The organism is Streptomyces sp. NPDC001530, from assembly GCF_042894545.1.
Lineage (GTDB): Bacteria > Actinomycetota > Actinomycetes > Streptomycetales > Streptomycetaceae > Streptomyces.
This window is the reverse complement of record NZ_JBIAVS010000043.1, coordinates 1-41,101: the sequence shown is the minus strand read 5'-3', so window position 1 is coordinate 41,101 and position 41,101 is coordinate 1. Positions and strand designations below refer to the sequence as shown.

The window sequence follows — 41,101 nt, the reverse complement described above, 5'->3', positions numbered from 1 at the left end:
GCGACCCCGGCACCCGCTGGTCCTCCGCCTACGAGGACCATCAGTGGGTCCAGGTCGACCTCGGCTCCGCCCGGCGCTTCGACCGGGTCGCGGTCCTGTGGGAGCAGGCGTACCCGAAGACGTACACCATCCAGGTCTCCGACGACGGAGACACCTGGACCGATGTCACTACCGTCACCAACACCCCCGACCCGCTGAAGATCAGCGTCAACGGTGTGCGGGTGCTGGTGCGCGGCGGCAACTGGGGCTGGGACGAGCTACTGCGCCGGATGCCCGCCGAGCGGATGGACGCGGCGGTGCGCATGCACCGGGCCATGAACTTCACGATGATCCGCAACTGGGTCGGCAGCAGCAACCGCGAGGAGTTCTACGCCGCCTGCGACGCGCACGGCATCCTGGTGTGGAACGACTTCCCCAACGCCTGGGCCATGGACCCGCCGGACCACGAGGCGTTCTTGTCCGTGGCCCGCGACACCGTCCTGCGTTACCGCAGTCATCCGAGCATCGCGGTGTGGTGCGGCGCCAACGAGGGCAACCCGCCCGCCGCGGTGGACGAGGGCCTGCGCAAGGCGGTCGAGAGCCAGGCGCCGGGCCTGCTCTACCAGAGCAACTCGGCCGGCGGCGTCGTCACCGGCGGCGGCCCGTACGGCTGGGTCGAGCCGGAGAAGTACTTCGACCCCGCCACCTACGGCAGCAAGGACTTCGGCTTCCACACCGAGATCGGCATGCCCGTCGTCTCCACCGCCGCCAGCACCCGCGCCATGCTCGGCGACGACGGGCCGGAGTGGCCGATCGGCGGCGCCTGGTACCACCACGACTGGAGCGAGCGCGGCAACCAGGCCCCGCAGCACTACAAGGCGGCCATCGAGACCCGCCTCGGTACCGCCCGCGACCTGGACGACTTCACGCGCAAGGCGCAGTTCGTCAACTACGAGAACTTCCGCGCCATGTTCGAGGCCTGGAACGCCCATCTCTGGGACAATGCCAGCGGGTTGATGCTGTGGATGTCCCACCCCGCCTGGCACAGCACGGTGTGGCAGACCTACGACTACGACTTCGACGTCAACGGCGCCTACTTCGGCTGCCGCAGCGCCTGCGAGCCCCTGCACGTCCAGGCCGACCCGGTGAAGTGGCAGGTCATCGCCGTCAACCACACCCGCATGGCGCTGCAGCGGGCGACGGTCACGGCGGAGACGTACGACCTGTCGGGCCGCCGTATCGCGAGCACGCGGCAGGCGCGCGTGGACGTGGACCCGGCCGCCACGGCGACGGCGTTCACCGCGGCCCCCACGGACGACCTGCCGGACCTGCACCTGCTCCGCCTGACCCTGGAGGACTCCGACGGCAAGCTCCTGTCCCGCAACACCTACTGGCGCTGCCGCACACCCGAGGCGCTGCGCGCCCTCGACCAGGTCCGGCAGGCCGGGCTGTCGGCGTCCCTGACCCGGGTGTCCCACGACGGGGACCGGCGTACGACGACCGCCACGGTCCGCAACCGCGGGTCCATGGTCGCCGCGATGGTCCGGCTCTCCCTGCTGGACGAGGACGGCGCCCGCGTCCTGCCGACCCTCTACGACGACAACTACCTGTGGCTGCTGCCCGGCGAGTCGCGCACGGTGACGCTGTCGTGGCCCGAGTCGGCGCTGCCCTCGGGCCGGCCGAGGCTACGGGCGGAGGGGTACAACACTCCCCCGGTCACGGTGCGCGGCTGAGCCGTACGGGGAGAGCCCCGGGGCGTCAGACGCTGCGCTCGTAGCTGGCCCACGCGATGTGCGACTCGTGCAGCGTCACGACCACCTCGCGGATTCCCCGGGCCCCCTCCCCCAGCGACCCCGCGTGGATGGCCTCGACCAGCTGGTCGGCGATCACCTTGGCCAGGTACTCCGTCGAGGTGTTGATCTGCTGGAACCGCTCCTCGTCGTCGAGGTTGCGGTAGTTGAACTCGGCGATCAACTTGCCGAGTTCGGCGGTGGCCAGACCGATGTCCACGACGATGTTGTCGTCGTCCAGCTCCGGGCGCCGGAACGTCGCGTCCACGACGAACGTCGCCCCGTGCAGTCGCTGGGCGGGTCCGAAAACCTCGCCACGGAAGCTGTGGGCGACCATCATGTGGTCACGTACGGTGATGCTGAACAAGGGTCCTCCAAGTGAGGGTGTGCGCTCGGCAGCGAGCATATTACTGGCGCACATGTGAGTTCATGTGTGAACCAAATGTGAGATCCTCTCGTGTCCTTGGTGTGTCGGGTGGCCGCGCCGGCAGAGGAGGACGATGGAGACACCACCGGTGAGACGCCTGGAGCAGACCCTTGCCGACTTCGCCGAGCGGTACGGGGCTCTGACCAGAGCGCGGGAACAGATGAGGGCGCTGTCGGTGACGGCCTGCTCAAGGGACGACGTCGTGGAGGTCACCGTGGGCGCTGACGGCCGCCCGGCGAGTATCCGATTCGTCGACGAACGGTTCCGGGAGATGCCCGCCGCCCAGCTCGGCGACAGCGTCCTGGAAGCCCTGAGCACGGCGCGAGCCGAGGTCGCAGCCCGGTTCAGCGCCGCGATGGCCAGTGCGGGGCTGCCGGTCCAGGTCACCCGCGAGACGACGAGACCACGACCTCAGGGGCCGTTGTGGGGCCGTAGGCCCGCTTCGTCCTACGCCCCACTGCCGCCGGATCTGCGGGCGGCCGTGGTGGCGCTGACGGACTCCGTGTGCGACGCCGTCAGGTGTGTGTGAGGTCGGACGGCCGAGCACCTGCGCGCCCATTTCGACGTGCCGGTCCTCATGCACCGGGAGGAGGTGCCGCAAGCCCGCCGCGGCTTCCTCGACCAGGTGTCCGTGGGACAGGTGCTCGCGCAGGCGTGGCGGCCCGGAGTGCTGCCGTGGGCCATACACGCCCTGCGCGCCGGCGGCACCACGCATGTGCCGGTCTGCGAGCCGCAGGCGTTCCCGGCGCGGGGTGCCCTGGACCTGCCCGGGGCGCCGGGTGCCCGTGCGCACACCCGGGCACACCAAGGGACACTGCGCCTACCACCTGCCCGGGAGCGGCATCCTGATCACCGGTGACGCCCTGGTCACCGCGCACCCCACGTCACGGATCAGCGGTCCACAGCTGCTGCCCGACATGTTCCACACCGACCGGGCGCGGGCCCTCGACTCCCTGACCGTGCTGGAGAACCTGGACGCGGGCCTTCTCCTGCCCGGCCGCGGGCCCGTGTACCAAGGCTCGGCCCAGGAGGCCGCCGCCACGGCCCGCGAGCACGCGACCCGGTGATCAGTCACCTCCCTCAGACGGCGCAACCCGGTCACCAGCGGTTCAACAACACACTTACCGGGCAGTACGTTCGACGGTGACCTCGTGCGTGTGACACCGTCTAAGCTCGGGAAACCGAAGAACAACCACACTTGCTCTATGCACGGGCACATCAGCGCTTATCGTGAAGAGTGAACATGTCGGTGGAACCATCTGGCGTTGACACTTATCCACACGGGACCCGCGGCATGGGTACCATGCGCAACGTCATCATATCGAGGGAGTGAACGGTTGTGACCAGCCAATCAGCCGCCACGCTCCGGTCGCGGTACGTAGCACAAGCCGCGTCGGACTTGGAGGAGAACCGTCGGCGACAGCAGGAGCTGGCGGAGAGGATCTCCGTGTTGAAGCAGGAGGAAGCCCTCCTCGCGGACATCCTCAACCTCGCCGAGCGGTACGAGGGTTTCGCCGACGCGTCCCGGCTGCCCGAGCAGTTGCAGGACGAGCCCGTCGTCGCGAAGGCGGAGAAGGCGTCCACCGGAGCCGCCTCCCGACGCTCGGCGTCGGCCAAGAGCGCTCCGACCGGCAAGACGGCGAAGGCCGACGCGAAGGGGAAGTCGCGTCAGCCTCTGCTCGGTGACCTGCTGGCGGACCTGCTCGGCCAGTACGAGGAACCGCGTCTGGCGAAGGAACTGCGCGACGAACTCCTCGAGAAGCACCCGGACCGCGACCCCACACCGCAGGTGGTGCGGAACACCCTCGAATCCCTGGTCGCCAAGGGCCGTATCAGGCGTCACAAGCGGCAGCGCTCCGTCATGTACACCCTGGTCAAGAGGGGTGCGGCGGACAGCGACAGCTCCGACTGACTCGTCTGCTTGTCCCGCGGGCGGTGGTCCACTGCCGGACGGCGGCACACACCGCGTGCGAAGCATCCCGCCTCGCGGGACGGGCGAGACACCTCGACCGACCGTGTGAACCAGGTTCATCACATGTCGGACGAGAATCGCGTAATGGAATTCCTCGAGCGGGTGGTCGCGGACAGCGCCGCCGCCTTCGCCGGGTTGTCGACATCTCTCGGTGTCCGCCTCGGGCTGTACCGGGCGATGGCAGACGCCGGCCGCTCACCTCGGCCGAACTGGCCGACAGGACGGGGCTCGTCGAGCGCTATGTCCGCGAGTGGCTGGACGGGCAGGTCGCCGGCGCCTACGTGCTGCACTCCCCCCGAGACGAACACGTGTATTTTCCCGGACGAACACACGGCCGTACTCGCCGACTGCTCCCTGCCCCCATACGTCGGTGGCGGCTTCACCGTGCTGAAGGCCCTCTACGGCTCCGAGGAGGCGCCGGCGAACGCCCACCGCAACGGTGGCGGCGTGAGCTGGCGGGACTACGGGCCGGAACTGGCCGAGGGCGTCGCCGCCTTCTTCAAGCCCGGCTACGACGCCGTCCTCGTCCAGACGTGGCTGCCCGCCCTGGAGGGTGTCGAGCCCAAGCTGCAGCGCGGCGCCTCGGTCGCCGACGTCGGGTGCGGCTTCGGTCACTCGACCGTGCTCATGGCCAAGGCGTTCCCGCAGGCCCGCTTCCACGGCTTCGACTTCTACGAGCCCTCCATCGAAGCGGCCCGCAAGCTGGCCAAGGAGTGCGGTGTCGAAGACCGCGTGACGTTCGAGGTCGCCGCCGCACACGACTTCCCCGGCGGCGATTACGACCTCGTCACGTTCTTCGACTGCCTCCACGACCTCGGTGACCCCGATGCGGCGCTCCGGCGTGCCGAAGAGACTCTCGCGGACGGCGGAAGCTGCCTGGTCGTCGAGCCGAACGTATCGGCCGAACCTGGGGAGAACATCAACGCGATCGGCCGGTCCTTCGCCTCCACCTCGCCCGTCCTGTGTCTGCCGGTGGCCCTCGCACAGAACGGCCCGCACGCGCTGGGAAACCACCCCGGTCAGGACGCCCTCAGGGAGATCGGCATCGAGGTCGGTCTGCGCAATTGGCGGCTCGCCGTCGAGACCTTCACCAACAGGGTTTACGACGTCACGCGTTGACGGACGGACGCTCAGGCGAGTTGGTTCCGGTGAGATTCAGGCACGGTCGGTCGCGCCGGAACCACCACCTTCGCGGCCACAGCGGCGCCTACCACCCGCGCCACACGTTGTCGAACGCGGCATTCTCGACGTCCCGCCGCAGTCGTACGGCCTCCAGCCGCATCACCGCGTCACCGACGGCGGCCAGTACGGTCGTGACGGCGTCGTCGAGGGGGCTGTCGCCGACGCCGGACGGCTCCTCATCTGAGCCTTCGATTCCCGAGGCCGCCAGCAGCCCGGCGAGAACGGGCTCGCCAGAGGCCCTGCGCTCCTCCGCCTCGCGGCACGCCTGCGAATCGGCCAGTACGGCCCGCCCGGACAACAGCCGGAAGCCGTGGCCGTGCGGATGAATGACGAGCCCGGCCCGCTCCAGGGCATCGGCATAGGCAGGCGCGAGGTCGTCGGCGCGGCGCCACAGCCACTCGTCGACCGTCTCGTACGGCCCCTGCCGGGCGAGTGAGGCATCCGCCTGGTCCAGCAGCGGGTCACCGGACACCGCCTGCGGGCCGGGCACCATGCGGTCGCCGTCCAGGCGCAGTGCCCCGCTCTGCGGCAGGTCGATCGCTTCGGCCCCCGCGAGCGCGAGCGACAGGTCCCCCTGGCCCACGAGTTGGTCGGACGGCATGCCCAGGGCGACGAGCACGAGGTCGCGTGCGGTGGTCATGAGTCCCTCCTCGTCTCCAGCAGGCGCAGCCACACCTCGCTGATGGTGGGGAAGGCGGGTACGGCGTGCCAGAGGCGTTCGACCGGTACCTCCCCGGTGATGGCGACGGTCGCCGAGTACAGCAGTTCGTCCACGCCAGGCCCGACGAAGGTGGCGCCGACGACGACCTGCCGGTCCCGGTCGACGAGGATGCGGGCCCTGCCCCGGTAGTCGGGGCGGTACTGGACGGCGCCCGCGAGGTGCCCGATCTCGTAGTCGACGACCTCGACGTCCCGGCCGAGGCGCTCGGCCTCCCGCACGGTCAGGCCGACGCTCGCGACCGTGGGGTCGGTGAAGACGACACCGGGGACGGCCTCGACGTCGGCCGTGCTGCTGTGCGGCGCCCAACGGCCCGTATCCAACTGCTCGCCCCGCGCCCGGGCGGCGATCACCGAACCGGCGACGCGGGCCTGGTACTTGCCCTGGTGGGTGAACAGGGCCCGCCGGTTGACATCGCCGACGGCATACAGCCACTCCCCCGGAACCGCGGTGACGGTCAGGCTGTCGTCGACGGCGAGCCAGTCCCCCGGCTCCAGCCCCACGGTGTCGAGCCCGATGTCCTCCGAGCGCGGGGCGCGGCCGGTGGCGAAGAGGATCTCGTCGGCGGTGAGCTCGGCACCGTCCGACAGCCAGACCCGGACCTCACCCCCGCCCTTGCCACCCCCGCCGTCCGCCCTCTTGGCGTCTACGACAAAGACGCCGAAACGTACGTCCGCACCGGCCTCCTGCAGCCGCTCGGTGACCAACTCCCCCGCGAAGGGCTCCATCCGGGGCAGCAGTCCGTACTCCCGGGCGAGCAGGGTCACCCGGCTGCCCAGTGCCTGCCAGGCGGTGGCCATCTCGATGCCCACCACACCGGCACCCACGATCACCAGCCGTCCGGGCGGCTGCTCGGCGCTGGTGGCCTCCCGGCTTGTCCAGGGGCGCAGTTCCTCGATCCCGGGCAGCGGGGGCAGGGCCGCACGGCTGCCGGTGCACACGGCGACGGCGTGCCGGGCCCGCAGCCGGACGACGTCGCCGTCGGGCGTCTCCACCGACACCTCGCGCTCCCCCGCCAACCGGCCATGCCCGCGCAGCAGATCGATACCGACCGACCCGATCCATTCGACCTGGCCGTCGTCCTTCCAGTGGGCGGACATGCGATCGCGATGCGCCAGAACGGCCTCGACGTCCAGCGGTCCCTTGACGGCGGGATCGAGCCCCGGGACGTGCGCGGCGTCGGCCCGGAACAGGGCGGGTCGCAGCAGGGCCTTGCTGGGTTCGCAGGCCCAGTACGAACAGTCGCCGCCGGCCAGTTCGCTCTCCACGATGACGGTGCTCAGACCGGCGGCGGTGGTCCGGTCCGCGACGTTCTCACCAACCGGCCCAGCGCCGATCACTATGACGTCGTACGTGCGGGTGTTCTCGGTCGGCATGTGTCCTCCGTTGGCTGTGCGCCGGGCGGATGGGTGGGGTCAGGCGGGTCTCAGCGGCCGGGGGCGCGCTCGGTGACCTCCTGGAGGAACCACTCGTTGCCGTCCAGATCCTTGAAGGCGGCGAAGGTGCCGTAGCTGGCCCGCTCCGGGTGCAGGCCCAGCACGCGGTGGGTGTCACCGGCATGGTGGAAGGCACCCGTCTCGTCGCGGAACGGGCCGTGGACCTCCACGCCGTACGAGGTCAGCTCCTCCTGGGCCTTGAGGATGTCGGTCACGGTCAGCTGAAGGCCGTGGAGCGTGCCCGGCTCCTGACGGGTGAGCCCCTTGCCGAAGATGATCGAGCACGCGGAGCCCGGTGGAGTCACCTGCACGATCCGATAGCCGTCGTTGATCGGGAAGTCGGCGTCGAGGCGCCAGCCGAGCTGCTCGACGTAGAAGCCCTTGGCCCGGTCCACGTCGGAGACGGGCAGGATGACGACTTCGAGCTTCATGTCCATGGCTGTGATCTCACTTTCGACGGTTTGGTCCCCTGCGCAGGCGGGCGCCGTGCGCTCAGTGTCGGCCGCGGTCGACATGTGCCGCCTCAGTCAAGTGACGGTGCGTCTTGGGGTGCGTTGGCCGATTCGTTACCGAAGCCACCGCACCGGACGGCTGGCGGATACGTGTGTCTGTTGGGCCCCGGACGGGGCTGTCGACCGAATGGAAGGACGGATCTTGAGAAAACTCTTCCCCACCTCCCGCGCCGGCCGGGCACTGACGGCGGGTGCCACGCTGCTCTCCGCCGCAGCCTCCCTCGCCCCGGCCGGGACGGCTGCGGCGAGCACCGGCACCGAGAGCCGGCACCGAGTGGACTACGTGGCCCTCGGTGACTCTTACGCCTCCGCGCCGCTCGTACCCACCCAGGTCGACGCGACCTGTCAGCGTTCCGACCAGAACTACCCCTCGCTGGTGGCACGTTCGCGGTCCGCGACGCTGACGGACGTCAGCTGCGCGGGCGCCACCACCGACGACATGACGGCCCCGCAGACCGACGGTGTACCGGCTCAGCTCGACGCCCTGAACCGGGGCACCGGCCTGGTCACCGTCACCATCGGCGGCAACGACATCGGGTTCTCGACCGTGCTCGGCACCTGCGCCCAGCTCACGTCCGGCAACCCGGCGGGCGCCCCCTGCGAGGCCCACTTCGCGGGCAGCGGAGCGGACCGGATCACGGACGCGATCTCCGCGACCGGACCGAAGGTCGCCCAGGTCCTGCGTGGCATCCACCGCCGCGCGCCGCACGCCCGTGTCGTGGTGGTCGGCTACCCCGACCTCTTCCCCGAGGACGGTGTCGGGTGCACCAGCAGCAAGGTGCCGCTGGCCGCGGGCGACTTCGCCTGGCTCCGCGACAAGGAGAAGGAACTCAACGCGATGCTGGCCCGCCAGGCCCGCCGCGGCGGGGCGGAATACGTGAACACGTACACGCCGACCGTCGGACACGACCTCTGCAAGCCGACCGGCGAGCGGTGGATCGAGACCTTCGCTCCCGAGACTCCGGCGGCGCCGGTGCACCCCAACGCCACGGGTGAGAGTGCGATGGCCACCGCGGTCGAGGGTGTTCTCGAAGGTCACGGCCGACGCCACTGACGTTCCTGCTGCGTGGGGTGGCCGGTCCGGCACGAGCCGGTGCCCGGTCCGGCCGCCCTCCCCTCCATCGGGCCGCCCGTCAGAGAAAGCTCCCGGCCCCGGGGCCGTACCCCGACAGCACCGCACTCTCCGCCCAGCCCCACACCTGCGCGTCCGTCGGCCAGTCGCGGCCGCCCTCGGCGGCGGCCACACCTCGGGACACCTGCCCACTGGAAACATGCTTATCAGAGACACACTCGCCGGAAACACGCCGCGGGTGCGCTGTACGACGCTTCTCGGCGGCCCGTACACGTATGCGCGTCAGGAAGGCCATGTCATGCTCTCAGACGGCGGCGCTGGCGTTGATGGTGACCGGGACGTTGTCGCGCGTGGCCTTGGAGTACGGGCAAATCTGGTGGGCGGCGTTCGCGAGCTCCTGGGCGGTGGCGTCGTCGACGCCGCCGAGCACGGGGCTGAGGACCGCGGAGAGGGAGAACTCGCCATCGTCGCCGTGCGTGAGGGTGACCTCGGCGGTGATAGCCGTGCTGGTGAGCCGGATCTTGCGGCCGGTGGCGGCACGGCGCAGGGCGCCGAGGAAGCAGGCGGCCCAGCCGGCTGCCAGCAGCTGCTCGGGGTTGGTCGCGCTACCTGCACCACCGAGCTCCTTGGGAAGGGCAAGGCTCGTCTCCAGCAGACCGTCGGAGGAACGGACATGACCGCCGTTGCGGCCCTCTCCGTCGACGTCGACGACGGCGGTGTAGCTGACTGCCATGACTGTGCTCCCGATCTCGGTCGAAAGGATTTTGCCCGCCTCTGACCAGGCCACTCTCCATGTCACCGGTTGAGGCGGTGACGAAATCATGGCAGTCACAGGCGTCACCTGTCAAGACGGTGACTTGCGACTGTGCCGGTTCACATGTCGTCTGTCGCCCTAGTGACATGTCTCAACAGGGCGGTCAGCGCTGCCCGGTCCGCCGCAGTGGGTGGACTGCCGTCGTCCACGACGGTGACCGTCAGGCTGGTTGCGAGGTCAGCGGTCACCTGGACGTTCGCGGCCCGGGCGTGCTCCACGGCCCGATCGACGGCCTCCGCGACGACGACGTACACATGCGTCTCGACCAGCCAGGGCTGGGGCTCGGGCGTCGGTGACCTCCCGGAGGCCGGCCAGGGCCTCCTCGGTGTCGCGTGCCGCGCCGCCGAGCAGTCCGAGGGCCTGTGAAGAAGCCGTGCCCAGTTCCTGCCGTGCCAGGTTGAGGCCGGGCAAGGCGCGCACCATGCATTCCTGGACCCGCTGCAGGGCCCTGGCGTACTGGCGGTCCACTCCACCGGTAGGAGCGAGCGGTCGGCACATGTGAGCGTGCCCTCACCGCGCAACGTGCCGGTGTCACCGACGTGTTCGGGTACCGGCTGCCCGGCTGCCATGGCCGGACGGCCTTCGCGGCCCAGCAGATCGGCCGGGCGGTCGTATCCCATCGCCTCGGCAGCGGCAGGGTTCGCGTAGCGCACGGTGTGATCGGCGTCCACGGCCCGGACGGGCTGTCGTACGACATCGAAGACGCATCCCCCCTCGGCGATCGACGTCATCGCGCGGTTCCCCCAGGCTCGGTCGGCTCGCCCGCCGGTGCCGCCGGCACGACTCTCAGAGTCGGGCTTCGGCCACGCATCCGTCATGTGACTTGGAAGGGGGCGCCCGGGTGCGCTGGGGCGGGGATCGGCGGGTCGCTCACTCTTTTGTGAGGTCAGTGAGGTCTTTGAGGTCCTTGAGATCGGTCTGGGACGTGACCCCGGCGATGCGGTAGGCGTCCGCCTCCTCCAGCGTCTCGTGCTCCAGCAGGGCCGCGGCCAGGGCGTCCAGCCGGTGACGGTTGTCCTCCAGCGTGAGGCACGCCTCGCCGTAGCACTCCTCGACGATCCTGCGGACCTCGCTGTCCACGAGATCCAAGGTGTGCGGGGCTGCGGACATCCCGTAGGGCTGCCGGTCGTCGGCGGGCAGCACGGACAGGTGGCCCACCCGGTCGCTCATCCCCCACCGCGCCACCATCGCGCGGGGCGATGCCGGTGACGTGCTCCAGGTCGTTCTCGGCGCCTGTGGTGATGACCCCGAACACCACGCGCTCGGCCGCCATGCCGCCCAGGGCGCCGATGATCCGGCCCCGCAGGTATTCCTTGGTGTACGCGTACTTGTCGGAGTCCGGGGTGGACAGCGTGACGCCGAGGGCCCTGCCGCGCGGCACGATGGTGATCTTGCGGACCGGGTCGGCGCCCGGCTGCAGCATCCCGAGCAGGGCGTGTCCGCTCTCGTGGTAGGCGGTACGACGACGCTCCTCCTGCGGCATCACCAGCGGGCGTTGCGCACCGAGCTGCACCTTCTCCAGGGCGTCGGACAGATCGTGCCCGGTGACCCGGACCCGGTCCCGCTTGACGGCGAGGAGGGCGGCCTCGTTGGCGAGATTGGCCAGTTCAGCGCCGGTCATGCCCGGTGTCGTACGGGCGACTTGGGCGAAGTCGACGTCCGGGGCGAGCGGCATGGAGCGGGTGTGGATGCGCAGGATGGCTTCGCGTCCGGCGCGGTCCGGCGGGGAGACGGTCACCACCCGGTCGAAGCGGCCGGGGCGGGTCAGCGCCTGGTCGAGTATCTCGGCGCGGTTGGTCGCGGCGACCACGACGACACCGTCGGAGCCCGAGAAGCCGTCCATCTCGGTGAGGATCTGGTTCAGGGTCTGCTCGCGTTCGTCGTGGCCGCCGACCGCGGAGCCGGTGCGGGCCCGGCAGATGGTGTCGATCTCGTCGATGAACACGATGGACGGGGCCACCTTGCGGGCCTCGGTGAACAGTTCCCGCACCCGGGACGCGCCCACGCTGACGATCATCTCGATGAACTCGGACGCGGAAGCGGAGAAGAACGGCACCCCGGCCTCACCCGCCACCGCCCGCGCGAGCAACGTCTTGCCGGTGCCGGGCGGCCCGGCGAGCAGTACCCCCCGGGGCATCTTCGCGCCCATCCGGCGGTAGGCGTCGGGGCGTTTGAGGAAGTCGACGACGTCGTTGAGCTCGTCCTGCACCTCGTCGATGCCGGCCACATCGGCGAAGCTCGTACGTCCCTGCTCCGCCTCGACCGGCTTGGGCGGCTTACGGCCCAACACCCCGCCCATGCCACTTGGTCCACCGCCCGCCTTGCGGGCCACGAACACCCAGACGACGATCAGCAGCGCGGTCGGCAGCAGCGACACCAGCAGGGACTGGCCGAGCCCGGGTCCTTGCGCCACCGGTGAGGCGGAGACCGACACCTTCTTCTGCTCGATCTCCCGCCACAGCTGGTCGCTGTCGGCGAAGGCGGGCTTGTACGTCTTGAAGTGCACGTAGGTCGTCTTGTCGTCCGCACCGTCCTCGCCGGGCACCTTGCGGGCCTGCTTCAGCGTGCCCTGGATCTGCGAGCCCCGCGAGTAGACGGTCTTGACGTTGCCCGCGTCCAGCTGCGCGGTGAAGGCCGTGTAGTCGATGGACGTGGTGCCGTCGCCGTGCATGGTGTTGTAGGGCAGACCGGTCGCCAGGTAGATGACGAGGAAGACGACGACCTGCACCAGGCACCCGTTGCGGGAGCGGCGGCCGTCCGGAGTGGGCGATCCGCCCGGCACCCCTTCGGAGCGCCACGGGGACCGCGGGTCGTGGCGGGGCGGTACGGGTGCGGCCATGGGACTTCTCCTTGCCGGCGGGTCACGGGATGCGGCGCTCCCGGCTGCGTACACACATGTTGTCGCCGCCCCCGGGCCGGACATCACACATGTAAGTGATTGGCGGGTGATCGACATCAGCTTTATGTACCTTTTGACGCATTTGTGTGATGTGGTTCGCCGCCCCGCGGGGCACCCTCGGGCGCAGCACACTCCGTTCGGCGAAAGGAGGACCCCGTGTCCGACACACAGAACCCGGCCCGCAGGGACGACGGCAGACTGGTCCGGGTCGGCCGGCGATGGGGATGGCTGGCCGTCCTCGCCGTCGGCCTGCTGCTGTTCTGGCTGATCCACTCGGCGCTGATCTCCACCGGGAACCCCAATCTGGTCCCGGCCCTGCTCTTCTTCGGGGCGGCCCTGGTACGGGCGGCGTTCGTCACCTCCGTGGCGGGACGGCGACTCGACTTCGGCGTCGGCTCGTCCGTCGTCGGCGTCACGGCGCTTCTCGGAGGTGCCGTCGGGGTGACCACGGCCGGGTTCCTGGAGTACCGGACGCTGGTGCTACTGGACGTCCTGCCGATGGTCGCCGTGGGGGTGATCGAGGAAGCGGCGAAGCTCGTCATGCCCCTTGTGCTGCTCTTGTTCATCAGGCGCCGCTCCCCCGGCGACGGCCTGCTCATCGGTGTCGCGTCGGGCGCGGGCTTCGCGGTGTTCGAGACGATGGGGTACGCGTTCGTCGAACTCGTCCAGTCCGGCGGCGACCTGCATGTGGTGGATCATCTGCTGGTGGTGCGCGGCCTGTTGAGCCCGGCCGCCCACATGGCATGGACCGGGCTGACCAGCGCCGCACTGTGGTCGGCCGCGGCCCACCACTGGCAGCGCCGCTCCCTCGGGGTCCTGGCCCGGGTCTACGCGATCGCGGTGGGCCTGCACACGGCCTGGGACAGCTTCGACGACGACACCGTCTACACCGTCCTTGCAGCCGTCAGCCTGTCCCTACTGGTGTACACAACCCACCGCCTGGACGGTCTGTCCCGAGCCCAGGTGGTCACTTCCCCGGCCGCCGCTGCCGAGGTGGCTTCCGCGGCACATGGCTGATCCGCCGTCGGGGCCGGTGGTGACGGCGGATCAGGAAGGGTGGAAGGGTGGGTCAATGGGGACGGCGTCGGGGCCGCGCCCGTCACCGAGTGACGGAGTCGTGGGGCTCGGCCCTGCTCGTGGTTTGCGTGGCTTGCGTGGCTTGCGTGGCTTGCGTGCCGAGTCGTCGACGCTCATCGTCGGACAGCCCACCCCAGACTCCGTAACTCTCCCCCTGCTTCAGGGCCATGGCCGCACAGATGTCGACGACCTCGCACCGGCCGCAGACAGCGCGGGCCCGCTCCTCGCGGACGCGGCGCGCCCGGCCCCGCTCGCCCGGTGGCGAGAAGAAGACGGAGCTGCTCATTCCGCGGCAGGCGGCACGTTGCTGCCACTGCCAGTCGGTCAGCAAGGGGCGCAGTGTGTTTCCCACGGTCTTTCTCTCTCCCTACGTCTGTCTGCGGCGGCCCGAACCCGCCGATGTCACTCCGCGAGCTGGACCAGCTCGTCCCAGTCCACGCCGTCCAACTCGGTGCCCCGCGGCACCATGTCGTAGGTCCTGGCCAGCCATGTCGTGACCGGCTCGGCGGGGATCTCGAACACCGCCTTGTGGGTGCTGCCCACGCGGACGCAGAAGGAGGACGGTTCGCCGTCGTGATCGAGCACGGGCCAGAGCGTCACGTCACCCTCGCCCACGCGGGCGGTCATGCCGTCGGCCAGCAGATCGCGGGACAGAATCCAGGTCACCGGTCGCACGCCCTCGGCGTCGAGGACCAGAGTGACGGCGAGCGGGTCCTGGGTGTCGTAGGAGAACTCGCACTGCAGCGGCAGGTCGAGCTCGGAGAACACCCAGTGTGTGATCTCCAGTGCGAGATGGCACTTCTTCATGGTCGCCTCCTAGTAGGGCCTCAGCCGGTAATCCGGCGTGGAACGTGGGTTGTCGTGCTCCTGCGTCGTGCTGGGCTCAGTCGATGGCGCGCAGCGTACGGGCGTGCCGGCGTGCGGCGGCGAGCGCCTCGAAGGCCGCGGTGGCCACCAGGACGGAGCCACCGATACGGGCCAGCTGCTCCGGCGACGCGAAAGGGAAAGCGGTCATGAACAGACCGGCCGAGACGATCACCGCGTTCAGTACGTCGTCGTAGACGAAGACATGGCTCACCGAGGGCGAGGTGACGGAGATGGCCATGGTGAGTCCCCGCAGCAGCCAGCCGCAGCCGGTCCACAGCGCAAGCAGGAACACCGTGTCGGCCCAGCCGTGGAAGAGGACCGCGCCCAGCGGCAACGCGGCGACGCCGCCCGCGGCCAGCAGCCACCGGACGGCCGCCGAGGCGGTCATTGACCGGTGCACGGCCAGCAGTTGAAGCACTCCCTGCACCGCGATGTGCACCCCGAACAGCGTCCCGGCCGCAGCCGGTGTGCGTACGGCCACGACGATCAGCAGGCCGCCAACGGCCGCCGAGACCAGCGAGCCGGCCAGCATCGTCACCCGGGTGAGGGCGCCACCCGGGCGGGCGGGGTGATGCATGGGGTGATACACGGACTGGCGCACCCGGTCGCGGACCTCGTCCCGAGGTGTTTCCAGTTGAGCCATGTCCGTTCCCCGTTCGTCGGCCGCAAGTGTTCGACATACGCGGCGCGTTCTCGTTCTGTCGGTGACACCCGTTGGTGCTCGGGTTCTGTGGGGGGTTCGGCTCAAGAGGTGTCCAGCGGTGTCGGCTGTCCGACACCTCGCGTTTGCCGCAACCGGAACTCCCGATCCAAGCGCCAAGTCTCAAAGCGGGCCGCATCCCGGTCTGTCGTGCGCTCCCTCGCCCTTGCTCGGGGTTCCCCCACGCCGTTGTAGGGCCCACCCCACCTTGCGGCGGGCACAGGCCCGGTGACCTGCGGAGGTGTCCGGGCGTCGAGCGGCGCGGGCGAGCCCGATACAGGCCAACGCGCGCGCAGACCTCGGGTTTTCCCCACAACGTCCGTCAGGTGGGCCCGTTGCCGCGGCTCAGGTGTCCTTGACAGCCACCGGGCGCGGCGAGGACACATCCTGTGTCACGGACGGCGCACCTCATGTGTGTCGACCGAGGACACATCACGTGTGAGTGCCATGACGGGGTGCGCATACGGCCGCTATGGGTGCTGGTCCAGCCGGCCGTGCGGCCAACGGACCACTGGAGGCTGCCTTGACCAGGGTGAGCGACATCCCCCCGACGGCGAACGGCGCCGCCCGCCTCGTACCCGAGGCGCCGCCGCGCGGGCACGGCACGCAGCGGGAGCGGCTTCATCGGCGGGTGCTGCGCCTCGTCCACCGTCACGAGGGCGGAGTGCTGTGGGTCGAAGGCCCCGCCGACGCCGGGAAGTCCTGCCTGCTGGCCTTCGCCGCCGGGAAGGCGGCCCTGGCCGGGGCCGTGACGCTGACCGCGGGCTGGGGCGCCGGGGGTGGCATGCCGCCGCTGGCTCCGCTGCTGGACGCGCTGGCGCGGCGGGTGCCGGGGGCGGGGGAACCCGGCGCTCCGTACGAGGTGCTGCGGCAGGTCGAGGACGGTCTGCGGGAACTCGCCCATGAGCGGCCGGTCCTCGTCGTCCTCGACGACGTACACCACTGCGACCATCTGACGCTGCTCGCGGTACGCACCCTCACCGCGCGGCTGGCCGGGCTGCCCCTGCTGTGGGTGCTCGCCGCGCGCTCCCACCTCGATGTGCCGGCGGTCGTGTCCTTGCGCCGCGACCTGCCGCCCGAGCGGACGGAGTGCTTCGAGCTCACGGCCCTGGACCCGGATTCCGTACGACTCCTCGTGACGGACCTCATGGGTTCTCGGGCCGGGGAGGCCGAACCGTACCTGCCGCTGCTGGGCGGGCTGCCGGGGGCGATCCGGCATGCGTGTGCCCTTCTCACGGCCGCGGCGAGTGAGGAAGGGCGGGCCGGGCAGGACGTGTTGGCCGGGGCTGTCGTCGCGCGTCGGCTCGATCAGTTGACGTCGCCCGCCAGGGAACTGGTGCTGACGGCCTCCGTGGTGGGCGACAGCCTCAGTGTGCGGCATCTGTCCCGGATGCTGGACCGCAGGGAGGCGGCGCTGCTGCGTCCGCTGCGCGAAGTGCTCGCGGCGGGGCTCATGCGGGCCGAACTGGAACGCCTCGTCTTCGTGCACCCGTCGGTGCGTGAGGCCGTCGCCGCCACGCTGCCGGCGCCGGTACGGCTGTCCGTGCGCCGTCGTTCGGTCGATCTGCGGCTCGCGGACGGCACACCCGTGGCGGCGTCCACCGCGCCCGGCGCGACATGGCGTGGGCCGACCAGGTCGGAGCTCGGCGTGGTGCGGCTGATCGCGCACGGCGCCACCAACCGCGAGGCAGCGGAACGGCTGTTCGTCTCCCCGCACACCGTGAACACCCATCTGCGGCACGCCTTCGAGAAGCTGGGCGTCCGCTCCCGGGTCCAGCTGGCCCGCCTGTACGCGCGCGAGGTCGAGGCCACCGGCGCCTCCGCGTGAGCAGGTGAAACCCACAGGTGTTGACCGGCCGAGCGCCGCTTCGCACACGTGTTAACGTCGAAACATGAAACAGGTGTGAACAGCATCCATCCCTGTCACCTCGTGATTCGTGCTCGTCACGTCGTAATCCCATCCGCAGCCAGGAGTGACCATGCCGATCACCGCCCTTGACCCGAAGACGGCCCTGATCGTCGTCGACCTGCAGAAGGGCATCCTCACGCACCCCGCCGCCGATGTCCTCGCCCGGAACGCCGAGCTGCTCGCCGCGTTTCGCCGACGCGGACTGCCCGTCGTTCTCGTCAACGTCGCCGGTGGCCCCGACGGGCGCAACGACCTCGGCGCGAGCTTCCCCACCCCGACCCGGAGTGGACTGAACTCGCCCCTGAGCTGGGCGCCGACGAGAACGATCACCTGATCACCAAGCACTCGCGCAGCGCCTTCACCAAGACCGGCCTGAACGAGTGGCTGCGCTGGCGGGGCGTCACCCAGGTCGTCGTCACCGGCATCGCCACCAGCAGCGGCGTGGAGTCCACCGTCCGTGACGCACACGAGCAGAACTTCCATGTCACGGTCCCGGTCGACGCCGTCACCGACACCGACGGCGCGGCGCACGACCACACCATCGCCAAGATCTACCCGCGCATCGCCGAGACGGGCACCACCAAGGACGTCCTGGCCGCTCTCGCCGTGTCGCGCTGAGCCCCGCACGCGCCAGGACGGCCACCCTTCCTCGTCAACTCGGCGCGGACACACCGCAGGTTAGGATCCGAGCATGAGCCAACCACTGCGGGCGGTGCTCGGAGAAGACCAGCCGTTCATGCGCGAAGGCATCGCGGCCATCCTGCGCAAGTCGGGCATCGACGTGGTCGAGGCCGTCGACAACGCGGTGGACCTCGTCCGGGCCGCCGAGGAGCACCGCCCCGACGTGGTGATCACCGACATCAGGATGCCGCCCGGCCTGGAGGCCGACGGTCTGCGGGCCGCGCAGAAGATCCGCGCCACCCGGCCGGAGACCGCCGTCATCGTCCTCTCCCAGTTCCTGGACGCCTCCTACGCGCTCGACCTGGTCGGAGACGATCCGAGCGGGGTCGGCTATCTCCTCAAGGAGAAGGTGGCCAGCCCGCAGATCCTCATCGACGCCGTCGAGCGCGTCCTGGCCCGTGACTCGGCCCTGGACCCCGATGTGATCGCGGCGCTGCTGGGACGCAAGCGTCCGCAGGACCCGCTGGCCGCGCTGACGCCGAAGGAGCGGGAGGTCCTGGCGTTGATGGCGGAGGGCCACTCCAACACCGGTATCTCCGAGCAGCTTTTCGTGAGCGTCGCCGCCGTGGAGCGGCATGTGACCGGCATCTTCATGAAGCTGGGCCTCAACCAGACGGCCACCGGGCAGCACCGGCGGGTCCTGGCGGTGCTGCGCTACCTCGGCCAGTAGGCGGGCCGTCAGGGCGCGGCGGGTGTGAACAGACCGCGAAGGTCGGCGTCGAACAGCTTGTCCTTCGCCACGAAGGACTCGATGCCCGCTCGCTCCAGCTCCTCCGGCGACCAGAACGACTTGTCGGTGGAGGTCAGCACGATCCGCGGCCGGTCGCTCTCCTCGCTGAGCCGGCGTGCCACGGTGAGCCCGTCCGCATCCGGCAGGTGCAGATCGAGCAGCAGCCCGTCGGGGCGATGTGCCCGCACCGCGGCCAGGGCCGAGGCGCCGTCCTGGGACTCCGCCACGACGTGCAGGCCCCGTGCCGTCAGCAGCGTCGCGGCGATGCGGCGGAACCCAGGGTCGTCGTCGACGACGACGATATTGATGGACATGCTCTCAGCATGCCGAACCGCCTCACGACCGGACCATAGGGGGAGCCCTACGCTCTGTGTACCGCTCACGCAAAGAGGCCCCCAGCGGACCTCTGTCCGACCGGCGAGGGCGTGAACGCCCTTTAGACTGCAGTGATCGCATGACCGCACGGAGCCAGGTGCAGCGCAGCCAGGTCGGCGGACAGCACCGGGCCTCCACACGTCAGCCGTTGGAGGCAGCTCGATGAATGACCTGGACTCGACCGTCTGCCCGGCCTCGACACGGCTGGTCGGACGCGACGGGGATCTCGCCTTCATCCACTCCTTCTTCAGCAACTCCGAGGTCCAGGACGCGGCCCTGCTGCTCTCGGGCGAGGCGGGGGTGGGCAAGACCGCCGTGCTCGACGCGGTGGCGACCGGCGCCACGCACAACGGCGTCCGGGTGCTGCACGCGGCCGGTGTGCAGTTCGAGGCGGACATCAGCTACGCCGGTCTCAACCAGCTCCTCGTTCCCCTCTTCGACGACTTCGACGTCCTCGATCCCGTCCACCGTGACGCGCTGGGGGTCGCGGTCGGCATCGGGGGCGGGCCGGTGCCCGACCGGCTGCTGACCTCCACCGCGGTGTTGCTGCTGCTCCGGCTGACCGCGGCCCGTACGCCGCTGCTGCTCGTCGTCGACGACCTGCCGTGGCTGGACCGGGCGACCAACGCCGTGCTCGGCTTCGTGGCCCGGCGGCTCGTCGGAAGCCGCATCGGCTTCCTCGCCGCCTCCCGTGAGGGCGCCGACAGCTTCTTCGAGTCCAGTGGTCTGACCGAGCACCGGCTTGAGCCGCTGGACGACGCGTCGTCGACGGAACTGCTCGCCCTCGCCCACCCCGACGTCTCCCCTGCAGTGCGGCGTCGTATCGCGGCCGAGGCGCGCGGCAACCCGCTGGCACTGGTGGAGCTTCCGGCGGTGCTCTCCGCCGAGCAGCGTGCGACGCTCGCGGCGGTGCCGGCCGTGCTGCCGCTGAGCGAGCGGTTGCAGGCCCTGTTCGCCTCGCGGGTGGCGGAACTGCCCGAGCACAGCCGGGAGTTGCTGCTGATCGCCGCCCTCGACGGAACCGGGGACCTCGCCGCCGTCGAGGCCGCCGCGGCGGGCCGTGCCTGCGTCGACGACCTGGTTCCCGCCGAGCGGAACCGGCTGGTGACGATCTCCGCCGACAACCGGCGGTTGTCCTTCCGGCATCCGCTGATCGGCTCCGCGGTGGTGGAGCTGGCGACCGCCACGGAACGCAGAAAGGTCCATCAGGCGCTCGCGGACGTGCTCGGCGACCAGCCGGAGCGCCGCGCCTGGCATCTGGGAGAGGCGGCGGTGGGCCCGGACGAGACGGTCGCCGCCCTGCTGGAGGAGGCCGCGCGCCGCCGACTGCGCCGCGGGGACGCGCTCGGCGCCGTGGCGGCGCTGACCCGGGCCGCTGGGCTCAGCCCGGCCGCGTCCGACGAGAGCCGCCGGCTGGCCGTGGCGGCCTACGTCGGCGTGGACTCCGGCGGCGAACTCGAGGACGCCACACGGCTGCTCGCCGAGTCCCGGCTCGTCCACCCCGTCGGACAGCAGTCACTGCACGCGGCCACCGCGTCCGCGTTCCTGCTGATCAACCGGGACGGCGACATCGACACCGCCTACCGGCTGCTGGTCGGCGCGATCGAGTCCGCGCAGCCCCAGCACGGCTACGACGCCTCGGACGAGGGGCTCATCGAAGCGCTGCACCTGCTGGTGCTGCTGTGCTGGTACGGCGGTGACCCGAAGCTGTGGGAGCGGATGTTCGCGTTCATGGACCGGCTCACCCCCGAACCTCCCGAGCTGCTCTGGGTGATCACCCAGACCTTCGCCGACCCGGCCCGCACCGGTGCGGCGGCGCTGCCCCAGCTGACCGACATGATCGCCACGGTCGGCTACGACCCCACCCGGGTGATCCGCGTAGGCACCGCCTCGGTCTTCGCCGACCGGCTCGGGGACTTCCGGTGGGCCACGCGCCGGCTGGTGGAGCAGGGCCGCGCCGGGACCGCGCCCGTGCGCCGACACCTGGGTGCGCTGATGCACCTGGGCCTGGACTACTTCCATCTGGGCCGGTGGGAGGACGCCGCCCAGCTGGCCGCCGAGGGGCTCACCCTGTGCGAGGACCACGACTACCGGTTCTTCGCCTGGTACTTCCAGTACATCCAGGCCGCCGTGGCCGCGGCGCAGGGTGATGCGGAGACCAGCGCCGCGCTGACCGAGGAGATCGTCCGGTGGGCGATGCCGCGCGGGACGTACGGGGCCCGGTTCTTCGCCTGCCACGCCCGGGCGTTGGCCGCACTCGGCAGCGGTGACTTCGAGACCGCCTACCAGCACGCGTGCACGCTCAGTCCGCCCGGGACCGTGGCCCCGTACGTCCAGATCGCCATGTGGGGCGCGATGGACCTGGTCGAGGCGGCGATCCGCACCGGACGGGAGAAGGAGGCCGCGGCGCACGCGGCCGCGATGCGCGAGTCGTCGATGGCCGCGCTGTCGCCCCGGCTGGAAATGCTGGTGCTGGCCTGCGAGGCGCTCACCACACCCGGCCGAGCGGGCCTGGCCCTCTTCGAGCAGGCGCTGTCCCTGCCCGACCCGGAGCGCTGGCCCTTCGACGTGGCGCGGGTGCGTCTCTTCTACGGCGAGCGGCTACGGCGGCTGCGGGCCACGTCGGAGTCCCGGCAGCAGTTGGCCTCGGCACTGGAGGCCTTCCAGCGGCTGGGTGCCAAGCCCTGGGTGGCGCGTACCGCGGCGGAGCTGCGGGCCAGTGGCCGGTCCTCGCCGGCCGCCATCCGTCCGGGCGCGGTGGCGTTGACCGCGCAGGAGTTGCAGATCGCCACCCTCGCGGCGACCGGGCTGACCAACAAGCAGATCGCCGAGCGGCTGTTGCTGTCCCATCGGACCATCGGCACTCACCTGTACCAGATCTATCCCAAGCTGGGCATCACCTCGCGGGCGGCGCTGCGGGACGCGCTGTCGCAGCTCGACGCGAAGGATGGCGGCGAATAGGGAACCGGGGCTTCGTCGTTCCCCAAGTCATATGACCTATGTCAGGTGTCGCTCCGCCACGCAGAGTGGGGCGGAAAGGCGTCCTTCCGGTCCGTCCTCGACGGTGGCCGTTCCTGAGGCCGCCCCGCACCACGAGAGGGGATCCGGATGCCCGGCGCGTCGGAGAGCCATCCGGACATCCACTGGCCGTCGGGCTTCTCTCCCGACCAGGCCCAGAGTTTCTGCCAGGCGCAGGCCGTCGTGCACGCCCCGCCAGCCACGGCCTTCGCGCTGCTCACTGATGTGGCCCGGTGGCCGGAGTGGGTCCCGGGCATCACCGAGGTGCGGGCCGGGCCGCTCCCCAGGACCTACGAGGTGCAGTTCCACCGGCACTGGTTCGAGATCTTCGTGGGTGAACATGTGCCGCCGCACCGGCTCGGCTGGTCGGGCATTGGTGCCGGTGTGCAGCTGTATCAGGCCTGGCTGCTCACCGCGGTCGCGGGCGGCACACATGTGGTGACGGAGAACGTGGTCCGCGGTCCCGCCGCCAAGTCACTCCAGGTGTCGTCCCCGCTGTGGGCGCAGCGTCTGAACTCCCTGTGGCTAGCCCAGCTCAAGAGGCTTTCGGAGAGTGCTCCGTAGAACGCCGCCGGCCGGCACCCGTGAGGGCGTCGGCCGGTCGAGGGCGCGTGGGGTTCGGTGGTCAGGCGGCGGGGACGGCGTCCTTGGCGTCTGCGGCCGCGGTGTCGGAGGTGGTGCGGTCCGCTTCGCCGCCCTTGCGGGTCGGCTTGAGGAAGAGCGCGAGCAGGATGCCGACGGCGAGGGTGGGGGCGATCCAGAGGTAGCCGGTGGCGGTGGCGTGGGCGAAGGCGTCCAGGGCGGTGTCGCGAAGGGCGGCGGGCAGCTGCCCGATGGTGTCGGGGCGGGCGGCGTCGAAGCCGCCTGCGGTCGGCAGGGCGTGGGTGCGGTCGGCGAAGCCGGTGTTGAGGAGGGTGCCGAAGACGGCGACACCGAAGGCCGCGCCGATGGAGCGGGCGAAGGTGACCACGGCGCTGGCGGCGCCGAGATCGGCGGCGGACACGCTGTTCTGGACCGTGGTCAGCACGACCATGGGCACCATGCCGATGCCGACACCGGTGATCAGGAAGTAGACGCTGAGCACGAGGGTGTTGGTGGCGGCGCCGATGGTGCCCAGCAGGAGCAGCCCGGCGAGGTTGGCGGCCAGCCCGCCCAGCAGGATCTTCCGCAGCAGCTCGACGTGTGCGGCCCAGCGTCCGGCCAGGGACTGGCTGATGACCAGTCCGGCGACCAGGGGCAGCATGTAGATGCCGGACAGGGTGGCCGAGACCCCGTGGACGATCTGCAGGTAGGTCGGCAGATAGACCAGTACGGCGAACATGGCGGCGTTGGCGAAGAACCCGATCAGCGAGGAGAACACCACGGTCCGGGAGCCGAGCATGGCCGGCGGCAGCACCGGGGCGGCGACGCGGCGCTCGACGGGCACCAGGAGCACGGCCAGCGCGACGGTGGCGACGATCAGGCCGACGATGGCCGGCGAGCCCCAGCCCCAGCGCTCACCGAAGGAGGTGACCAGGACCAGGCCGGTGGCGATGGCGGCCAGCAGGGTCGCGCCGAGGTAGTCGATACGGGCCTTGGCGCCCCGGGCGGCCGCGGGCAGCGCCCGCGCGGCGATGGCCAGGGCGACGATGCCGACGGGCAGGTTGACCAGGAACGCCCACCGCCAGGACAGCTGGTCGGTGAAGACACCGCCGAGCAGCGGGCCGACGATGCTGGCGACGCCGTAGACGGAACCGAACAGGCCCTGGTAGCGGCCGCGTTCGCTCGGGGCGACGATGTCACCGACGAGGGCGAAGGTCAGCACGATCATGCCGCCGCCGCCCACGCCCTGCAGGACGCGGGCGCCGATCAGCTCGGGCAGGTTCTGGGCCAGACCGCAGGCCACCGAGGCGATCAGAAAGATCGAGGTCGAGGCCAGGTACAGCCGCTTGCGGCCGAACATGTCACCGAGCTTGCCCCACAGCGGGGTGACCGCGGTCGAGGCGAGCAGGTATGCGGCGCTGACCCACGCGATGTCGTCGAACCCGTTCAGATCCTGCGCTATCCGGGGCAGCGCGGTGGAGACGATCGTCTGGTCCAGGGCGGCGAGCAGGACGGCCAGGATCAGCGCGCTCATCGCGGCGGCGACACCGCCTCCTACCTTGGGTGATGAGGACTCGGATGCCTTCGACATGGAAGGTTGCCTTTCCGTAAAGGGAACAGATGAATGACGGAAATTTCTTTATCTGTCACTTGACTGTAGCACTTCTTGGGCGTGGCTCTACTCCCGAGAGGCGTTAGATGTCTCAGGCATCACATTCCGGCATTAGACTCGGGCCGGTGAGAGCCGACGCAGCGCGCAATCTGGAAGCCGTCCTGACCACCGGGGCACGTATGCTCGCCGCCGATCCCGGCGCCAGCATCGCGAGCATCGCCGCCGAGGCAGGTGTCGACCGGCGTACCGTCTACCGGCGCTTCGCCAACCGCGAGGACCTTCTCGTGGCCATCTACGAAGCCCGCCTCACGGCCATCGAGCACGCCATCGAGGACGCGCGCCTGCGTGAGGCCCCTGTCGCGGTCGCCCTGCACCGCTACGTCGAGAACATCATCGCCGTCAACCGGACCTGGCCCGTCGACCTCACCCGCATGCTCGCCGACGACAGCGTCCACGCACGCCGTGACGCCTCCATCCACGAAGTCGACACCTTCCTGCAGCGCGCCACCGACGAGGGCCTCCTGCGCACCGGCCTGCCGGACGGGTGGGCGAGCGCGCTGCTGCCGCAGCTGATGCACTTGGTGTCCCGGCAGCTGCCCGAGCTGAGCCCGGGGCAGGCCGCCGACGTGGTCGTCGACACCCTGCTGAACGGTCTCGGGGCGTCCTGACACGCCGACGGCTCTCGGCAACACCTTCTTTCAGGTGTTGCCGAGAGCCGTCGGCGCGGACGGCGGCGGTGTCACAAGGACGCCGCCGCCCACCTCATTCCACGACCTGCCGAGCCGTGTCTGTCTCGGAGGCCTCCCGCTTTTCCTCCGCGTCCCGTGGGCGCGGGGCCGCCGGGGAGGGCGACGGCACGGTACCCGGCAGGTGGACGCGGCGGAGGCGGGGCTGCTCGTTCCCGGCGGTGGAGCGCTTCAAGGTTTCTCCCAACGGTGCGTCTGACGTGCCTCGGCCCCTGGGTGCGGGCGGCGCCGAGGGGTCGAGAGGTCGAAGGGTGAGTGCTCCGGGAAACCAAGAAGGGGGCCGACACATTCCGCTTTCGAGTAAAAACCACGGTACGGCGGCAGTTCAGCCCCGGCGGACCCCTTCGAGGAAACGGCCGGCCAGGTCGACGCGTTCGGCGAGCGTGGCGGGTATCTGGCCGAAGTCCACGAAGAGTTCGTGTACACCCGCCTCGGCGGCGGCCCGCGCATAGTCCACGTACTGGGCGAGGGTGCCCGCTTGTGGCATCCGGTCCGGGGCGGTCTTCGTGTCGGTCAGCTCGGGGTTGACGCGCAGCGCCATACGCAGGGCGGACGGGTCGCGTTCGGCCTGCACCGCCTCCTTCTGGATGACGTCCCACATGCCCATGAGATGGGGCAGCGGCATCGCCGCGGGCAGCCAGCCGCCGAGCCGCCGTCCGATGCGCCGCAGTCCGCCGGAAGTGAATGCCGCGAGCAGCACGGGCGGTCCGGGCCGCTGGCTCGGCTTGAGGCCCACCACGGTCTCCGGGATGGTGAACAGCGGTCCCTCGTGCGCGAAGACGTCGTTGGCCCAGTACTCCTCCACGACGTCCAGGGTCTCGTCGAGCCGTGCGCCGCGGCCCTTCCAGGGCACGGAGACCGCGGTGTACTCGTCGGGCATCCAGCCCAGGCCGAGGCCCACGATCAGCCGCCCCTGGCTGAGGACGTCGAGGGTGGTCAGGGACCGGGCCAGCATGAGCGGCGGCTGCCACAGGCCGTTCAGCGTGCTCGTGCCGAGTCGGACCCGTGTGGTGTGGGCCGCGGCGAAGGTCAGGGCGACCAAGGGGTCCATGTGGTTCTCGTAGGCGCGTGGCATCTCGCCGGTGGAACTCGGGTACGGGGCGGTCGGCACCCGTGGTGCGAGGACGCGGTCGCCGGTCCACAGGGAGTCGTATCCCATGTCCTCCGCGGTACGGCAGACGCGCAGGATGCCCTCCGGGCGGGCGTCGGGGCCGAAGGCCGGCAGGGCCAGGCCGAGTTTCACAAGTGTCTCCTCAAGGGGTGACCCGGTCCGGCTCCTCGTTCATGTCCTCGTCTGTCAACGGGATGCCGAGCAGGGCCTCCAGGGCGGCCACCGTCTTCGCGGGCTCCACGGCGTGGACGGTGGCCAAGCCCAGCTCCGCCGCGGGCGGCAGGTACTGCTCGGTGTCGTCCACGAACACGCACTCCTCGGCCGTCAGGCCGAGTTCCTCCAACATGAGCCGGAAGATCTCCGGTTGGGGCTTGCGCGTGCCGTGGACCTCGGACAGCACCAGGGCGTCGTACAGCTTCTCCACGTCGTAGCCGTCGTACAGGTTCCACGGGGTCAGGCCGACCGAGTTGGAGAGGATGCCGACCTTGATGCCCGCCCGGCGGGCGGCGGCGGCCGCGGCGATCATCGAGGGCTCAGGGCGCAGGTCGGCGAAGATACGGCCCATCAGGTTGTCCGGCGAGATGCCGAGTCGTCCGGCCGCCGCCTCGTTCCATTGGGTCTGCGTGAGTGTGCCGCGCTCCAGTTCCTCGGTCAGCCGGATCCCTTCGGGGTCCAGGTAGAGGCCGGTGAGCAGGGTTCCCTCGGCGAGTCCGTCGCGTCGTTCGAAGGCGAGCGCGGCGGGCAGCAGAGGTGTTGTCAGCACACCACCGAAGTCGAGGACGAGGCCCTTGCGGTGCTGAGTCATACTCACACCTTAGGAGGTTGGCCACGGGCCGCTCTCCACCAGGTCATGTCTCTCGGCGGGTGTCGACGGCCAGGCACATGTGTCGGGTGTGAACCTTCGGGGCGGGCAGCTACGCCGTCCCGGTGAGGGGTTCACCGACGCCCATGGCGACGGCGGCGGGGAAACCCGTCCCGTCGTCAGCTCTCCGCGCGGTGCGGGTGCGCCGGGTACACGCCCAGGATGCGTACCTCGGAGGAGAAGAAGCGCAGTTCGTGCAGGGCGAGGGCGACGCGCTCGTCGTCGGGGTGGCCCTCGATCTCGACGTAGAAGCGGCTGGCGTTGAGCCCGGCGCCGATCTGGTAGCTCTCGATCTTGGTGAGGTTCACGCCGCTGCTGGCGAAGCCGCCGAGCGCCTTGTACAGCGCGCTGGGGATGTTGCGCACGCAGAAGAACAGGCTCGTCATCGTCGGCTCCCCGGTGTGCGGGGCCAGGGCGGCGTCCCGGGAGAGGACGACGAACCGTGTGGTGTTGTCCGGGTCGTCCTCGACCTCGGGGCGCAGCACGTCGAGGCCGTAGAGCTCGGCCGCGGCGGGCGGGGCGAGCGCGGCGTGCCGCGGGTCACCGAGCTCGGCCACCTCGCGGGCGGCTCCCGCCGTGTCGTCACTGACGAGGGTGCGCCAGCCGCCCTCCCGCAGGATCTTGCGGCACTGTCCCAGCGCGTGCACGTGGCTGCGTACGCACTCCACCTGGTCCACGGTCGCGCCGGGCACGCCCATCAGGTCGAAGCGGATGGCGAGGAAGTACTCGGCGACGATGAACAGCCCCGACTCCGGCAGCAGATGGTGTACGTCGGCGACGCGTCCGGCCGCGGAGTTGTCGACCGGGATCACGGCGACGTCGGCGGCGCCGAGCGTCACGGCGTCCAGAGCCTGTTCGAAGCTCGTGCATGGCAGTTCGCGGCCCTCGGGGAACAGGGCACGCGCGGCGGTCGCCGAGTTGGATCCGGGTTCACCCTGATATGCGGCGGTCGTCACCGTGTTCAGCCTTCCTCGAGGAGGTCCTGTCGCGGGGCAGCAGAAGCTCCGTCGTGTAGCGCGCCTGCTGAAGTGTCGGTGAACCGGCTTCGATCAGGCTCACCAGGGGGTGCCGGCCGCCGCTCCAGTCTGCCGTCAGCGCGTGTTCGTACGCCGCGGCGACCACATGCTGGACGGCCCTCCCGGCTCGTGGGACGTGCGCGGCGAGCCGCTTCTCGGTGGCTGCTGGCAGGCCCTGCCGGGCGGAGGGGGTGTCCCGCAGGGTTGCGGTCAGGCTCAGCCGCTCGTCGTGCAGGACTGCGGCGACGTCGGCGGCCGCGGCGGCGTACGGTGCCGGTACATGAGGGGTACTGGCTGCCCCGCCCGCATACGGGGCGGCCAGTACGTCCGTGATACGGCGGGCCGTGCCCAGGGCCAGGGCGGTGACCGCCGTCCAGAGGAACGCCGCGTCGCCGGCGCGCAGCGGTGCGCCCGACGAGTGCGTGGCGAAGCCGGCGGGGACATACATGTCATCAAGGCGGATCACGGTCCCAGTCCCGCTTTCCTCGGGCAGCGCCTTCGAGGCGACGACGAAGAGGTCGGGTTCGCCGGTCCCCGTCACGGGGAGCGGCAGGGTCAGCCAGGGCCCGGTTTCCTCGTACGGGGGAAGGTGCCACAGTCCGCAAAGCGTGAAGCCGCCGGGGGTCGGTCGGGCGGTCGCTCCCGGGAAGTTTGGTGTGGCACACGGCGGCCGGCAGGGGCGCGGCCCAGTTCCAGGTGCCCGTCAGGGTCTGCCAGGCCCCGGCCGGGTCGGTGTGCCCTGCCGACTCGAAGGTGGCGAACACCTGCGCGAGGCGGGTGTGGGGTCCGAGCAGCTGTGGGTGGTCGCCGTAGGTGGGTGTCGTGGGCCTAGGCAGCCTGCTCGCCTCCTTCGGCCGGGGTTGTCGTGACGACGACGTTGTGCAGTTCCTCGCCGCGCTCGTAGCGGTGCAGCTGCCGTCGTAGGAAATCCGTGGTCAGCGTGGGGAAGGCATCGGTGAACGCCGCCACGTGCGGGGTGATGAGCGCGCCGGGCAGGCTCCACAGGGGGTGTCCGGCGGGCAGGGGTTCGGGGTCGGTGACGTCGAGTGCGACGCGCAGCCGTCCTTCCCGTACCTCCCGGACCACCGCTCGGGTGTCGACGAGTTCGCCGCGGGCGACGTTGACGAGAAGGGCGCCGTCCTTCAGCAGAGCCAGGGCGTCCGCGCCGAACATGCCGCGCGTGCCGTCGGTCAGCGGCGCGCACAGCACCACGGCGTCCACCGTGGGCAGCAGTGCGGGCAGCTTTGCCGCCCCGTGCACCCGGCCGGCGCAGGACGCGTTCGGCACCGGGCGCCGGGATGCCGACGAGGAAGCGGACGTGTGCGGGGTCGCCGGGCAGCGGGCCGGTTCCGTCCCAGTAGGCGTAGGAGAGCCGTCAGGCAGGCCGGGGATCTTGTTTCGGTGGTAGGGGAGCCAGACGGTCGCGCCGTCCTTCATCGTGCATCAGCTTCTTCCCGCTCTGGTGTCACACACCTTTGGGACGTGTGTGACACGGGCCGTGGTTCACGTGAGCCGCGCCACTGGCATGTGTGAACCGGTTGTTCAGGCGCTGCGGCCCCCGGCCGGCCGGGGAAGGCTGATCAGCGCGGCGTCCTCGCGGGCCGTCCGGAAGATCTCCGCCCACGACGTCACGGCCGGACGCCGGCGCAGCAGCGCGCGGCGCTCCCGCTCAGTCATCGCGCCCCACACGCCGTACTCCTCGCGGTGGTCGAGGGCGTGGGCGAGGCAGTCGAGCCGCACCGGGCAGTTAAGGCACAGGGTCTTGGCCTCGTTCTGGGCGGTGCCTTCGACGAACATCCGGTCCGGCTGCGTCCGGCACAACGCTCGGTCGGCCCAGTCCATGTCATCTCGCTCCCCAGCGGGCGCCCATCGGGCCCGCCTTTGCGTCCGTACACATGTACAGGTAGATACGTGTGAGCCTAGCTCACATGTGTCTGAGTCGCCGCGCCGGACGGGGGGCTGCGTACGACCGGTTCAGTTCGCGTACCGGATGCGGTGGCACAACGCGGGGATGTCGCCCGCGGCCAGGCCCGGCATCACTTCGGGGAGTTCCTCGAACCGGCTCTCGCCGGTGATCAGGGCGTCCAGCGCCGGATCGGCGGGGAGTTCGAGGGCGAGCGCGAGCCGGTCGGCGTAGGTACGGTCGGCGCGGGCCGGGGAGACGGTTCCGACCTGGCTGCTGCGCAGGGTGAGGCGGCGGGAGTGGAAGCCCTCGCCGAGCGGAAGGGTGATGCGCCGGTCGCCGTACCAGCTCAGGTCGACCACCGTGCCCTCGGCCCGGAGCAGTTCCAGGGAGCGGGCGAGACCCTGTTCGGTGGCGCTGGCATGCACGACCAGGTCGCATCCGCCGTGTGCGTCGCCCGGGGCGGCGAACTCCATGCCGAGCGCGGCGGCGGTGCGCTCCCGTGCGGGGTCGGTGTCCACCAACTGCACCCGCACACCGGGGAACCGGGCGAGCAGGGCCGCCACCGAGCAGCCGACCATGCCGCCGCCGACCACGGCGATCCGGTCGCCGACCAGGGGCGCGGCATCCCACAGGGCGTTCACGGCGGTCTCGACGGTACCGGCGAGGATCGCGCGTTCGGCGGGCACGAAGTCCGGTACGACGGTGACGGCGGCGGCCGGGACGACGTACCGCGTCTGATGCGGGTACAGGCAGAACACCGGCCGTCCGGTCAGGTGCGCGGGGCCTTCCTCCACGACGCCGACGTTGAGGTAGCCGTACTTCACCGGGCCGGGGAAGTCGCCGTCCTGGAACGGCGCCCGCATCACGTCCCACTGGCTGCGGGGTACCTGGCCGTGGAACACCAGCGTCTCGGTGCCGCGGCTGATCCCCGACCACAGCGTGCGCACCAGGATCTCACCGTCGCCCGGCTCGGAAAGCGGTAGGTCACGGATCTCTCCGTGGCCCGGTGAGCGCAGCCAGAACGCGCGGGCCGAGTGGCTCATGTCGGTGGTCCTCCTCGTGGTCCGGGGCCGTCGCACCGCCGAAACATGTCTCGTGGGAGAAGGTACACACCCGCTCCCTGTGAGGTGCCGGTGTGGTCCGGATACCTGTCGGTCGTGGGGCTATCCCTACAGACGACACCTCCGGGTGTGGGGCCAGCCGTACAACAAGAACTTTTTCGGCCATACCGGATGACGGAGTCCCACGTGCCCTCTAGTCTTCTGCGTGAGGTGTGAAGGGCGGACGGTCGGACGTATCACGGGCACGGCCGCTCGCTGTCGCGGTGATCGCACCGAGGGCGCCGGGCCTCCACCGGCCGCGCTGTCCCCTGCGCAGCCGTCCGACAACGGTTTGCGGGCACGCACCGCCCTCGAGTCCGGGCGGCCGGCCGCGGGGACACCTGCCACCACGGCGGGGAGGGACAACGACGTACCCTCACACATGTTTTGGCGTGATCCATGCGCCTGGATGCGAGAGCGTTCGGGCCGGGCTGGTTCATCGGGGAAGGGAGTGGGGGACGGTGGAGTCAGTGGTCGGGGCGATGGTCGGACGCGACAGCGAGGGGGAGGTGCTGTCCGCGTTCGTGGCGGCGTCCGGGGGCAGGGCGCTCGTGCTGCGGGGTGACTCGGGTGTGGGCAAGAGCGCGCTGCTGGGGCATGTGTCGCAGCTCGCGGCGTCCCAGCAGCACAGGGTGATCCGGGCGGCCGGAGTGGAGGCCGAGTCGGAGCTCCCCTTCGCCGGTCTGCACCAGTTCCTGTATCCACTGCTGTCCTACATCGACCGGCTGGACGAGGTCCACCGCAAGGTCTTCGACGCCGTCTTCGGCAGGAGCGAGGGCACTGCCCCGTCGGTCATGACCCTCGGCATCGCCGTCCTCGACCTGCTCGCCCTGGCCGCCTCGCAGCATCCGCTGCTGCTGGTGCTCGACGACGGCCAGTGGCTGGACGCCTCCAGCACCGAGGTGATCGGTTTCGTGGGGCGTCGGCTCACCGGCAGCTCGGTGAAGCTCGTCGTCGTCCTGCGGGCCGGTGTGCCCTCGGGCTTCGACACCGCCGCGCTGCCGGAGCTGGCAGTGACGACACTGTCGGAGAAGGCCTCCGAACAGATGCTGGACATGCACCACCCCGAGCTCGCCGCCCACGTCCGCCACCTGGTCCTTAGGGAAGCTCAGGGCAATCCGCTGGCCCTGCTGGAACTGCCTTCGTATGTGCGTGGCAACCGGACGGGGCGCGCACCCGAGGAGTCCTTCGGATACACCGGCATCCCCCTGCCGCAACGCCTGCAACAGGTATACGGCGCCCGGATCAAGGCCCTGGGCGACGCCGTCCGCGCGGAGCTGCTGCGCGGTGCCCTGGACGGCGTCGGGGCCGGTACGGCGGCCGGTCAGGCGAGGGGCGGGCGCTATCGCATGCGGGACGCCGAGGAGGCGGTGACGGCCGGGCTGCTGGAGGTCGATCCGCTGAGCGGTGACTTCGTCTTCCGGCACCCGCTGGTGCGTTCGTCGGTGGTGCAGACGGCGACTCCGAACGAGCGGCGTGCGGCGCATGCCGTACTCGCCGATGTGCACCGTGACGACGTCGAACGCCGGGCCACGCATCTGGCGGCCTCGACCATCGACCCGGACGAGGAGGTCGCCGCTGCCCTGGAAGCGGCGGCCGAGTCCGCGACCCGGCGCGGCGGCGCGGTGGCCGCCGTGGCCTGGCTGACCCGCGCCGCCGAACTGAGCGAGAGCCGCGAGAACCGGTCCCGCAGGCTGGGCAGCGCGGCCTACATCGCCGGGCACTCGGGCCGGTTGGACCAGGCACGGCAGCTGGTCCGCGAGGGAGCCGGCGCGGACACCGACGGCTCCCCGGACTCGGTGGTCGCGTCGGGCTATGTCGCCTTCTTCGAAGACGGGGACATCCGGTCCTCGCAGCGCCAGGTCTTCGCGGCGATCGAGAGCATGCGCGACCGCGGGGTCCGGGGGCCGGACGAGGTGCTCACGCGGCTGATCGATCTGCTGCTGGCCATCAGCCAGTACGGCAGTGACGAGGCGTGGTGGCTGCGGGTCCACGAGCTGTTGGACGGCCTGGGCGACGCGGTGCCCTCGCATTCGCGCATCTACCAGGACGCGTGGGGTGACGTGGTCCTGCGCGGCGCCGGGGTGCACGAGCGGCTGGAGCGGGCCTTCGCCGACCTGCACTCGCTGGAGCCGTGGGACGTCACACGGCTGGCTGTCGCCGCCTATCACGTGGACACGCTCAGCCAGTACCGGCCGTATCTGCAGCGCACGGTGGACCGCGAGATCGAGACGGGCGCCGTGGCCGACGCCATGACCATGCTGCATCTGATCATGCTGGACCAGATCGCGGTGGGTGAGTGGGACGAGGCCGAGCGGACCGGGCAGCGGTGCCTGGAGCTGACGACCACACACAATCACGCGCTGTTCGTCCACCACACACATGCCTATCTGGGGTTGTTGGCGGCGTTGCGGGGCCAGGTCGAGCCCGCCCGGGAACTCCAGGCCACCGTCGATGCCTGGGCCCGCCCCCGCGGCATCGGCTTCCTCACCCAGATCACCGACACCATCGGCACCACCGCCGCCCTCACCGAAGGTGACTACGAAGCCGCCTACCTCCACGCCATCGGCATCACACCCCCCGGCACCTTCCACCCCTACGCCCACCAAGCCCCCCGCACCCTCCTCGACCTCGTCGAAGCAGCCCTCCACACCGGCCGCACCCAACAAGCCCACCAACACGCCCAAGCCGCCCACCACGCCGGCCTCCCCCACATCTCCCCCCGCCTCGCGCTGACCACCTACGGCGCCCTCGCCATGACCACCCCCGACCCCACCCAAGCCGACCACTACTACCACCAAGCCCAAACCCACCCCCACGCCCACCACTTCCCCTACGAACTCGCCCGCATCCACCTCGCCCACGGCATCCGCCAACGCCACACCCACGGCCCCAAAACCGCCCGGCACTCACTCACCCTCGCCGCCCAGACCTTCCAACGCCTCGGCGCGGCCACCTGGGCCGAACGCGCCCACGCCGAACTGCGCGTCTCCGGCCTCGCCACCCGCGCGACCACTCAACTCGCCGAACTCACCTGGCAGGAACGCCGCATCGCCAACCTCGCCGCGAGCGGCCTGACCAACAAAGAGATCGGCGAACGCATGCACCTGTCGCCGAGAACGGTCAGCTCACACCTGTACCGCGTCTTCCCCAAGCTCGGCATCACCTCACGCGCCGCCCTGCGCGACGCACTGGGCAAGGTTCCCGACGACCAGAACGTGTGAGTGGGTTCCTAAAGGGGGTGTGCCCGCAGGCCGCGTTCGTCGAGCCAGCCGAGCACGTAGTCCGCGACGTATCTCCATCCGTTGTCGATGATCAGTGAGTGCGCACGGTCCGCGAACTGCTTCAGGTCGGTCACGGCCAGAGAGTCGCCGTACTGCTTGTACGCCGCGCGCGTGACGGCGTCGGGCACCAGCAGATCCTCCTGTCCCGAGATCAGCAGGAGCGGGCCGCGGTCCGCGTTGCCGACGTCCGCCACGGCGCGCGGGCTGCGCGCCGAGCCCGCGCACCCGAGGTCGGCGAGCAGCCGTCGGGGCGTCGGCACCACATAGCGTTCGAAGAGCCGGGCGGACTCCTGCGCGGTGACCGTGTTCGCGAAGAAGCGGTGGAACTGCTCCGAGGACAGAGACACCAAGGGATCGGACACCGAGGGATCGCCGTCGTCCGCCTGGCCGGGGAGCCACAGCCCGGTCGGCGGGGCGGGCACCGCGATGTCGTTGACCGGGGCGGGGGCGATGGCCACCGCGGCCTGGCCGATGTTGGCGCCAATGAGGTGCTGGGCAATGAGTCCGCCGACCGAGTGGCCGATGACCACCGGCGCAATATCGAACGATTCTACGATTTTGGCGTAGTGGTCCGTCAGCAGGTCCAGGCCGACGTCGGTGAGCTTGTCGGAGGACTTCCGCATCTCCCCCACGGTGAGCAGTTCCCCCGGCCAGCCCGGCGTTAGGGCGAGAAAGCCCCGGCTCGCGAAACGCTCCGCCCACGACTCCCAGGACAGCGCGTGCAGCCACGCGCCATGGATGAAGACGACGGGTGTACGGTTCACGGCTGCTTCCTCCGAGCACGACGACCACCCGGCACCGGCACACGGGCGACCGTTTCAGGATCGTTCAGGCGCAGGTCAGGGGCGACAGTCGAATGACTTAATGTTCATGGCCCGGGGCGTCTGGCAGAGCCGGACAGCCCGGGGCGGGGCGCCCGGCCAGGCCGCCATCAAGTGGACACGGCTCCGTCTGGAGTAGCGCCCGAGGACCGCCCGGCACCGCGCTCGGCGCCGAAGTCGGTGAAGTTGGCCGGTCAAGTTACTTATGTACGTCGCTCCTACGGCGACGACAGTGGATCGGGCCAGCTTCTGCCACAGAGAGGGATCCACTCGTCATGAGCGGCAACCAACCAGATCGACAGGCCCGCCGAATCGCCTCGGACGGTCGCCCTGAGCTGGTCCTGGACATCGAGCGCGTGCTGGACCTCGCCACCCGGCAGGCCGTCCGGGCGAAGTTCCGGTTCGACCCGGATGCTCCCTGGGTCGTGTCCGTGGAGCTGGCCATCGAAGGCGGCCCACGCGTCCTGTGGCGGATCGGCCGCGATCTTCTCCACCAAGGGCTCTCCTCAGTGAGCGGTCTCGGTGACGTCCGGATCTGGCCGTCACACTCCGCGGACCGTGCCACCGCGCGGCTGCAGCTGACCTCCCGGGACACGGCGGCCCTGTTCGAGCTGTCCGTACCGCCGCTGGCGGAGTGGCTGGCTTACACGTATGAGCTGGTGCCCGCCGGTGACGAGCTCAGCGAGATCGACTGGAACGCCGCGACCGCGGGTCTGCTCCAGGGGCCGCGGGCCCACTGCGACTGATCGCGTTCAGCGCCGGCGCCTGGAGCGTGTCATGCGTCCGGCCTCGGGCCACGACGCGGCGGTCAGGGCGGTGGCCTCGGTGACAGCGGTCAGGCGGTCGTAGTCGAGGGTCCTCGGCACGTCCGTCGACCGGTGGTAGTGCGGATTGCGGGAGTTCGCGGTGTCCGTGAGCATCAGCGCGGGAATCCCACGGTTCCAGAACGGGGCCTGGTCGCTGCGTCCCAGGTGGTTGGCGGGTGGTACGGCCAGCCCGATGAGCAGTCCGAGCAGGCCGTCGGGCCGTGGGTCCCGCAGCAGCAGGGCCGGGAGCGACGGGGAGGCCGCCGCGGCGGCCCGCTGCCATGTCCGCGCCGCCGCGGTCGAGGAGCGCCGGTGCACCACGAGGGTGAAGTCACCTCGGTGGCCGCCCGCCCGCACCGCGGCGGACGCCTCGGGGAACACTCGCTCGAAGCCGACGGGCAGTTTCTGCGTGCCGGCGGCGTCCGCGAAGTAGCCGACGGACTCTAGGCAGATCATTCCCCGTACGCCGCCGTCCCGGCCCAGTTCGCGGGCTGCCTGACGGGCCCCGATCAGTCCGAGTTCCTCCATGTCGAACACGGCCAGGACGACGCGCGCAGGCACGGGCGCCTCGGCCAGCAGGCGGGCCGTCTCCAGGAGAACTGCCACGCCGGAGGCGTTGTCGTCGGCGCCCGGACTGCCGCTGACGCTGTCCAGATGGGCGCCGACCACCACGCCCGGGCCGGTGCCGGTCCCGGGCAGCGAGGCGATGAGGTTCGCTCCGCGCAGGCGCCGGTGGAGGCGTGGTTTGAGGGCGAGCGTGCGGTGGCCGTGCCGGTCGGTCGAACCGATCTGCCAGCGCACGTCGAACGGCCGCCGCTCCACCAGCCAGCCCGCGGCGGTCAGTTCGTCATGGACGTACGCCTCGGCGCGCTCCATGCCCGAAGGCGCGCGCAGCCGACTGCGCGGCTCGGCGGCGAGGAACTCCACGTGCCGACGCTGTCGGGCGGTGTCCGGGAGTGGTGCCGCGAGCGGTGCTGAACCAGGCGTCGTCGGGTCGTTCGTCAGCGGTACTCCGGTCTGCGTGAGGTCGTAGGGGACAAACAGTGTGGAAACAAGCCGTCGAGGCCGATTGCCTCTCTTCCCTGTGAACCTGTCGTGCCCTCGGCCTCGTTGCCCCAGAGAAGAACTCCTGCGCCAGGGTGTTCATTGGCTGGCCTGGGCGCAGGACGGGGTGGTGATCCTCCTGCTCTTCCCCGACATGAGGGCGGCCGCCCCACCCACAGCGGATCGTCAGGACCTGGAGGTGAGGTTCTGGCAGTCGGGGGTGCGGGCGGATTCGAGGAGGGCCCGCAGGTCGGCCGGGGGTGCGATGATCTTGCGGGCGTCGAGGTCGATCCAGGCGCCCAAGGTGCGCACCTCGGCGGCCCTTTCACCGTTCTGGCGCGTCAGGATGTGCTCGAACCGCCAGCGTGATCCGTCCTCGCTCAGCCCGATGACGCGGGTCGCCACGGTGACCACTTCGGCCGGGAAGACCTCGCGCAGATAGCGGACCTCGTCACCGAGCGACACGGGGGCGAGACCTGCCTGGTGTACGACCCGTGGGCTCCAGCCCGCCTCCATCAGGAGCCCGAGCCTGGCCGAGGCGGCGTACTCCAGGTATCTCGTGTTGCGCAGATGGCCGTTGGCGTCCACGTCGTCCCAACGGACTTCGAAGGATTTCGTGAATACCTTGGACATGTCAGAGGACCAGCCTTTCCGCGTCACGGCCGCCGACCGAGGTGGGTGGGGCCTGTCCGTACACGTGTCGAGCCGGTCGGAAGGTTCAGTCTTTTGGGCCGCTCGGCCGATATCAGGCGTGTGAGCATTCACACCTGCTCAAACGTTTGCGCGGCCTGCCCGAGGACGACAGAGTGTTCCAACTGCCAGGCCGGGCAGACGAGTCTGTCCGCCACAGTCGCGGTACTCCCCCACGGACGCATCGGAAGGAAAACGCGTGAGCCTCATGTCGGTCCGGGGATTCGCAGTGGCCTCCGCCACCGCGGTCACCGCTGTCGGAAGCGTCGTCGGCGTCGCCTCGGGCAGCGCTGCGCAGACGAGCGATGCTGAGGCGGCAGCAGCCGATTCGACGCTCCTCGCGGACATACCCGCGGGCTGGCAGGCCCAGGTGCAGACTGCGTCCCTGACGCAGCAGGCCAACGTCCAGGCCATCCAGGCCGACGCGAGTGCCAAGAAGGGCGCCGAGGAATCGGCTCGCAAGGCGGCCGCCAAGTCGGCGATCGAGAAGAAGGAAGCCGCTGAAAAGGCCGCGCAGGAAGCCAAGGAGCGTGCCGAGGCCAAGGCAGCGGCCTCCCGGGACTCCTCCAGCTTCCCCGTGCAGAGCTCCTACACCGTCGCGCAGATCCAGGAGATGGCGGCTCAGATGGTGCCGAGCGGCCAGTTCCAGTGCTTCAGCAACATCGTGGACCACGAGTCCAGCTGGAACTACCAGGCCGTCAACGCCTCCTCCGGCGCCTACGGCCTCTTCCAGGCGCTGCCCGGCTCCAAGTTGTCCTCGGCCGGTGCCGACTGGCAGACCAACCCGGCCACCCAGATCAAGTGGGGCCTCAACTACATGAACGGTGTGTACGGAAGCCCGTGCGAGGCGTGGGCGTTCTGGCAGGCCAACCACTGGTACTGAGCCCCGGTCCCGCGCAGCGGTTGGGGTCGAAGACACGTGTCGTGGCCGGGAGGACAAGGTATGAACGGGATACCCGCAGACGCCGGGCTGGCGGAGGACGCGGCTCTGACCCGGGCGGCGCAGTCGGGCGACGTGTCGGCGCTGGCCCTGCTGCTGGAGCGGCACCGGCCCGGCATGCGTGCGGTGGCGCTCAGTCTGCTGGGGCCGGGCCCGGACGTGGACGACGTCATGCAGGAGGCGGCGCTGGTGGCACTGCGCCGGATCGTGGACGTCCGCGATCCGCAAGCCGTGGGGCCCTGGCTGCGCATGGTCGTACGCAACTGCTGCCGCACACTGCTGCGGGCCGCCCGGCGGGTCGAGCCCATGGAGGCGGTCCCCCTGCCTGCTTCCGGCGCCACGCCCGAACAGGTCCTGCTGAGCCATGCGTTGCGGGACTGGGTGTGGGAGGCCGTCGAGGCGTTGTCGCCGACGCTGCGTCTGCCGCTCGTCCTGCGGTACTTCTCCACTGGGGTCACCTCCTACCAGCAGATCGCCGAGGCCTGCGCGGTTCCGGTGAGCACGGTGCGCAGCCGGCTGAGCCAGGCGCGCGGCGCCCTCGCTCAGGCCCTCACCGCCACCGCGGCCTCGGCCCACGACGACGTGTCACGTCGTACCGAAGCCAGTTGGCAGGAGGCGCGCGAGACGCTCGCGGCCGCCGAGCGCGGCGAGTTCGACAAGGTCGTCAAGGACCGCTACTCCCCCGAGGTCTCGCTGCTGGCCGGAGGCCAACGGCTCGGCGGCGCCGGCCTCTTGCTGGCGGGGATGGACGGGGATCTCTCGGCGGGGGTGCGCCAGCGTCCGTTGCACGTCGTGGCCGGGCGGTCGCTGGTCGTCTGGGAGATGGAGCTGGTCAGCCCGCCCGACGACCCGGATCACTGCCCGCCCGGTGTCGCCTGGATCATGTCGCTGGACGGCGGCCGCTTCGACCGGGTCTCCCTCTACCATGCGGCACGCCCGAAGCCGACGCCTGCGCCTGCGCCTGCGCCTGCGCCTGCCGCGGCTGAGTCCCGGGGCGAGCTCCACACCCCGCCAACATGACCCAGATCACATTACGGCGATAAAACTTCTCGGATTCCGGAGCGTCTTGTCGGTGTCACTGCCCCTGCGGACCTACGGAGATCCCGATGAGAACATCCACCGCCCACACCGACCCTCTCGCCCCCGGCACCCATTCCTACCGGACGGGCGGAATCGTCCAGCGCTATCACGTCCACGGCCGCGGCCCGGTGTGCGTGGCGCACTCCGGTGGTCCCGGCATCATCTACGACTACCTGCGCATGCCCGCCCTCGAAGAGCACCTGACGATGGTCTACGTCGAACCCGTCGGCACCGCCGAGGACAGCCGGCTGCCCTCACATCCGCACGGCTACACCCGCGAGCGCTACAGCCGCTTCCTCCAGGTACTGATCAACCGGCTCGGCGTGTCCAAGGTGCATCTGCTGGGGCATTCGCACGGCGCCTTCGTGGCCGCCTATCACGCCCTGCACCGCCCCGAGCAGGTGGCGGGCGTCGTGCTGTACGAAGGCGCCCCCGTCACCGGAGCCGAGCACGGCGCCGAGGCGAGCCGCATGGTGGAGGCGTTCGTCGCCAAGCACGCGGGCCACCCCGGACTGCCCGGTGTCCTGGCCGCGTTCGGTGCCATGGCCGACATCTCCAGCGACGAGCAGACCCTGGCGGTCGCACGGGGCGTGCTGCCCTCCTACTTCGCCGACTACTGGGGCAACGAGGAGCGGCTGGCCCCCTTCCGTGACGCGGTCCGGGCGACCTACATCTCGGGCTTGGACGAGGACCTCGTCCCCGAAGTCATCGACGATCGCGCCGCCCTCAAGGGGCTGGAGCCGCCCGCGCTGGTGATCGTGGGCCGTCACGATGTGATCTGCGGGCCCCGCTGGGCCTTCGAACTGGACGAGCTGATCCCCGACTCACAGTTGCTGGTGCTGGAGAACAGCGGGCACATGGGGCACGTCGAGGAGCCCGAGGTGTTCGCGGCAGCGGTCCGTGACTTCGTCCTGCGGACCCGGGCGTAGGGCACAACAGAGATCGCGTGCGTCGGCCTGCTTCGGGCCGACGCACGCGAACCCCGTGCGTGGGACAGTCCGTCGTAGTAGTGGAGGGCTGTCTGCACGCTCAGGATGCCAAAGCCTGTGAAGTGCCTTGCGCCGGAAGCCGATCGGAAAAGCGGTCAGGGCGCGGACGCCACGGCCATCGAGCGATATCTGTCCCGGGGACACACCCAGGTGAGCGGACGGTGCTACACAACGAGGAAAAGCTGCGGGTCTACAGCGAGGCGTGGAACCGCGCGACCGAGAACGCTGAAGTCAGCGAGAGCGGTTGAGCCAGGACAGGACACAACTTTCGGCGCTCCTAGCGGAGTACAGCCCGGAGCCCACTGCTGGCCTCCGGAACGCTGCCTGTGCGCAGGACAGCGACCAGTGAGCGGG

38 protein-coding genes and 4 pseudogenes are annotated in these 41,101 nt (G+C 70.5%); 19 read left to right on the top strand and 23 right to left on the bottom strand.

The window, feature by feature from the left end:
* The coding region (locus tag ACFY0T_RS47875; protein WP_388884955.1) for a discoidin domain-containing protein at positions 1 to 1,712 on the top strand (1,712 nt) is incomplete at its 5' end.
* Positions 1,713 to 1,737: 25 nt separating this feature from the next.
* Here the strand turns inward: ACFY0T_RS47875 and ACFY0T_RS47870 are convergent.
* Positions 1,738 to 2,136, bottom strand: a complete 399-nt coding sequence (locus ACFY0T_RS47870; RefSeq protein WP_388884953.1) for a 6-pyruvoyl tetrahydropterin synthase family protein — start codon at positions 2,134 to 2,136, stop codon at positions 1,738 to 1,740.
* A 133-nt stretch (positions 2,137 to 2,269) separates the two neighbouring features.
* On the opposite strand from ACFY0T_RS47870, the gene ACFY0T_RS47865 reads away from it, so the two are divergent.
* The 5 genes and pseudogenes from ACFY0T_RS47865 to ACFY0T_RS47845 all read left to right on the top strand — a co-directional run bounded on the left by ACFY0T_RS47865 (position 2,270) and on the right by ACFY0T_RS47845 (position 5,287).
* A complete protein-coding gene (locus tag ACFY0T_RS47865) occupies positions 2,270 to 2,725 on the top strand; it encodes a YbaB/EbfC family nucleoid-associated protein (RefSeq protein ID WP_388884951.1) in 456 nt (151 codons plus the stop codon).
* Between the two features lie 6 nt (positions 2,726 to 2,731).
* A pseudogene (locus ACFY0T_RS47860) lies at positions 2,732 to 3,263 on the top strand (MBL fold metallo-hydrolase); the annotation flags it as partial.
* Positions 3,264 to 3,535: 272 nt separating this feature from the next.
* Complete coding sequence (locus tag ACFY0T_RS47855; protein ID WP_388884949.1) at positions 3,536 to 4,108, top strand: hypothetical protein; 573 nt, start codon at positions 3,536 to 3,538, stop codon at positions 4,106 to 4,108.
* 23 nt (positions 4,109 to 4,131) lie between these two features.
* Positions 4,132 to 4,428: pseudogene (locus tag ACFY0T_RS47850) on the top strand (hypothetical protein); the annotation flags it as partial.
* The gene (locus ACFY0T_RS47845; protein ID WP_388884961.1) at positions 4,346 to 5,287 is read left to right on the top strand and encodes a class I SAM-dependent methyltransferase; all 942 of its coding nucleotides are present in this window, start codon (positions 4,346 to 4,348) and stop codon (positions 5,285 to 5,287) included. The pseudogene ACFY0T_RS47850 and the gene ACFY0T_RS47845, both read left to right, overlap by 83 nt.
* 88 nt (positions 5,288 to 5,375) lie before the next feature.
* Here the strand turns inward: ACFY0T_RS47845 and ACFY0T_RS47840 are convergent, their stop codons facing one another.
* From ACFY0T_RS47840 to ACFY0T_RS47830, 3 genes are read right to left on the bottom strand one after another with little or no spacing between them, the layout of a single operon-like run.
* On the bottom strand, positions 5,376 to 5,990 hold the full coding sequence (locus ACFY0T_RS47840; protein WP_388884947.1) for a GPP34 family phosphoprotein: 615 nt from the start codon (positions 5,988 to 5,990) through the stop codon (positions 5,376 to 5,378).
* Positions 5,987 to 7,444 (bottom strand): dihydrolipoyl dehydrogenase family protein, encoded by a 1,458-nt coding sequence (locus ACFY0T_RS47835; protein WP_388884945.1) that lies wholly within the window; start codon positions 7,442 to 7,444, stop codon positions 5,987 to 5,989. The genes ACFY0T_RS47840 and ACFY0T_RS47835 overlap by 4 nt, the downstream gene beginning before the upstream one ends.
* A 50-nt stretch (positions 7,445 to 7,494) precedes the next feature.
* Positions 7,495 to 7,941, bottom strand: a complete 447-nt coding sequence (locus ACFY0T_RS47830; RefSeq protein ID WP_388884943.1) for a VOC family protein — start codon at positions 7,939 to 7,941, stop codon at positions 7,495 to 7,497.
* 217 nt (positions 7,942 to 8,158) lie between these two features.
* Here ACFY0T_RS47830 and ACFY0T_RS47825 point away from each other — a divergent pair, with 217 nt between their 5' ends.
* Positions 8,159 to 9,070, top strand: a complete 912-nt coding sequence (locus ACFY0T_RS47825; RefSeq protein ID WP_388884941.1) for an SGNH/GDSL hydrolase family protein — start codon at positions 8,159 to 8,161, stop codon at positions 9,068 to 9,070.
* Between the two features lie 79 nt (positions 9,071 to 9,149).
* On the opposite strand, the gene ACFY0T_RS47820 is transcribed toward ACFY0T_RS47825, so the two are convergent.
* The 4 genes and pseudogenes from ACFY0T_RS47820 to ftsH all read right to left on the bottom strand — a co-directional run bounded on the left by ACFY0T_RS47820 (position 9,150) and on the right by ftsH (position 12,741).
* Positions 9,150 to 9,272 (bottom strand): hypothetical protein, encoded by a 123-nt coding sequence (locus tag ACFY0T_RS47820; protein ID WP_388884939.1) that lies wholly within the window; start codon positions 9,270 to 9,272, stop codon positions 9,150 to 9,152.
* Positions 9,273 to 9,392: 120 nt separating this feature from the next.
* A complete protein-coding gene (locus ACFY0T_RS47815) occupies positions 9,393 to 9,821 on the bottom strand; it encodes an organic hydroperoxide resistance protein (protein ID WP_388884937.1) in 429 nt (142 codons plus the stop codon).
* Between the two features lie 140 nt (positions 9,822 to 9,961).
* On the bottom strand, positions 9,962 to 10,633 hold the full coding sequence (locus ACFY0T_RS47810) for a PAS domain-containing protein (RefSeq protein WP_388884935.1): 672 nt from the start codon (positions 10,631 to 10,633) through the stop codon (positions 9,962 to 9,964).
* A gap of 139 nt (positions 10,634 to 10,772) precedes the next feature.
* A pseudogene (gene ftsH / locus ACFY0T_RS47805) lies at positions 10,773 to 12,741 on the bottom strand (ATP-dependent zinc metalloprotease FtsH).
* Between the two features lie 216 nt (positions 12,742 to 12,957).
* On the opposite strand from ftsH, the gene ACFY0T_RS47800 reads away from it, so the two are divergent.
* On the top strand, positions 12,958 to 13,818 hold the full coding sequence (locus ACFY0T_RS47800; RefSeq protein WP_388884933.1) for a PrsW family intramembrane metalloprotease: 861 nt from the start codon (positions 12,958 to 12,960) through the stop codon (positions 13,816 to 13,818).
* An 82-nt stretch (positions 13,819 to 13,900) separates the two neighbouring features.
* Here ACFY0T_RS47800 and ACFY0T_RS47795 read toward each other — a convergent pair whose 3' ends face one another.
* The 3 genes from ACFY0T_RS47795 to ACFY0T_RS47785 form a co-directional block, all read right to left on the bottom strand.
* The gene (locus ACFY0T_RS47795; RefSeq protein ID WP_388884931.1) at positions 13,901 to 14,230 is read right to left on the bottom strand and encodes a WhiB family transcriptional regulator; all 330 of its coding nucleotides are present in this window, start codon (positions 14,228 to 14,230) and stop codon (positions 13,901 to 13,903) included.
* A 50-nt stretch (positions 14,231 to 14,280) separates the two neighbouring features.
* A complete protein-coding gene (locus ACFY0T_RS47790; protein ID WP_388884929.1) occupies positions 14,281 to 14,685 on the bottom strand; it encodes an SsgA family sporulation/cell division regulator in 405 nt (134 codons plus the stop codon).
* A 76-nt stretch (positions 14,686 to 14,761) separates the two neighbouring features.
* Positions 14,762 to 15,388 carry a hypothetical protein gene (locus ACFY0T_RS47785; RefSeq protein WP_388884927.1) on the bottom strand — a complete coding sequence of 209 codons (627 nt, stop codon included), beginning with the start codon at positions 15,386 to 15,388 and terminating at the stop codon, positions 14,762 to 14,764.
* 589 nt (positions 15,389 to 15,977) lie between these two features.
* Here ACFY0T_RS47785 and ACFY0T_RS47780 point away from each other — a divergent pair.
* The 3 genes and pseudogenes from ACFY0T_RS47780 to ACFY0T_RS47770 all read left to right on the top strand — a co-directional run bounded on the left by ACFY0T_RS47780 (position 15,978) and on the right by ACFY0T_RS47770 (position 18,705).
* Complete coding sequence (locus ACFY0T_RS47780) at positions 15,978 to 17,273, top strand: LuxR C-terminal-related transcriptional regulator (protein WP_388884925.1); 1,296 nt, start codon at positions 15,978 to 15,980, stop codon at positions 17,271 to 17,273.
* A 151-nt stretch (positions 17,274 to 17,424) separates the two neighbouring features.
* A pseudogene (locus tag ACFY0T_RS47775) lies at positions 17,425 to 17,972 on the top strand (cysteine hydrolase family protein).
* 73 nt (positions 17,973 to 18,045) lie between these two features.
* A complete protein-coding gene (locus ACFY0T_RS47770) occupies positions 18,046 to 18,705 on the top strand; it encodes a response regulator (RefSeq protein ID WP_388884923.1) in 660 nt (219 codons plus the stop codon).
* 8 nt (positions 18,706 to 18,713) lie between these two features.
* Here the strand turns inward: ACFY0T_RS47770 and ACFY0T_RS47765 are convergent, their stop codons facing one another.
* Positions 18,714 to 19,079: a response regulator gene (locus ACFY0T_RS47765; RefSeq protein WP_388884921.1), complete on the bottom strand. Its 366-nt coding sequence runs from the start codon at positions 19,077 to 19,079 to the stop codon at positions 18,714 to 18,716.
* 223 nt (positions 19,080 to 19,302) lie between these two features.
* Here ACFY0T_RS47765 and ACFY0T_RS47760 point away from each other — a divergent pair, with 223 nt between their 5' ends.
* Positions 19,303 to 22,101, top strand: coding sequence for an ATP-binding protein (locus ACFY0T_RS47760; protein ID WP_388884919.1), 2,799 nt, complete (start codon positions 19,303 to 19,305; stop codon positions 22,099 to 22,101).
* Positions 22,102 to 22,248: 147 nt separating this feature from the next.
* Complete coding sequence (locus ACFY0T_RS47755) at positions 22,249 to 22,722, top strand: SRPBCC family protein (protein ID WP_388884917.1); 474 nt, start codon at positions 22,249 to 22,251, stop codon at positions 22,720 to 22,722.
* A gap of 61 nt (positions 22,723 to 22,783) precedes the next feature.
* Here ACFY0T_RS47755 and ACFY0T_RS47750 read toward each other — a convergent pair whose 3' ends face one another.
* A complete protein-coding gene (locus ACFY0T_RS47750; RefSeq protein WP_388884915.1) occupies positions 22,784 to 24,331 on the bottom strand; it encodes an MDR family MFS transporter in 1,548 nt (515 codons plus the stop codon).
* A gap of 200 nt (positions 24,332 to 24,531) precedes the next feature.
* Here ACFY0T_RS47750 and ACFY0T_RS47745 point away from each other — a divergent pair, with 200 nt between their 5' ends.
* Positions 24,532 to 25,020: a TetR/AcrR family transcriptional regulator gene (locus tag ACFY0T_RS47745; RefSeq protein WP_388884959.1), complete on the top strand. Its 489-nt coding sequence runs from the start codon at positions 24,532 to 24,534 to the stop codon at positions 25,018 to 25,020.
* Between the two features lie 403 nt (positions 25,021 to 25,423).
* Here the strand turns inward: ACFY0T_RS47745 and ACFY0T_RS47740 are convergent, their stop codons facing one another.
* The 7 genes from ACFY0T_RS47740 to ACFY0T_RS47710 form a co-directional block, all read right to left on the bottom strand.
* Positions 25,424 to 26,341: a TIGR03619 family F420-dependent LLM class oxidoreductase gene (locus ACFY0T_RS47740; protein ID WP_388884913.1), complete on the bottom strand. Its 918-nt coding sequence runs from the start codon at positions 26,339 to 26,341 to the stop codon at positions 25,424 to 25,426.
* 10 nt (positions 26,342 to 26,351) lie between these two features.
* Positions 26,352 to 27,014 (bottom strand): HAD-IA family hydrolase, encoded by a 663-nt coding sequence (locus ACFY0T_RS47735; protein WP_388884911.1) that lies wholly within the window; start codon positions 27,012 to 27,014, stop codon positions 26,352 to 26,354.
* A 176-nt stretch (positions 27,015 to 27,190) separates the two neighbouring features.
* A complete protein-coding gene (locus tag ACFY0T_RS47730; RefSeq protein ID WP_388884909.1) occupies positions 27,191 to 28,027 on the bottom strand; it encodes a prephenate dehydratase in 837 nt (278 codons plus the stop codon).
* On the bottom strand, positions 28,002 to 28,628 hold the full coding sequence (locus tag ACFY0T_RS47725) for a hypothetical protein (protein WP_388884907.1): 627 nt from the start codon (positions 28,626 to 28,628) through the stop codon (positions 28,002 to 28,004). Before ACFY0T_RS47725 ends, ACFY0T_RS47730 begins: the two co-directional genes overlap by 26 nt.
* Before the next feature lie 287 nt (positions 28,629 to 28,915).
* Positions 28,916 to 29,524 carry an NAD(P)-dependent oxidoreductase gene (locus ACFY0T_RS47720; protein ID WP_388884905.1) on the bottom strand — a complete coding sequence of 203 codons (609 nt, stop codon included), beginning with the start codon at positions 29,522 to 29,524 and terminating at the stop codon, positions 28,916 to 28,918.
* A gap of 105 nt (positions 29,525 to 29,629) precedes the next feature.
* A complete protein-coding gene (locus ACFY0T_RS47715; RefSeq protein ID WP_388884903.1) occupies positions 29,630 to 29,929 on the bottom strand; it encodes a WhiB family transcriptional regulator in 300 nt (99 codons plus the stop codon).
* 132 nt (positions 29,930 to 30,061) lie between these two features.
* Entirely contained in the window at positions 30,062 to 31,036 is a 975-nt protein-coding gene (locus ACFY0T_RS47710; RefSeq protein ID WP_388884901.1) for a zinc-binding alcohol dehydrogenase, read from the bottom strand.
* Positions 31,037 to 31,575: 539 nt separating this feature from the next.
* Between ACFY0T_RS47710 and ACFY0T_RS47705 the strand changes: the two genes are divergently transcribed.
* Positions 31,576 to 34,317, top strand: a complete 2,742-nt coding sequence (locus tag ACFY0T_RS47705; RefSeq protein ID WP_388884957.1) for an ATP-binding protein — start codon at positions 31,576 to 31,578, stop codon at positions 34,315 to 34,317.
* 8 nt (positions 34,318 to 34,325) lie between these two features.
* Here ACFY0T_RS47705 and ACFY0T_RS47700 read toward each other — a convergent pair whose 3' ends face one another.
* The gene (locus ACFY0T_RS47700) at positions 34,326 to 35,141 is read right to left on the bottom strand and encodes an alpha/beta hydrolase (protein WP_388884899.1); all 816 of its coding nucleotides are present in this window, start codon (positions 35,139 to 35,141) and stop codon (positions 34,326 to 34,328) included.
* A 332-nt stretch (positions 35,142 to 35,473) separates the two neighbouring features.
* Here ACFY0T_RS47700 and ACFY0T_RS47695 point away from each other — a divergent pair, with 332 nt between their 5' ends.
* Positions 35,474 to 35,944, top strand: a complete 471-nt coding sequence (locus ACFY0T_RS47695; RefSeq protein ID WP_388884897.1) for an SsgA family sporulation/cell division regulator — start codon at positions 35,474 to 35,476, stop codon at positions 35,942 to 35,944.
* 6 nt (positions 35,945 to 35,950) lie between these two features.
* On the opposite strand, the gene ACFY0T_RS47690 is transcribed toward ACFY0T_RS47695, so the two are convergent.
* Positions 35,951 to 36,931 carry a M28 family peptidase gene (locus ACFY0T_RS47690; protein ID WP_388884895.1) on the bottom strand — a complete coding sequence of 327 codons (981 nt, stop codon included), beginning with the start codon at positions 36,929 to 36,931 and terminating at the stop codon, positions 35,951 to 35,953.
* A 303-nt stretch (positions 36,932 to 37,234) separates the two neighbouring features.
* Entirely contained in the window at positions 37,235 to 37,681 is a 447-nt protein-coding gene (locus tag ACFY0T_RS47685) for an acyl-CoA thioesterase (RefSeq protein ID WP_388884893.1), read from the bottom strand.
* Positions 37,682 to 37,937: 256 nt separating this feature from the next.
* On the opposite strand from ACFY0T_RS47685, the gene ACFY0T_RS47680 reads away from it, so the two are divergent.
* The 3 genes from ACFY0T_RS47680 (at position 37,938) to ACFY0T_RS47670 (ending at position 40,687) form a co-directional block, all read left to right on the top strand.
* Positions 37,938 to 38,621, top strand: coding sequence for a lytic transglycosylase domain-containing protein (locus tag ACFY0T_RS47680; RefSeq protein WP_388884891.1), 684 nt, complete (start codon positions 37,938 to 37,940; stop codon positions 38,619 to 38,621).
* A gap of 60 nt (positions 38,622 to 38,681) precedes the next feature.
* Entirely contained in the window at positions 38,682 to 39,698 is a 1,017-nt protein-coding gene (locus tag ACFY0T_RS47675; protein ID WP_388884889.1) for an RNA polymerase sigma factor, read from the top strand.
* Between the two features lie 86 nt (positions 39,699 to 39,784).
* Complete coding sequence (locus ACFY0T_RS47670; protein WP_388884887.1) at positions 39,785 to 40,687, top strand: alpha/beta fold hydrolase; 903 nt, start codon at positions 39,785 to 39,787, stop codon at positions 40,685 to 40,687.
* Positions 40,688 to 41,101 lie beyond the last annotated feature (414 nt).

What these genes read in the sequence shown, in the direction of transcription:
- ACFY0T_RS47865 (WP_388884951.1), top strand. Translation starts at nt 2,270, where the DNA reads ATGGAGACACCACCGGTGAGACGCCTGGAGCAGACCCTTGCCGACTTC.
- ACFY0T_RS47845 (WP_388884961.1), top strand. Translation starts at nt 4,346, where the DNA reads ATGGCAGACGCCGGCCGCTCACCTCGGCCGAACTGGCCGACAGGACGG.
- ACFY0T_RS47840 (WP_388884947.1), bottom strand. Translation starts at nt 5,990, where the DNA reads ATGACCACCGCACGCGACCTCGTGCTCGTCGCCCTGGGCATGCCGTCC.
- ACFY0T_RS47835 (WP_388884945.1), bottom strand. Translation starts at nt 7,444, where the DNA reads ATGCCGACCGAGAACACCCGCACGTACGACGTCATAGTGATCGGCGCT.
- ACFY0T_RS47830 (WP_388884943.1), bottom strand. Translation starts at nt 7,941, where the DNA reads ATGGACATGAAGCTCGAAGTCGTCATCCTGCCCGTCTCCGACGTGGAC.
- ACFY0T_RS47815 (WP_388884937.1), bottom strand. Translation starts at nt 9,821, where the DNA reads ATGGCAGTCAGCTACACCGCCGTCGTCGACGTCGACGGAGAGGGCCGC.
- ACFY0T_RS47810 (WP_388884935.1), bottom strand. Translation starts at nt 10,633, where the DNA reads ATGACGTCGATCGCCGAGGGGGGATGCGTCTTCGATGTCGTACGACAG.
- ACFY0T_RS47790 (WP_388884929.1), bottom strand. Translation starts at nt 14,685, where the DNA reads ATGAAGAAGTGCCATCTCGCACTGGAGATCACACACTGGGTGTTCTCC.
- ACFY0T_RS47785 (WP_388884927.1), bottom strand. Translation starts at nt 15,388, where the DNA reads ATGGCTCAACTGGAAACACCTCGGGACGAGGTCCGCGACCGGGTGCGC.
- ACFY0T_RS47770 (WP_388884923.1), top strand. Translation starts at nt 18,046, where the DNA reads ATGAGCCAACCACTGCGGGCGGTGCTCGGAGAAGACCAGCCGTTCATG.
- ACFY0T_RS47765 (WP_388884921.1), bottom strand. Translation starts at nt 19,079, where the DNA reads ATGTCCATCAATATCGTCGTCGTCGACGACGACCCTGGGTTCCGCCGC.
- ACFY0T_RS47760 (WP_388884919.1), top strand. Translation starts at nt 19,303, where the DNA reads ATGAATGACCTGGACTCGACCGTCTGCCCGGCCTCGACACGGCTGGTC.
- ACFY0T_RS47755 (WP_388884917.1), top strand. Translation starts at nt 22,249, where the DNA reads ATGCCCGGCGCGTCGGAGAGCCATCCGGACATCCACTGGCCGTCGGGC.
- ACFY0T_RS47750 (WP_388884915.1), bottom strand. Translation starts at nt 24,331, where the DNA reads ATGTCGAAGGCATCCGAGTCCTCATCACCCAAGGTAGGAGGCGGTGTC.
- ACFY0T_RS47745 (WP_388884959.1), top strand. Translation starts at nt 24,532, where the DNA reads ATGCTCGCCGCCGATCCCGGCGCCAGCATCGCGAGCATCGCCGCCGAG.
- ACFY0T_RS47735 (WP_388884911.1), bottom strand. Translation starts at nt 27,014, where the DNA reads ATGACTCAGCACCGCAAGGGCCTCGTCCTCGACTTCGGTGGTGTGCTG.
- ACFY0T_RS47720 (WP_388884905.1), bottom strand. Translation starts at nt 29,524, where the DNA reads ATGAAGGACGGCGCGACCGTCTGGCTCCCCTACCACCGAAACAAGATC.
- ACFY0T_RS47715 (WP_388884903.1), bottom strand. Translation starts at nt 29,929, where the DNA reads ATGGACTGGGCCGACCGAGCGTTGTGCCGGACGCAGCCGGACCGGATG.
- ACFY0T_RS47710 (WP_388884901.1), bottom strand. Translation starts at nt 31,036, where the DNA reads ATGAGCCACTCGGCCCGCGCGTTCTGGCTGCGCTCACCGGGCCACGGA.
- ACFY0T_RS47705 (WP_388884957.1), top strand. Translation starts at nt 31,576, where the DNA reads ATGGTCGGACGCGACAGCGAGGGGGAGGTGCTGTCCGCGTTCGTGGCG.
- ACFY0T_RS47695 (WP_388884897.1), top strand. Translation starts at nt 35,474, where the DNA reads ATGAGCGGCAACCAACCAGATCGACAGGCCCGCCGAATCGCCTCGGAC.
- ACFY0T_RS47685 (WP_388884893.1), bottom strand. Translation starts at nt 37,681, where the DNA reads ATGTCCAAGGTATTCACGAAATCCTTCGAAGTCCGTTGGGACGACGTG.
- ACFY0T_RS47675 (WP_388884889.1), top strand. Translation starts at nt 38,682, where the DNA reads ATGAACGGGATACCCGCAGACGCCGGGCTGGCGGAGGACGCGGCTCTG.
- ACFY0T_RS47670 (WP_388884887.1), top strand. Translation starts at nt 39,785, where the DNA reads ATGAGAACATCCACCGCCCACACCGACCCTCTCGCCCCCGGCACCCAT.